This is a genomic window from Mobilicoccus sp. (assembly GCF_032060985.1).
Classification (GTDB): Bacteria; Actinomycetota; Actinomycetes; order Actinomycetales; family Dermatophilaceae; genus Mobilicoccus.
This window is the reverse complement of record NZ_DAMBGD010000006.1, coordinates 115344-167843: the sequence shown is the minus strand read 5'-3', so window position 1 is coordinate 167843 and position 52500 is coordinate 115344. Positions and strand designations below refer to the sequence as shown.

Below are 52500 nucleotides of genomic sequence, written 5' to 3'. Positions count from 1 at the left end.
TCTCTTACCAAGACGCGCCGGAATACCCACCCCCGGACGGTGGATCAGGGCTGAGACCCCCCGTCCGACCGAGGTCGGCGGGCATGAGGCCTACTGGGCGAACTGCGTGCGGTAGAGGTCGGCGTAGAGTCCGCCACGGGCGAGGAGATCGGCGTGTGTGCCCTGTTCGACGACGCGGCCGCCGTCGACGACGAGGATGACGTCGGCGCCCCGCACCGTCGAGAGCCGGTGGGCGATGACGAACGCCGTGCGCCCGTGCAGCGCGGTGTCGAGGGCACGCTGGACGGCGGCCTCGGACTCGCTGTCGAGGTGGGCGGTCGCCTCGTCGAGGACGACGAGGCCGGGGCTCTTGAGCAGCAGCCGCGCGATGGCGATGCGCTGCTTCTCCCCGCCCGACAGGCGGTGGCCGCGGTCGCCGACCACGGTGTCGAGTCCCTGCGGCAGGCTCCGCACGAGACCGGCGATCTGCGCCGCCTCGAGCACCGCCCACAGCTCCGCCTCGCTCGTGCCGGGGCGCGCGTACTCGAGGTTGGCCCGGATCGTGTCGTGGAACAGGTGCGACTCCTGGGTGACCATACCGACGACACCGCGCAGCGAGGCGAACGACGCCGTGCGCAGGTCCACGCCCCCGACGCGCACGACCCCCGAGCTCGGGTCGTACAACCGGGCGACGAGACTCGTGATCGTCGTCTTGCCCGCTCCGCTCGGCCCGACGAGCGCGACGAGGCTGCCCGGTTCGACCCGGAACGTCATGCCGTGGAGGACGAGCCCTCCGCCCTCGCGGTCGCCGGAGGGCCCGCCCTGTTCGAGCGAGGCGAGCGACACCTCGTCGGCGCCGGGGTAGGCGAAGGAGACGTCCTCGAACTCGACCGAGACCGGTTCGTCCGGGATGTCGGTGGGCTCGGGGGTCTCGGCGACGAGGGGTTGGAGGTCGAGTACCTCGAACACCCGCTCGAAACTCACGAGCGCGGTCATCACGTCGATCCGGACGTTGGACAGGGCCGTGAGGGGTCCGTAGAGGCGGGTGAGCAGCGCCGCGAGGGCGAGCAGCGAGCCCACGGTGAGGGTGCCGTCGATGACCTGGAGGCCGCCGACGCCGTACACCGCGGCCGTGGCGAGGGCCGCGACGAACGTGAGGCCCTGGAGGAAGAACGTGCGGTTGAGGGCGATGGTGACGCCGATGTCGCGCACCCGCCCCGCTCGGACGGCGTACTCGGAGGCCTCGGTGCGGGGGTCGCCGAACAGCTTGACGAGCAGCGCACCGGCGACGTTGAAGCGCTCGGTCATCCGGGCGCCGAGTTCGGCGTTGAGGCCCATCGACTCCCGCTGCAGCCCGGACAGGCGACGGCCCATGAGCCGTGCGGGCACGAGGAAGACCGGGGTGAGGAGCAACGCGACCACCGTGAGCTGCCAGGAGGTGCTCGCCATCGCGACGAGGATGAACACCACCGAGACGACGTTGCTCACCGTCGACCCCAGCACCGACGTGAACGCCTGCTGCGCGCCGATGACGTCGGAGTTGAGGCGGGTGACGAGGGCACCGGTCTGGGCGCGCGTGAAGAACCCGATGGGTTGGGCGAGGACGTGGGAGAACACCTGGGTACGCAGGTCGTAGATGAGGTTCTCGCCGATGCGTGCGGAGGTCCACCGCGCGAGCAACCCGACGACGACGTCGAGGACCGCGAGGACGGCGACGACCGACGCGAGGCCGACGACGACGCCGCGGTCACCCGGCACGACTCCGCGGTCCACCACCTGCCCCAGCAGCATCGGGGTGGCCACGACGAGGGCCGAGGACACGAGGGACAGGGCGAGGAACACCGTGATGAGCGGGGTGTACGGGCGGGCGTAGGTGAGGACACGTCGTGCGGTTCCCTCGTGCAGCCGGTCGTCGAGGGGCTCGCGGGAGAACGAACGCATCGCCATCCAGCCGGTGCTCGCCGTGCTCACCGGGACCTCACGTCGGACTTCATGCCCCGATCATCGCCCTCTCCTCGCCGGTCACCGCACCCGGGGCGCGGTGACGACCGGCCGCGAGGCTCCGAAGGGAGCGGCGGCCGGTCGTCGGCAGAGTACCGGGGTGGCGTCTCCGAGCAGGCGCGGGAGTCCGGCGTCGATCAGACTCCGGACGCGGCGTTCGCGCGCATCTCCGCCGTCTTGGCGCACAGGATGCGCGATTGCGCCTCGCGCTCGGTGCGCTGCTGTTCGGCGGCCGTGCGGTTCTCGATGCCGCGGAACAGGCCGAGCATCTCCCGGGCCGTGTCCTCGGGAGTGGCGAGGACGGCCGCGACGAGGTCGTCGACGGTGGCGGCGAGCTGGTCGGGCTCGACGGCGAGGCTCGCGATTCCGGTGGCGACGGCCTCCCGCGCGTCGACGGGCCGGGCCGTGAGGCACAGCTCGAGGGCGCGTGCGGGTCCGACGAGTGAGGTGAGGGCGTGGGTGCCGCCGAGGTCGGGGACGAGTCCGAGAGTGACCTCGGCCATCGAGAAGCGGACGTCGGTGGCGACGACGCGCAGATCGGCGGCGAGGGCGAGCTGGAAGCCCGCCCCGATGGCGGGCCCCTGGACGGCGGCGACGACGAGCGCCGGGCACTCCCGCCACGCGGTGAACCCGCGCTGGAACGTCTCGATGAGGTCGGCGAGGGCCTCGGGCCCGTTCGCCGTCATGCCGAGGAGGTCGGGTTCGCCCTCGACCCCGCCGGGCGAGAGCATGCCGCGGTCGAGGCCGGCCGAGAAGGCCGGACCCTCGCCGGCGAGGATGACGACCCGGATCTCCGGGGGCAGCGTCGTGGCCAGACGCTCCAGTTCCTCCCACATCGAGGGGGTCTGCGCGTTGCGGCAGGTCGGCGCGTCGAGGGTGATGCGCATGACAGCCCCGTCGACGTCGACACGGAGGCGGGGATGGGGGCGAGAGGTGGACTTCGTCGTCATGGCCCGACTCTAGGACGCGCCGACGGCGGTCCTCGGCGTCGACGCAGGTGGCCGCCGTCACGCCGCGCGGCACTCGGTGCGACTCCCGGTGCGGCTCCCGGGCGACGCGCCCCGAGTCAGGCGTCAGGCGAGGGAGATGAGGTCGAGGTAGTCCGGGCCCCAGTGGTCCTCGACACCGTCGGGCAGGAGGAGTACGCGCTCGGGTTCGAGGGCCGCGACCGCCCCCTCGTCGTGGCTCACGAGGACGACGGCGCCCTCGTAGGCCCGCAGCGCGCCGAGGATCTCCTCACGGCTGGCCGGGTCGAGGTTGTTCGTCGGCTCGTCGAGGAGGAGGACGTTCGCGCTGCTCACGACGAGCGTCGCGAGGGACAGTCGGGTCTTCTCCCCACCGGAGAGCACCCGGGCGGGCTTGTCGACGTCGTCGCCGGAGAACAGGAAGCTGCCGAGGACCTTGCGCACCTCGGTCTCGCCGAGGTCGGGCGCGGCGGACTTCATGTTCTCGAGCACGGTGCGCTCGACGTCGAGGTTCTCGTGCTCCTGGGCGTAGTACCCGAGCTTGAGGCCGTGGCCCGGGACGACCTCGCCGGTGTCGGGCGCATCGAGGCCGCCGAGGATGCGGAGCAGCGTGGTCTTGCCGGCGCCGTTGAGGCCGAGGACGACGACCTTGCTCCCTCGGTCGATCGCGAGGTCCACACCGGTGAACACCTCGAGCGAGCCGTAGGAGCGAGAGAGATCCTCGGCCGTGAGCGGCGTACGACCGCACGGGGCCGGCTTGGGGAATCGGAGCTTGGCGACCTTGTCGCTCATCCGCTGGTCCTCGAGGCCGTCGAGCATCCTCTCCGCGCGCCGGGCCATGTTGTGGGCCGCCGTGGCCTTGGTCGCCTTGGCCCCCATCTTGGCGGCCTGCGCGAGCAGGGCCGAGGCCTTCTTCTCTGCGTTCGCGCGTTCCCGCTTGCGGCGCTTCTCGTCGGTCTCGCGCTGCTGCAGGTAGGCCTTCCACCCGACGTTGTACTGATCGAGCTCGGCCCGGTTCGCGTCGAGGTGGAACACGCGGTTGACGACCTCGCCGAGGAGGTCGACGTCGTGGCTGATGACGACGAGCCCACCCTTGTACGTCTTGAGGTAGTCACGCAGCCAGACGATGGAGTCGGCGTCGAGGTGGTTGGTCGGCTCGTCGAGGAGCAGGGTCTGCGCCCCGGAGAACAGGATGCGCGTGAGTTCGACGCGGCGGCGCTGGCCGCCCGAGAGCTGACGAAGACCCATCCCGAGGACGCGCTCGTCGAGCCCGAGAGCCGACGCGATGGCCGCGGCCTCGGACTCCGCGGCGTACCCGCCCGCCGCCTCGAACCGCGCCTGGAGCTTGGGATACCGCTCCATCGCGCGCTCATGGGTCTCGGCGTCGGCGCTCGCCATCGCACCCTCGGTCTCCCGCATCCGTCGGGCGAGGTCGTCGAGCCCACGGGCCGAGAGGATCCGTGCCCGCGCGACCACGTCGAGATCCCCGTCCCGGGGGTCCTGGGGCAGGTAGCCGATGTCGCCGGAGGTCTGCAGCGAGCCCGCCGCCGGTTGCGTCCACCCCGCGAGCACCTTGGTCAACGTCGTCTTGCCCGCGCCGTTGCGACCGACGAGCCCGACGCGATCGCCCGGGGCGACACGGAACGTCGCGTCTCCGACGAGGAGCCGTGAGCCCGCGCGGAGCTCGATTCCGGTGGCGGCGATCACAGGGGGGTCCTCTCGGGTCGGGTGGGGCCGACCGCACACGCGGCGCGTCGTCGGCGGGATCTCGCGGCAGCCCAACACTGCACGTCAGGAGCGAGGTGGGAGGACGGCGCGACGGCCGCCGGATAGTCTAGACGAGGCGGTCACCGGGTACCGCAGGCCGGATGCGTAGGAGGCAGTCCATGACGTTCAACGACGACGCCCAGCTCGACACCTCCGGCGTCTCACGCGGGGGTGGCGGTGGCCGTGGCCTTGCGATCGGCGGTGGTGGTGGCCTCCTGGGCCTCGTGGCCCTCGTCCTCTACATGCTCATGGGCGGCAACCCCGCCGACGTCCAACAGCCGCCGGCCTCGCAGTCCGAGAGGCAGGCCGAGTCCGCCGGCGCGGGCGACCTCGCGGCCAAGTGCCGCACCGGTGCCGACGCCAACCGCGACCCGGAGTGCCGCGTCATCGCCACCCGCAACAGCGTCCAGTCCTACTGGCGGGCCAAGCTCCCCGAGGCCTCCGGCGGCAAGGTGCAATGGCAGGACACCGAGATGGTCCTCTACCAGGGCCAGACCCGCTCGGCCTGCGGGGATGCGAGCAACGAGATCGGGCCGTTCTACTGCCCGCTCGACAAGAAGGTCTACATGGATGCGGCGTTCTTCCGCATCCTCGAACAGCAGTTCGGCTCCTCCGGCGGCCCGCTCGCGCAGGAGTACGTCGTGGCCCACGAGTTCGGCCACGCCCTGCAGGACCAGCTGGGCCTGCTCGAGCGCGCCCAGCAGGATCCGAAGGGGCCCGAGAGCGGCGCCGTGAGGGTCGAGCTCATGGCCGACTGCTTCGCCGGCATGTGGGCCAAGGGCGCGGTCGAGACCAAGGACGCGAACGGCAGGACGTTCATGGCGCCGCTCACCGAGACGGACGTCCGCGACGCCCTCTCGGCCGCCGAATCCGTGGGCGACGACCACATCCAGAAGCAGGCCCGCGGCCGGGTCAGCCCCGAGTCGTTCACGCACGGCACCTCCGAGCAGCGGCAGCGCTGGTTCATGCGCGGCTACGAGACCGGCGACCTCAACCAGTGCAACACCCTGCAGGCGCGGGACCTCTGAGCCACTCGCCCCGGGCCGCCGTCGTCGATGCGACCGTGCCCCGCCGATCACGGTGATCGGCGGGGCACGGCGTATTCCCGGCCGGATCGGGCTCGAAACGTGAGGTGAGTCACAAGTTTAGGTTTCAACTTGGTTTCGGTGTTGCAGGGTCGTTATGTTCTGTGCGGCGTTCACCCCTGGAACGCCACCGGATCGTGACGCTGAATCCTGCCACCACGCCTTCCGGTTCGGTACACGCAGAGATGTGTGGGTGGCAGGAACGGAGCACCCGGCAGTACGGATCCCCTCCCACCCGGGAGGTCGTCCTTGGGGTGAAGCCCGAACGGCAACCGCCGCAGAGGCCGGGAACACCAGGTTCCCGAACCCGACAGGTCATGCTTCGCAAGCGCCTCCTGGAACCCCCGACACTCATGAAGACCCTCTTCAAGGGCGCCCCGCGCCTGGCCGTCACCGGTGCCCTCGCCCTCTCCCTCTCCGGCGGATTCATGGCGGCCTCCGCCCCCGCCGCCGACGCCGCGATCTCCTCCAGCCAGGGGGTCAAGGCCGTGAGCATCGCCAGCACAAAGAAGGGCACGCCCTACCGCTGGGGCGCCACCGGCCCCCGCGCCTTCGACTGCTCCGGCTTCACCAGCTGGACCTACAAGCGCATGGGCAAGAAGCTGCCCCGCACGGCCGACGCGCAGTACCGCTCCAGCATCAAGATCGGTCGCGGCCAGGCCCGGCCCGGCGACCTCGTCTTCTACGGCAAGGGCCGTAAGCACCACGTCGGCATCTACGCCGGCAACGGTCGTATGTGGCACGCCCCCCGCACCGGCGACGTCGTCAAGCTCGCCAAGGTCCGCAAGGGTGCCTCCTTCGGTCGCGTGCGCTGACCCGACGCCTCCTCCGGCACCCGCCCGCGCGGGTTCCCCGGTTCCAGGAGTGACGAAAGGGCCGTCCCCACCACGGGGACGGCCCTTGCGTCGCGCTCCCACCCGACCGAGCGTCCCAGCCCCCACGAGCATCCCCGCCTCGTACTCGGCCGGATGACGTCATCGAGTGCCGGTGTGGACGCGGGTGACGCGGGGGGCGATGGCGCAGGTGATCTCGTAGCTGATCGTCCCGAGGTCGCTCGCCATGTCGTCGGCCGTGTACTCCAGGTCGCCGCTGCAGCCGAGCAGGACGACCTCGTCCCCGACGGCCACGCGCGGATCCGCACCCACGTCGACCATCGACTGGTCCATGCACACCCGCCCGACGAGGGGGTAGGACCGCCCTCCGATGAGCACGGTGCCGCGGTTGGACAGATGCCGGGAGTACCCGTCGGCGTACCCGACCGGGATCGTCGCGATCCACGTGTCGACCGGCGCCGTCCACGTGCGGCCGTAGCCGACGGTGTCTCCCGCACGCACCTGTTTGAGGAAGGAGACCCGCGTCGCCCACGTGATCGCCGGCCGCAGGTCGATCGTGCGCGGCGTCGTGGCGTCGGGGTAATAGCCGTAGGTCATGATCCCGGGGCGCACCATCGTCCCCCGCGCCTCCGGGTGGGCGAGCACTCCCCCGGAGTTCGACAGGTGCACGAGCTCCACCGCCCGACCGATCCGCGCCTCGATCGCCGCGATCGTGTCGCCGAAGAGACGCACCTGCTCACCGGTGAACGCGTCCTGCGCGGGGGTGTCGCTCGCCGGGAAGTGCGTGAACGCCCCGAGCAGGTGCAGGTGGGCGGAGTCCTCGATGCGGCGTGCGAGGTCGGGCGCCTGCGCCGGCGTGGCCCCGATCCGCCCCATCCCGGTGTCGATCTTGAGGTGCACCGGCGCAGACGTGCCGCGGGCGGCGGCCGCCTGCTCGACCGCGTCGATGCTCTCCGGACCGACGACCGCGAGTTCGAGGTCGTGCGCGAGGGCCGCGTCGAGCTCCTCGGGGAAGGCGTGGGAGAGCTTGAGGATCGGCAGGAGGATCCCGGCCTCGCGCAACTCGATGCCCTCGGGCACGGTGGCGACGCCGAACCGGTCGACGAGGCCGGCGGCCTCCGCCTCCCGCGCGACCTCGACCGCACCGTGGCCGTAGGCGTTCGCCTTGACCGCCATGAGGACGGCGACGTCCGGCCCGACCGCCTCCCGGATCCCCGTGAGGTTGTGTCGGATCGCGTCGAGGTGTACCCGCAGGTGGGTCTGGTACAGCACCGGTCTCTCCTTCTCGTCGTCCCGGGCGGCGCCGTGGCAGCCGGCCGGACCCGCCGTGGGGGTCCATCATCGCGCGCTGCGCTCCACGCCTCTCAAGGCCGTCCGTGCAGGCGTTCGGGCGTGAGGGCGCCGGTTCAGCCTCGGCGGACGATCTTCTCGACGTAGGGAGAGGTCGCGAGGCCCAGCAGCGCACCGTAGTTGGGGGTGAAGGCGACCTCCGCGCCGAGGTGCACGTCGCCGGTCGCGTCCTCGACGTCGAGGATGAGATGGTCGCTGCTGCCGCCGACGACCCGGATGCCCGGGTCGTGCGGGAGGATCCCGTCGACGCTCGTGTCCTGACGACCGATGTTGCAGATCGCGCGCAGCCGGGTGCCGCGGTCGTCGAACTCGACCGTCTCCCCGAAGGCGTTCTGGGCGCGCAACCCGATGGGCACCGAGGGCTTGCGTTCGAGTTCGACGATCTCGGCGACGAGGCGCACGGTGTCCTGCCGGGTGCCCGGCCAGTCCGACCGGTCGAGCACGTTGCTGCCGAGCACCACGGTCTCGCCGATGCGGAAGTGGTTGATCTCGGGCGGCATGTCGCCGCTCGCGAGCAGCGGCAGGCTCGAGGAGTTGCCGCCGCTGATGAGCCCGAGGTCGAGTCCGCTCGCCTCCCGGCACACGTCGCGGACCTCGACGAGCAGGCGCATGTTCTCGACGGTCGGGACGACGCCGCCGTAGCAGGCGAGGTTCGCCCCGACCCCGATGAGGTCGAGGTTCGGCAACGCCGCGGCGGCCTTGGCGATGTCGGGGGCCTGATCCGGCCACACGCCTTCACGCAGATCGCCGACGTCGATCATGAGCACGGCCTCGTGCCGCACGCCGAGCATCCGCGCGGCGTCGGAGAGGACCTGGAGGCTGCCGAGGCTGCTGTTGAGCGTGATGTCGGCGTACCGCACGACGTCGTGCGCCGCCGAGGGGGTGGGGATGCGCAGGAGCATCGAGGGCCGCTCCAGCCCGAGTGCGGCGATCGAGGCGAGGTTCTGGATGCGCGAGTCCGACACCATGTCGGCCCCCGCCTCCACCATCGCGTGGATCACCTCGGGATGGGCGCACACGACCTTGCCGACCGCCGCGACCTGGGCCCCGTGCGCATGACAGAGGTCGTAGACGACCTTCGCGTTCTGCGCGATCCGGTCCGGGTGGATCTCCAGTCGGGGGGTCTGCGCGATCATCGCCTGTCCTCCATGATCGTCGTGCGTGGTGATGCGGTCGGGCCGCTCATGCGGTCCTGGGCGTGAGCCGTCCCGGCGCCTACGGGCCCGTGCTCCGAGCGCGCCGCTCCTGCCCTCTCACCCATTCGGCGAACGAGGCCGAGACCTGCTCGGGATAGGTGTGGGCGAGCGTGCCCATCGCGGAGAACAGGTAGTCACGGTCGATGAGGATCCGGGCCTCCGGGGAGGGCAGCAGCGACGTGACCCCGCCTCGGGTCGAGGGACCGACGCAGATGCCGCGCAGGATCTCCTCGCCCCCGGGCACCTGGGTGAGCGCGCCCCCGGTGGCGACGACGTACTCCACCGCGGTGAGGTCCTTGCCCCTCACGACCTGCTTCTTGCCACTCGGGGTGTAGAGGTCGGTGAGGGTGCCCGCGTGTCGCCGGATGCCCTGGTCCACGGCCCGCTCGGCGAGTCGCCAGGTGAGGGCGACCTCGGCCTCCGCCTCGGGCATGGCGCGCAGGTCACCGAGCGCCGCCTCCATCTCCGCATGACCCGCGGCGACGTTCGCGGCGTTGACGTACACGCCGAGGTCGCCCTCGACGGTGCGCTTGGCCGTGGGCTCGGGCTCGATCGCCCTGGCGGCGAACTCGGCGCTGCCCTCGGTGACCGAGTGGATGTCGGTGGTCGCGCCGCCGACGTCGATCACGACGACGTCGCCCACGGCCTCGGCGAACAGCTCGGCGGCGAGGAGGACGGCGCCGGGCGTGGGGAGGATCTCGGCGTCGGTGAAGTCCCGCAGCCGCGCCATCCCGGGGGCGTGGGTGATGTGCGCGTTGAAGACCTCGTGGATGAGGCCGCGCAACGGCGCGATGTTGAGGACGTCGACCTCGGGGAAGACGTTGTCGGCGAGGAGCACCGGGACCCCGGCGTCGGCGAACAACGAGGTCACGGGTCGACGGAGGGCGGCGTTGCCGGCGTAGACGACGGGCGTGGCCCGATGCCCCGCGGCGTGCCGGTCGGCGAGCAGCCCGGCGAGCAGCTCGGCGTTGCGCAGCACGACGCCGCGTTCCCCTCCGTCCACGCCGCCGGCGAGGAGGACGACGTTGGGGGCGACCTCGCGGATCTCGTCGAGGTCGTAGCTCGCGAGGGGCCCGGCGGTGACCATCGTGACGATCGCCCCGGCGCCGAGGGAGGCCTCACGCGCGGCGCGGGCCGTCATGCTCACCGTGAGACCGTGCACCGTCATGCGCAGCCCACCGGCGGCCGAGGAGTTGACGTGGGTCTCGACCGTCCTGGGGTCGGGTCCGCCCGCCGCCCGGCACGCGGCGAGGGCGGCGTCGATGCCGAGGCCGACGTCGCCCTGCTCGACCGAGGTCGGCGCGAACCCCTGAGCGAGGGGGCGGAAGACCCCCTCGCTCAGCTCGAAGGCGTTGACCTTCGTGATCGTGCTGCCGACCTCGACGGTCAGCACGCGGCGGTCGGAGCCACCGCTCACGCGGAGGCCTCGCGTGCCCGCAGGGTCTTCACCATCGCGTCGACGACCATGATCCCCTTCGTGCCGCGTCCGAAGGTCGCGTCCAGACCGGTCTCGCCCGCCATCTCGCGGGACACCTGGGTGCCGCCGGCGATGAGGACGAGGGAGTCGCGTACGCCCTTCTCGACGGTGAGTTCGGCGAGGCGCTTCATCATCGTGCGGTGCACGTCGTTGTGGCTGATGATCGTGCTGATGAGGATGGCGTCCGCGCCGGTCTCGATCGCCGCGTCGACGAGCTTGGTGAGCGGCACCGACGTGCCGAGGTAGTCGTACTTGACGCCGTACTTCTCGATGCCGCCGTGCTTGATGTCGAGGATCTCCCGCAGGCCGACGCTGTGCTCGTCCTCCCCCACGGTGCCCGCGACGACACGCAGCCCCCGCGCCTTGACCTCCTCGCGGATCTCGTCCTCCGGCAGCAGCACCTCCTTCTCGGGGATGTGCAGCGTGGCACGGTCGACGTCGAACGCGACCTTGCCCTTGACCTCGACGAACGTGCCCTCGCTGGGGTGCATCGGTTCGAGGTTGACGACCTCGGGGTCGAGAAGGCCCATCTTCTTCGCCATCTCGATCGCGTAGACCTCGGTGATGTCGACGTTCTCGGGGACGAAGAGCTGGATGAGCACGGTGCCGTCGCCCGCCCACTCGGCCTCGGGCTTGATGCGGCCGCCCTTGCGGTAGGGGAGGGTCTTCTCGAGGCGGGCATCGACGGAGTCGCTCGGGTCGAGCTCGTCGATGTAGACGATCTTCTCCGGGTGCGCGAGGGTGTCGCCGCCGATCGCGTCCTCCGGGCGGGTGACGCCCTTCTCGACGAGCCACCGCGGAATCGTGTTGTCGCCGAAGTGGCAGCTCACGGGCGCGAAGTAGTCGGGGTCTCGCTCGACGATCGACCCGGCACCGACGCCACCGGCGCCGTCGCGGGCGATGCCGTCGCCGTTGCGCTCGGGGTAGCGGGCGGAGTCGACGAAGAAGCCCGCCTCGACGGCGGCGAAGTACCCGCCGATCTCGATGGCCTCCTCGAGGAACGCGACCGCGCGCACCTTGAGGTCGTGGATCATCTCCCCGAGCGGACCGTCCTTGCGCAGGGCGAGCAGCTCGTTGATGCCGTCGAGTCCCGCCCATGTCTGCTTGACGGTCTGCAGCCCGCGCACGTTGTTGTAGTGCCACGGGACGTTGCGGCCCTCGTCGGGGGTGATCGTGCTCTGGATGTCGGCGCTCGTCAGCATCGAGATGAGCGTGTCGATCGTGTGCGTGCGCACGGCCTCCTCGATGTTCGCCTCGATGTAGCGGGTGTTCTGCTGGGCGCGGAACTTGTAGTCGGAGAAGACGTCCCGCAGCGCGATCGCGTAGGGCAGGTCGAACCAGAGCTTGGGGGCGGGCGGGGAGTTCGGCGGCACCGTCGACAAGCCGATGAGGCCACGGTCCATGCCGACGAGCTCGGAGAACGCCGTGTTGATGCCGTGCTGGACGATGAGCTCGGGCATGACGAGCCAGCCGGCCTTGGCGGTCGCGTTGGCGTTGTGGGCGCCGTCGATCTGGAAGATGCCGGCCCCGTTCATCACCCTCTTCGCCTCGGCGGCGTCGACGAAGCTCCGGTACATGTTGACGTTGCGGTAGAGGACGTTGTACTGCGGGTCCTGGTGCGCGCCGTTGACGCCCTCCTCGGCGAAGAGGACCGCGACCTCCGGCCCGGCGACGCCGGAGACGTAGGAGTGGAAGTTGATCGGCCGGCCGACCTCGTCCTCGATCGCGTCGCAGGCCTTGCGGGAGGCGCGGATCTGCTTGCGGGTGATCGGCACGCCGCCGATGCCCTCGGGGGTGCCCTCGAGGAGTCCGTCGATGTGCGACTGACCCGTCGTGCGGATGACCATGAGGTGGTCGGCGCCGTGCCAGGCCGCCATGCGCATGCGGCGCACGTCGTCCTCGAAACGGCCCGAGGCGATCTCGGTGGTGACGACGCAGGCGGGCTGGGGGTCGATGTCACCGAAGTACTCGCTCGCCGGGAGGCCGAGGGAGTTCTTCAGAGGGGTGGAGGCGTCACGGAAGTGGAACGGGCCCATGTCGACCCCTCCCTCGGGCACCTCGCGCCACGTCCACCCCTTGCGGCGGGGGCGGTAGTGCTCGAGGTCCTGGAGGAGGACCTCGACGTCGAGCTTCTCGTTCGGCTGCAGGGGGCCGAAGGACTCGGGGGCGCTCACTGCGCTGCTCCCTTCTCGAAGAGACCGGTGAGGACACCGGGGTCGGCGGCGATGCGGGCGGCGGCCTCGCGGACGTCGAGTCCGTGCCGCTCACCGACGAGGAGGACGACATGTCCGGCGCCCTTGCCGAGCAGTCCGGCCTCGGTGATCGCGTCGACGACGCCGTGGCTGCTCACCGAGTCGATGCCCATCCGCAGCAGGACCGAGCGTTCGATCGAGGGACTCGTGTGCGTGCGGGCGAGGTCGACGACCGGCGTCATCATCTGCCGCGTGAGTTCCCAGAACCGGGCCTTGAGTTCCTCGTCGGAGAGCCGGGCCAGTTCCTCGACGCGGGCGTCCATGCGGGCGGTGCGTTCCGCGCTCGCGTCCGCGGTGACGTCGGGGGTGTCCGGGCCCTCGCCCGGCTCGGGGGTCAGGGGCGGGGTGTCGCTCATCGGGGGCTCCCTGTCGTGCTCGTGCCGTTCGCGTCGCCGCGGGCGTGGGGGTGGGTGTCGGGTGTGGTGGTGCGGGCGTCGCCGGCGGCCGGGGTCCCGGTGAGGTCGGCGAGTGCCGCCCGGACCCAGGCCTCGTCGGTGTGGGTGTCGGCGGCGACGAACGCGACGTCGTTCTCGCTCCACTCCTGCGCGGGCAGGCGGCGCAGCGCGTTCTTGACGTAGCTGCGGCGGACGGCCTCGAGGTCCTGGGGCCGGCCGGCGACCTGGTCCAGGCGTTCGGGCAGGACGATGACCTCGCCGGGGACGTTCTCGCGCGGGTCGCCGACGCGCACCTCGATGCCGTTCTCCCGCGCGAACGAGAGCTGGCGGTTGTGGTGCTTGCCCGCGCCGGTGTACTCGGTCTCCTGCACGACGACGAGTTCGTCGCGGTCCATCTGCGCGGCGAGGGCGACGGCGGCGGTGACGCTCGTGTTGCCCGCGGGGCCGCGCTCGATGCCCTCGAGCTTGGTGAGCAGCTCGGTGATGTAGAAGACCTCACCCTGGGTGACGAGGTGGTAGGAGTCCATGTACCGCAGGCTGCGGGCCGCGTTGCGGGGCACGTCGGTGCGGTCCGGCCACGTGGCGAAGGGGATGCCGAACCCGGTGTGGCCGGTGGTGAAGGACTTGCGGTTGAAGTCGGTGTCGCTGCCCATGTGCAGGCCGGACAGGTCGACCGAGCACGCGACGATCTCGGTGTCCTCGCACCCGACGAGCCGCAGCCCACGGGCCGTGCCGGTGAGGTTGCCCCCGCCCGCCTGGGTGACGACGACGGCCTCCGGGTCCTTGCCGTAACGCTCGCGGACCTGGGTGCCGATCTCGGCACCGAGGGTCTCGACGCCGCGGATGCCGAACGGGGTGTAGAGGCTCGCGTTGAAGAATCCGGTCGTCTCGAGGGTGACGAGCATCTGGTAGAAGAGCTCCGGGCCGACCGACAGCTTCTGCACCTCGGCGCCGTAGGCCTCGCAGGCGCGCGACTTCTCGACGATCTCGGGTTGACCGACGCCGCGGGAGTCGAAGACCTCCTGGAGGACGATGCACCGCAGGCGTCGCATCGCGGCCTGACTCGCCACGGCGGCGCCGTAGTTGCCCGACGTCGCCGTCGCGACGCCCTCGTACCCGCGGCGCCGCGCCTCGTAGCAGCTCACCGAGGCCCGACGGGCCTTGAACGAACCGGAGGCGTTGGCCGCCTCGTCCTTGAGGAGGATCGTCGCGCCCCTGCCGGGGCCCGCGAACTCCCGGACGGCCTCGGTGAGGTTGGTGAGCTCGTACAGCGGGGTGTTCCCGACCTTCGTCTCGGCCTGGATCCGGGCGATGTCCTCGAGCGTGAAGTCGCCGCCCGCCATCATGCGCTCGTAGTCGAACGCGATCGGGCTCTGCTCGAAGTCGTCGTAGTCGATGCCGAGACTGGCCTTCATGATCTCGTTCTTGCGCGCCATCACGGCGTCGTAGGACATGTCCCTGGTCATCGGCCCTCCCCCGTGGTCTGCGCGGTCCCCTCGCCGGCCTCGTTGCCCGGCGCGGACTCGCCGGTGTCGGTGTCGGGGTCGGCCTGAGAGGCGGACCGGGTGAGGGAGCCGGCGGCGAGACCGATGCGCAGCAGTTCGGGGACGGTGGCCCCGAAGCTGTGGTCGTAGTGCGGGTCGACGCGGACGAGCCGCCCGGTGTGCTCGTGGTCGATGAGCGACCGGACGCTCACCTCCTCGCCCTCGTGGGCGTCGGCGGTGAGGAACCCGTTGAGCCGCAGGACGTACGGCGTCGCGGCCGTCTCGGGCGGCAGGTTGGTCGCCCGCTGCTCGGGCCGCAGGAGCACCCGCTCGATCTCGACCCAGGTGCCCGCGGGAACGGTCGCGCCCATCAGACCCGCCGCCGGTAGGCCGAGGGGCCGACGAGGGCACCGGTCATCGGGATGTCGAGCATGTTCTTCAGACCCGGGGTGGCCTCGACGATGCGCGGCACGACGTTGACGGCGATGGCCTGCGTGGCCTTGCCGCCCGCGTACTCGGGGTTGATCTGCATCGAGACCTCGGGCGTGCCGTGGATCGTGATGTAGTCGCCGGTGCCCTGGCCCTCCAGTTCGGGCAGCACCTGCTGGGGGTGGACGAGGGTGAGGACGACCTCGTCGCCGCGGTAGCCGAGCAGGGTCTGCTTGCACCCCGCCACCATGCCCGGCTCGATCGTGATGTGCGGGGTCTCGCGGCGGACGGTCGAGACAATCGGCTCGCGCTTCTGCTCGATGCGGTCGATGCCGAGGCCGAGGGCGTCGCTGATCATGCGGGCCGACTCCGGGAAGCCGATGTGCCCGTCGACCGAGCCGTCCTCGACACCGGCGAGGAACTCCTCCTCCGACAGGCCCACACCCTGCGTCCGCATGACCGTCGGGCCGTAGGGCGAGAGGTCGTTGACCCGGGTGGCCTCGATGGAGGTCACCTCGAGGCAGCCGGCGGTGAGGGCGACGACGAGGGTGTCCATCGACAGGCCGGGGTTGACCCCGGTCCCGATGATCGAGACCCCGTTCGCCTTGGCCAGGTCGTCGAGCTCGCGTGCGGCCTCGGGGGACTGCGCCTCCGGGGAGGCCATCTCCTCGGCGATGCTCACACAGTTGATGCCCGCCGAGAGGATGGTCCGCAGATCGTCGATCTGCTCCTTGACCCATGAGGTCGTCGCGATGATGACGCAGTCGACGTCGTCCTTGTTCAGCACGGAGGAGGGGTCGTCGGTGACGGTGGCGCCGAGATCGGTGTCGAGACCGAGCACCTCGCCGAGCGGTCTGCCGACGTACTCCGGGCGCGTGTCGATGCCGCCGACCAGTTGCAGGCCCTCCTTGCCGGCCACGAGGCGGGCCATGCCGCTCCCCATCGCACCGAGACCCCATTGGACGACGCGCAGCGTTGACATTGACCACTCCTTCGACGGCATCTGTGCAGACCAGGGGCCACGGGGGTGAACCGTGGCCCGGTCCGTCAACCGTAATCCGGGGCGGTGCCTCCTGTCCGGGGAATCCGGAGACCGTGACGGGCGTGCGCGGGTGGTGTCAGCCCTCGTGTTCGGCGGCCGCGACCTCGGCCTCGCCGACCCGGGTCTCCGCGGCGGCGATCGCCGTCGCGCCGAGCAGGGCGCCGGGCTCGTCCCGCCGCGTGACGAGGCGGTCGATGCTGTTGTCGCTCGGGTCGACGAGCACGACCCGGGGATGGAAGTCGCTCGGCACCGGCTCCGGCACGAGCTGGTAGGCCATGATGATGACGAGGTCGCCCGGCTGGACGAGACGGGCGGCCGCCCCGTTGAGCTGGATCTCCCCCGACCCCCGCGCGCCCGGGATGGTGTAGGTCTCGAGGCGCGCGCCGTTGTCGATGTCGACGACCTGGACCCGTTCGTAGCTGAGGATGCCCGCCGCGTCGAGGAGGTCCTCGTCGACGGTGATGGAGCCGACGTAGTGCAGGTCGGCGGCCGTGACCCGGGCGCGGTGGATCTTGCCGGTCACCATGGTGCGAAAGGCCACGATGCGTTCTCCCACGAAATCGGTGAGTCACCCGCGGGACGCCGCCGGGCCGCCTCGACGATAGGGGGCCCGCCCCGTCCGCTCCAACCGGGACGGGCCCGACGGGTGCGAGATGGGTCACCCTCGGCGACCTCGATCCGGGGTCGGGCGGCGGGGCACGGGGTTAGCCTGGCGCCACGGCCGATCAGGAAGGCGATGCCCCATGCAGAAGATCATCGACGATCCCACCGACCTCGTTCGCGGAGCCCTCACCGGCATGGCCGGTGCCCACCCGGAGCTCGACGTCGATGTCGAGAACTCGATCGTCTATCGGGCGACCCCCAAGGAGGCCGGCAAGGTCGCGCTGCTCTCGGGCGGCGGCTCGGGCCACGAACCGATGCACGGCGGGTTCGTCGGCCACGGGATGCTCGACGCCGCGTGCGCCGGTGCGGTCTTCACCTCCCCGGTGCCGGACCAGATCCAGGTCGCGACCACCCGCGTCGACCGCGGGGCGGGCGTCCTCCACATCGTCAAGAACTACTCCGGCGACGTGATGAACTTCGAGATGGCCGCCGAGGCGGCCGACGGCGTCGAGGTCGCGACGGTCATCACCGCCGACGACGTCTCCGTCGAGGACAGCACCTACAGCACCGGGCGCCGCGGGGTCGGCGTCACCGTGCTGCTCGAGAAGATCGTCGGCGCCGCGGCCGAGGAGGGCCTCGACCTCGAGGGCTGCCGGTCGCTCGCCCAGCGGGTGGCGGACTCCGGGCGCTCGATGGGGGTCGCGCTCACCTCGGGGACCGTGCCCGCCGCCGGGCATCCCACCTTCGACCTGCCGGAAGGCCGGATGGAGGTCGGTGTCGGCATCCACGGCGAACCCGGGCGCCGGACCGACGATCTCGGCACCGCGACGGAGATCGCCCGCGTGCTCGTCGAACCGATCCTCGCCGACCGTGACTTCACCTCCGGCCCCGTCCTCAGCTTCGTCAACGGCATGGGCGGCACGCCCCTGTTGGAGCTGTACAACCTGTCGGCCGACATCGATGCGCTCCTGGAGGAGGCGGGCGTCGAGGTCGTCCGGCACCTCGTCGGGCCGTACATCACGAGCCTGGAGATGGCGGGTGCCTCGCTCACCCTGCTCTCCCTCGACCCCGAGATGCTGCGGTACTGGGACGCGCCGGTGAACACACCCGGCCTCCGGTGGGGCGCAGCGGACGCCCCGGCCGGCTCCCGCAGCGAGGGCCGTCGCTCGGCGTCCGCGACCGGTGGCGCTGCGACGGCCCCCGCCGAGGGCCGGCCCGCGACGGTCTCCCCCGAGCGGCGCGAGGCCCCGCCGTCGGCCGCCCGGCCCGCCGCCGCGTCGGGCGCCCCCGGAACGGTGGGCGCGAGGACGGTCGAGGCCTGGTTGCGGGAGTTCGCCCGCCTCGTCACGGAGCACGAGACGACGCTCACCGACCTCGACGCGGCGATCGGCGACGCCGATCACGGCGCGAACATGGTCCGCGGCATGAACGCCGTCGTCGCCTACCTCGACGAGCTGGAGGATGTCGACGAGGTAGGTCCGTCGACCGTGTTGTCGAAGGCCGGGACGACCCTCGTGAGCAAGGTCGGCGGCGCCTCCGGACCGCTCTACGGCACGCTCCTCATGCGCACCGGTAAGGCGTGCGGTGACGCTCCCGACCTCGACGCGACGACCCTCGCCAGTGCCCTGCGGGCCGGGGTCGAGGGCGTGATGGCCCGAGGCAGGTCCGAGACCGGCGAGAAGACGATGCTTGACGCCCTCGTCCCGGCGCTCGACGCCTTCGACGCCGCGGGCGGCGACCTCGTCGTCGCGCTCGACGCCGCCGCGGCCGCCGCGGACGAGGGCCGCGACGCGACGACCGACATGGTCGCGTCCAAGGGCCGGGCCTCCTACCTGGGTGACCGGTCCGTCGGCCACCAGGACCCCGGAGCGACCTCCGCGGCGCTCCTCGTCACGGCGCTGCGGACCGCGGTCGCCTCGACCACGAAGGAGTAGTCATGAGTGTCGGATTCGTCGTCGTCAGCCACAGTCGCGCCCTCGCCGAGGCCGCCGTGACCCTGGCGTCGCAGATGATCCCCGGTGACCCCGTGCCCATCGAGCTCGCCGCCGGGACCGCCGACGGTGGCCTCGGCACCGACGCCACCGCGATCCAGACCGCGATCGAGCGGGTCGACGAGGCCGTGGACGACGGCGTCATCGTGCTGCTCGACCTCGGCTCGGCGATCATGTCGACCGAGATGGCCCTGGAGATGCTCGAGGACGTGGTCCGCGACCGCGTCGACGTCTCCCCCGGCCCGCTCGTCGAGGGGCTCGTCATCGGGGTCGTCCAGGCATCCACGGGCGCCAAGCGGTCACGGGTCCTCCGGGTCACGCGGGACGCGCTGCAGTCGAAGTCCACCCAGCTCGGCGGCTGAGGAGCGGTCGGCTCCGTCGCCCGGAGCCCGTCGGTGCGCCTGCGAGGATGCGCGCATGCGTGAATATCTCGCCATCTCGCCGGCGCAGGCCGCCGCTGTCGTCCTCTCCGCGGTCGGTATGTACGGGGCGTTCCTCGTCCTCGTCCGGGTGTTCGGGGCCCGGGTGCTGGCCCGCATGTCGACGTTCGACTTCGTCGTCACGCTCATGCTCGGCGCGATCGCCGGGCGCGTGATCCTCGGGGACACCCCCGTCCTCGAGGCCGGTGTCCTCGGGCTCGGGACGCTGCTGATGCTCGAGGTCGCCGTGGGCAAGTTGCGCACGATCCCGCGCGTGCACCGGTGGCTCACCCCCGCCCCGATCCTCATCCTCGAGGGGGGTCGGGTGCTCGAGGACGGCCTTCGACGTGCGCATATCACGATCGACGAGGTCGCCGGCGCGCTGCGCACCCAGGGCATCAGGCACCTCGACGAGGTCGCCTACGGCATCTTCGAACCCACCGGGGCGATCAGCCTCCTGCGGATCGGCCGCGACGTCGATGACCGTCTGCTCACCGACGTCGTCCGGCCCGAGGTCGGACCCCCGGCCGAGCGCTGAGACGCCCCCGGACGAGCCATCCGCGCCACCCCCGGAGGACGGGGACGGCGCGGATGGGAGCGAGGGCGTGAGGCCGACTCGCGAGGCTCAGGAGAACCACTGCCACGGCGGGCCGAGGGCGAGCAGTACCGAGAACACGACGGCGAGGCCGATGAGGGTGAGGAGCAACGCGGGCACGGGGTGGCGCAGCGCCGTCGCGACGATGCGTTCGACCGGTCCGCTCGGCGACTCCGCGAGGAGCCGCCACCGCGGGGCGAGCAGCCCACGCCGAGCGGCGGAGCGCTCGAACGGGATCGTCGCGTACGGCAGCACCGACGAGCCCAGCCCGAGGAACAGGTCCGTCGCCCGCCAACGCCGGTCGACGGCGACGAGGATCGTCGCGGTGACGTAGGAGAGGAACACGAACCCGTGGACTCCCCCGCCGAGGCGCACGCCGAGGTCGGTGACGTCGAAGACGTACTTGAGGAGCATGCCGATGATGAGCAGCGTCCACGTGACGGCCTCGGCGAACGCGAGGGTGCCGTAGAGCCGTTCGGGGCCGGTGGTGAGGCGGCGGTCGTCGGCCGTGGTCGACAGGTCGTCGCGGGTCATCGGCGCCTCAGACGTTGAACCCGAGCGCACGCAGCTGCTCACGGCCTTCGTCGGTGATCTTGTCCGGGCCCCACGGCGGCATCCACACCCAGTTGATGCGGTGGTCGGAGACGATGCCCTCGAGCGCCTGGGCGGTCTGGTCCTCGATGACGTCGGTGAGCGGACAGGCCGCGCTCGTGAGCGTCATGTCGACGATCGCGGTGTTCGCGGAATCGACGGTGACGCCGTAGACGAGGCCGAGGTCGACGACGTTGATACCGAGTTCGGGGTCGACGACGTCGCGCATCGCCTCCTCGACGTCGGCGGCGTTCGCGGGGGTCGTGCCGGCCGAGGGTGCGGCCGCGACGGGAGCGTCCGAGGCCGGTGCGGCGGCAGTGCCGGTGAGATGGTCGGTCATCGTTCCTCCAGGGGGGCGGCGGGGGTGGCGGCGGTGAGGGCGCCGGAGGCGGTCGTGTCGGCGCGGGCGCGGGCGAGGGCGTCGAGGAGCGCCGACCACCCGAGCAGCGCGCACTTGACGCGGGCGGGGTACTGGGCGACACCGGCGAGGGCGACCCCGTCGCCGATGACCTCCTCGTCGCCGGGGTCCTTGCCCCGGCTCGTGAGCATCGACTTCATCGCCTCGTAGGTCGCGAGCACCTCGGTGATCGGGTACCCGATGGACTCCTCGGCGAGGATCGAGGTCGACGCGACCGAGATCGAACAGCCGAGCGCGTCGTAGCTGACGTCGGAGAGGACCTGGGTGCCGTCCTGCTCGCTGAGGTGGACACGGAGCGTGACCTCGTCACCGCAGCTCGTGTTGACGTGGTGGACCTCGGACTCGAACGGCTCGCGCAGCCCGGCATGCTGGGGGTGCTTGCTGTGATCGAGGATCAACTGCTGGTAGAGGTCCATCACGCGACTCCGAAGATCTCGGGCACCCGGTCCAGCGCGGTGATGAACGCGTCGATCTCCTCGCGGGTGGTGTAGACCTGGAAGCTCACCCGGGTCGAGGCGGGGACGCGCAGAGCGCGGTGCAGCGGCCACGCGCAGTGGTGACCGGTACGCACGGCGACGCCGGAGTCGTCGAGGATCTGGCCGACGTCGTGCGGGTGCACCCCGTCGACGACGAACGCGACGGCCCCGACCCGGCGCTGCGGGTCGGTCGGCCCGAGCACCCGCACCCACGGACGCTCGGCGAGTCGCTCGAGGGTGTAGCCGACGAGGTCGCGGTCGTGGGCCGCGACCCGGTCCATGCCGATCTCCGACAGGTAGTCCACTGCGGCGCCGAGCCCGACGACCTGCGCCGTCATCGGCACACCGGCCTCGAAACGCTGCGGCGGCGCCGCGTACGTCGACCCCTCCATGCGGACGACCTCGATCATCGACCCGCCCGTCACGTACGGCGGCATCGCGGCGAGGAGGTCGTAGCGGCCCCACAGGACACCGATGCCGCTCGGGCCGAGGACCTTGTGGCCGGTGAACGCCATGAAGTCGACGCCGAGGTCGGCGACGTCGACCGGGATGTGTGGCACCGACTGGCAGCCGTCGAGGACGGTGAGCGCACCAACCTCCTTGGCGCGGGCGACGATCCGGGGCACGTCGACGAGGGTGCCGAGGACGTTGCTCACGTGGGTGAACGCGACGAGCCTCGTGCGCTCGGTGATCGCCGAGAGCTCCGGGTCCAGCTCGCCGTCCGCGTCGATCTCAAGCCACGTGAGCGTCGCGCCCGTGCGGCGGCAGAACTCCTGCCACGGCACGAGGTTGGCGTGGTGCTCGAGGGTCGTCACGCAGACCTCGTCGCCGGGGCCGATGCGCAACCGGTCGGCGATGAGGGGGTCGACGCCGTCGAGCGCGCCGGGGGCGTTCGCGTTCGAGAGCGCGTAGGCGACGAGGTTGATCGCCTCGGTGCCGTTGCGGGTGAACACGACCTCCTGCGCCGGGGCACCGATGAACTCGCCGATGCGCTCACGCGCCGACTCGTACAGGTCGGTCGCCTCCTCGGCGAGCTGGTGCGCGCCGCGGTGGACCGCGGCGTTGTGGTGCTCGTAGAAGTCCCGTTCGGCGTCGAGGACCGCGCGCGGCTTCTGCGAGGTCGCGCCCGAGTCGAGGTAGACGAGCGGCTTGCCGCCGCGCACGGTGCGACCCAGGATCGGGAAGTCCGCCCGCAGCCGGGCGATCTCCTCGGCGTCGGGGGCGGGGCGTGCGGTCACCCCCGCCTCCTCACGGGAGACCTCGGGGGTGTGCGGCGCCGTCGTGCCCGAGGTCGTGGCGTCGTCGGTCAATGCCGTGGTCATCAGGCGTTCGCCGCCACGTCCTGGGTGGTGAAGCGGTCGTAGCCCTCCTCCTCGAGGCGGTCGGCCAACTCGGGGCCGCCCTCCTCGGCGATCCGACCGTCGACGAAGACGTGGACGTGGTCGGGGGTGATGTACCGCAGGATCCGCGTGTAGTGCGTGATGAGCAGGACGCCCATGTCGTTCGAGGCCTTGGCGCGGTTGACGCCCTCGGAGACCACGCGCAGCGCGTCGACGTCGAGACCGGAGTCGGTCTCGTCGAGCACGGCGAACCGTGGCTTGAGCAGCTCCATCTGGAGGATCTCGTGGCGCTTCTTCTCACCGCCGGAGAAGCCCACGTTGACGTCCCGCTCGGCGAACGTGGAGTCCATCTTGAGGTCGGCCATCGCGTTCTTGACCTCCTTGACCCACGTGCGCAGCTTGGGCGCCTCGCCGTCGACCGCGGTCTTCGCGGTGCGCAGGAAGTTGCTCACCGAGACGCCGGTGACCTCGACGGGGTACTGCATCGCGAGGAACAGACCGGCGCGGGCGCGCTCGTCGACGCTCATCGCGAGGACGTCCTCGCCGTCGAGGGTGACGGTCCCCTGGGTGACGCTGTACTTGGGGTGGCCGGCGATGCTGTAGGCCAGGGTGGACTTGCCCGAGCCGTTGGGGCCCATGATCGCGTGCGTCTCGCCCGACCGGATGGTCAGGTCGACGCCCTTGAGGATCTCCTTGGGGCCGTTCTCGGTCTCGACGCTGACGTGCAGGTCGCGGATCTCCAGCACGGAGGGCTGCCGGGTGGTCTCGCTCATGTCTCGCTCCAGGTGGGGGTGATCAGAAGTTGGTGGGGGTCGCGGAGTCGACGTAGACGTCGTCGCCCTCGATCTCGACGCGGTAGACGGCGACGGCGGCGGTCGCGGGCGGGGTGGCGGGGGCTCCCGTGGTGACGTCGAAACGCGAGCCGTGGAGCCAGCATTCGACGAAACACCCGGAGACCTCGCCCTCCGACAACGCGACCGAACCGTGGCTGCAGGAGTCCTCGACCGCGTGGATCGTGCCGTCCTGAAGGCGGATCATCGCGACGTTGCGGCCCTCGACGACGGCGGCGTGCGCCTGACCGGGGGTGAGGTCGTCGACGGCGCAGACGAGCTCCCTCATGCCGGGGTCGCCGTGAGGTCGAGCTCGGCCTCGATCCGTTCCATGAGGTGGGCGCTCACGTCGGCGACGCCGATGCGGTCGACGATGTCGGCGAAGAACCCACGGACGACGAGCCGTCGGGCCTCGTCCTCGGGGATCCCGCGCGCCTGCAGGTAGAACAGCTGCAGGTCGTCGAACCGTCCCGTGGCCGAGGCGTGCCCGGCGCCCGCGATCTCACCGGTCTCGATCTCGAGGTTGGGAACGCTGTCGGCGCGGGCCCCGTCGGTGAGCAGGAGGTTGCGGTTGAGCTCGTAGGTGTCGGTGCCCTCGGCGGACGCCCGGATGAGCACGTCGCCGATCCACACGGTGTGCGCTCCCTCGCCCTGCAGGGCCGACTTGTAGAGCACGTCCGAGGAACAGTGCGGCGCCTCGTGGTCGACGAAGAGCCGGTGCTCCAGGTGCTGACCGGCGTCGGCGAACGAGACCCCGAGGCCCTCGAAGCGCCCGCCGGTGCCGTCGTAGAACGCGTTGGTCGAGACCCGGACGAGACCACCGCCGAGGCTGACCGCGACGTGGCGCACCGTGGCGTCCCGGCCGACGACGACGTCGTGCTGCCCGACGTGCACCGCGTCGTTCTCCCATTCCTGCACGGTGACGACGGTGACCTGGCTGCCGGCACCCGCGAGGACGGTGAGCACCTCGGCGTATTCGGCGCTGCCGTGGTGGGCGACGACGATCGTCGCCGTGGCGAAGTCGCCGACGCGCACGAGGAGGTGGCCGTGGACGCGCGTCGCCCGGTCGGTGCCGGTGAGCCGGAGGACGACGGGCTCGGTGAGCTCGGCCTCGGCGGGGACGTCGACGACGCCGACGCCGCCGCTGTTCGCCGCCGCGATCGCGGCGACGCGGTCGGCGGGCTTCGGCGGCTGCAACGCGCGCCACTCCTCGACGCTCATCGTCGAGGTCGTCACACCCTCGGGAAGTCGCTCCTCCCACTGCAGGCAGGCACCGGTGGCCTCGTCGGCGAACAGGCCCGCGAGCTCCTTGATCGGGGTGAAACGCCACCCCTCCTCGCGACCGGTCGGCAGGCCGAAGTCGGCCACGTCGAAGCTCGTGCGCCATTCGGCGCGCGACTGCTCCGGCACGGTCGACTCGACGGCGCCCCGGACGGCGTCGCGCGCGGCGTTCGCCGAGACCTCGCTCGGCGCCGCGGCCGTCGTCACGCCGGGCGTGCCGAGCGTCGGCTTGTCGGACTCGACGGGCATCCCCGTCGAGGTCTCCCCGGTCTCGGGGCGAGGGGTGGTGCGATCGACCAGTGGCATCAGCCCACGGATCCTTCCATCTGCAGCTCGATGAGTCGGTTGAGTTCGAGGGCGTACTCCATGGGGAGCTCCCGCGCGATGGGCTCGACGAACCCGCGCACGATCATCGCCATGGCCTCCTCCTCGCTCATGCCTCGCGACATGAGGTAGAAGAGCTGGTCGTCGCTCACCTTGGACACCGTGGCCTCGTGACCGAGCTGCACGTCGTCCTCACGGACGTCGACGTACGGGTAGGTGTCGGAGCGGCTGATCGTGTCGACGAGCAGCGCGTCGCACACGACGGAACTCTTGGAGTCGGTCGCCCCCTCGGCGACCTGCACGAGGCCGCGGTAGGAGGTGCGTCCGCCGCCGCGCGCGACCGACTTGCTCACGATGGAGCTCGAGGTGTGCGGGGCGTTGTGGACCATCTTGGCGCCGGCGTCCTGGTGCTGGCCCTCACCCGCGAACGCGATCGAGAGGGTTTCGCCGCGGGCGTGCTCGCCCTGGAGGAACACGGCCGGGTACTTCATCGTCACCTTGGAGCCGATGTTGCCGTCGACCCACTCCATCGTCGCCCCCGCCTCGCAGGTCGCGCGCTTGGTGACGAGGTTGTAGACGTTGTTCGACCAGTTCTGGATCGTCGTGTAGCGCACGCGGGCGCCCTTCTTGACGACGATCTCGACGACCGCGCTGTGCAGGGAGTCCGACTTGTAGATCGGGGCGGTGCAGCCCTCGACGTAGTGCACGTAGGAGTCCTCGTCGGCGATGATGAGGGTCCGCTCGAACTGGCCCATGTTCTCGGTGTTGATCCGGAAGTAGGCCTGGAGCGGGATGTCGACGTGGACGCCCGGCGGCACGTAGATGAACGAGCCGCCCGACCACACCGCGGTGTTGAGTGCCGCGAACTTGTTGTCGCCCGGGGGGATGACGGTGCCGAAGTACGACCTGAAGAGGTCCTCGTGCTCGCGCAGCCCGGAGTCGGTGTCGACGAAGATGACGCCCTTCTCCTCCAGGTCCTCACGGATCTGGTGGTAGACGACCTCGGACTCGTACTGCGCGGCCACACCGGCGATGAGGCGCTGCTTCTCCGCCTCCGGGATGCCGAGCTTGTCGTAGGTCGCCTTGATGTCCTCGGGTAGTTCGTCCCAGGTGGTCGCCTGCTTCTCGGTGGACCGGACGAAGTACTTGATGTTCTGGAAGTCGATACCCGAGAGGTCGCTGCCCCAGTGCGGCATGGGCTTCTTGTCGAAGAGGCGGAGGGACTTGAGGCGCAGCTCGCGCATCCACTCCGGCTCGTCCTTGAGGGACGAGATGTCCTCGACGACCTCGGGGGACAGGCCACGCCGTGCGGTCGCACCCGCGACGTCGGTGTCGGCCCAGCCGTAGTCGTAGCGCCCGAGATCCTTCAGGCCCGGGTTGAGCTCCTCGATCGTGCTCATGTGGCGCTCCTCTCGTCGTGCCCGTGGGCGTGGTGCTCGGTGGTCGGGGTGGTCTGGTCGCGGCGGTCGCCGCCGGATGTCGCAGCGCCGGGCGGGCGCTCGAGTGGCCCGAGGAGGACCGGTTCCCGTGGGACGAACGTCGTGCAGACGTGTTCGCCGCCAGCGAGGGTGGCGAGACGCTGGACGTGGACCCCGAGCAGCCGGGCGAACACCTCGGTCTCCTCCTCGCAGAACTGCGGGAAGCGGGCTGCGACCTCGTGCATCGGGCAGTGCCCCTGGCAGAGCTGCAGCCCGAGCCCCGAAGGACCCACGGGTCGGGCCGACGCAGCATACCCGTCGGCGGCGAGGGCCTCCGCGAGGGCCTGGGCCCGGTCGACGAGGTCCTCCCCCGCCGCCTCGACGACGGGGGCGTAGCGTGCCTCGAGGACCGCCAGCCGGTCGCGGGCGAAGTCGGCGACGGCCTCGTCCCCCAGCCGGTCGGCGAGGAACTGCAGCGCCTCGGTGGCGACGTCGCCGTATCCGGTGGACAGGTGACTGTGCCCCGCGGGCGTGACGACGTACGCCTTCGCCGGCCGTCCACGCCCCCGCTTGGCGGGGACGACGTCCGAGGGGGCGATGAGCCCGTCGTCGGCCAGCGCCTCGACGTGCCGACGCACGCCCGCGGTGCTCATGCCGAACTCCTCGGCGAGTCGCGTGGCGGTCACCGGACCGAGTTCGGAGACCCGGCGGAGCACGAGGTCCCGTGTGCGGGCATCGCCCTCCACCGCGACGGGGCCCGGGGCTCCCGATGCGGCTGCGGGACGACTGTCGATAAACACAACACCGATCTTATCTAATTCGGGGACGGCTGTCTGCGGGGGGTCCCCGTCGGGGCTCCGGCGCTCGGCGTGTCGGTCGACGGTCCTACACTGCAGGCCATGGCCACCCCCACCGGCGATCCGCACGATCCCCCGCGACCCGCACCGGTGGAGCGCCCCTCCCCCAGCAGGACCCCCGCCCCCACCCCGGCCTCCGCGGAGAGGTTCGTCCCCGCCCCGGCGGCCGGGCGCGCGTCCGCGTCACCGGCGGTGCGCGTGAGCGGCCTCGCCAAGCGGTTCGGTCAGGTCCAGGCCGTCGCCGACATGTCGTGGGAGGCCCGGGCGGGCCGGGTCACCGCCGTCCTCGGCCCCAACGGTGCGGGCAAGACGACGGCGATCTCCTGTCTCGAGGGGTTGCTGCGCCCCGACGCGGGTACGGTCGAGGTCCTCGGCGTCGACCCCTGGCGGGCCTCCACCGAGCACCGCGCCCGGGTGGGCGTGATGTTCCAGGAGGGTGGACTGCCCAACACGACGAACGCCGCCCACCTGCTCCCCCACCTCGCGCGTCTCTACGCCGACCCCTGGCCCGTCGCCGATCTCTCCGCACGACTCGGCATCGAGGACTTCCGGCGCACGTCCGTCAAACGGCTCTCCGGCGGACAGCGCCAGCGCGTCGCCCTCGCCGCGGCCCTCGTCGGTCGGCCCCAGGTCCTCTTCCTCGACGAACCCTCGGCCGGGCTCGACCCGCACGCGCGTCTCGACGTCTGGGGTCTCGTCCGTGAGGTCGCCGACCGCGGCGCGTGCGTCGTGCTCACCACGCACTCCTTCGAGGAGGCCGAGCATCTCGCCGACGACCTCGTCATCGTCGCCGACGGACGCGCCGTGGCCGCTGGCACCGTCGCCGAGGTCACCGGCGAGCGGGGCCTCTACGACACCTACTTCGCCCTGACGCGTCCGGGCACGAGCCTCGAGGGAGGACCCCGATGACCGCACCCGCCACCGGCACGTCGGGCGCCGGCGCCGATCCGGGTCCCGCCACCGCCGCCGCACCTCCCGCCCGCCGTGTCCTCTCGCAGGCCTGGTTCGAGGCGATGACGATGCTGCGCAACGGGGAACAGCTCCTCGTCGCGATCGTCCTGCCGGCGCTCATGTTGCTCGCCCTGTCGCGGGGGGTGATCCCCGGCATCGAGGGACCGCAGGCGCTCGAGCTCAGCATGGCCGGGGTGTTCGGCCTGGCGGTGATCTCGACGGCGTTCACCGGGCAGGCGATCTCCACGGGGTTCGATCGCCGCTACGGCGTCCTGCGCCTCCTCGGCACGACCCCCCTCGGGCGCGGCGGGCTGCTCGGGGCCAAGGCCCTCGCGGTCCTCGTCGTGCTCGCGGTCCAGCTCGTCGTCCTCGGGGCGCTCGGGATGGTCCTCGGATGGCAGCCCCACCCGGGACGCCTCCTGCTCGCGGTACCCCTGCTCGTCGTCGGCGCGTGGGTGTTCGTCGCGCTCGCCCTCCTGCTCGCGGGCACGGTGCGCGCCGAGGCCGTCCTCGCGGTCGCGAACCTGCTCTGGGTGCTCGTCCTCGGTGCCGGTGGCATCGTCGTGCCACCGGAGGTCCTCGGCCCGTGGGCCGCCACGGTCGTCCCGGTGCTCCCGTTCGGCGCCCTCGGTGAGGCACTGCGCTCGGTGATGGTCACCGGTGCCGTGCCGGCCGTCCCCGTCATCGTGCTCGTCGCCTGGGGCGTCGTCTTCGCGTTCCTCGCCTCTCGTTTCTTCCGGTGGAGCGACTGAGGGCCCGGGGCCACGCCCGTCCGATACGGGAGATTCGTCCGGGTGCCACCGCCGCCGGTGTGTCGGCCCTGTTCCCCCACTAGGCTGGCCGGGTGAGCACGACCTCGACGCCCGGTAGCCCCGTCCAGACCCCCGCCGACGTCGTCGCGCCCCCACGCGGGGTGCGTGACTGGATGTGGATCGCCCTCATCGCGAACCTCGTCGGCAACATCGCCATCATCCTCACCGGTGGTCTCGTGCGCCTCACCGGTTCCGGCCTGGGGTGCCCGACGTGGCCGGAGTGCACCCCGGGGTCGATCGTGCCGACGGGTCAGCAGACTCAGGGGTTCCACAAGTTCATCGAGTTCGGCAACCGGCTCATCACGCCGGTCCTCGTCGCCATCGCCCTGTGGGTCCTCGTCCTGGCGGTGATGAAGTTCTGGAACACCCGCCGCCGGTTCGTCGCCGCGTGCGCGGTGCCCCTGCTGTTCGTGCTCGTCCAGGCGGTCCTGGGCGGGATCATCGTGCTCGCCCACCTCGACCCCAAGACGGTGTCGCCGCACTTCCTCATCTCGCTGTTCCTCGTCTCCAACGGCACCTACCTGCTGTACCGGTACCGCGAGGGCGACACGCGGCCCCAGCGCGTGGTCCCCGTCGTCCTCCAGCGACTCGGCTGGGTGACCGCGGGCGTGGGCGCGGTCGTCTGCGTCCTCGGCACGGCGGTGACGGGCTCCGGCCCCCACTCGGGTGACTCGATGGCCGACGTCCGCCTCGGCTTCGACCCGCATGCGACGAGCTGGCTCCACGCCGACGCGGTCATGCTCTTCCTCGGCCTCACGGTGGCGCTCGTCGTCGCCAGCCGCCTCGTCGACGTGCCCGCTCCGTACCGGAGGGCCTGGCACTGGACCCTCGCGCTCTCCTTCGTGCAGGGCCTCGTCGGGTACGTGCAGTACTTCACCGGCCGGCCCATCGGGCTCGTCGCCGTCCACCTGCTCCTCTCGGCGCTCTTCGTCGTGCTGCTCACCCAGGGCGTCCTCACGGCCCGTCGCCGCTGACGGCGGCCGACCGCGGCCGTCGCGCCGTGGGTCAGACGTCGGCGGAGGACCGGGACCGGATCCTGCCGAGCGCCACGACGACGAGCACGAGGGCGAGCAGCGCGTAGATCGCGACGGGGATCGGGTGGGAGACGAACACCGCGTAGTCCCCGTCGGAGGAGAGAAGTCCGTCCCGCAGGCTCGTCTCGAAGAGCGGCCCGAGGACGAGGCCGATCATCAGCGGGGCGAGCGGCACGTCGTGACGACGCATCGCGAAACCGACGAGAGCGATGCCGAGCAGGAGGAACAGGTCGAACCGCTGCGCACTGGTGGCGTACACGCCGAGCCCGCAGAAGACCATGATCCCCGCGTAGAGATACGGCCTCGGGATGAGCAGGAGCTTGCTCCACATCGCGGCGAACGGCAGGTTGAGCAGCAACAACACGACCATCGCGATGAAGAAGCTCGCGAGCAGGGGCCACACGAGATCGGCCGAGCGGGTGAACAGCAACGGACCGGGTTGGAGGCCGTACTGCTGGAACGCCGCGAGCATGATGGCCGCGGTGCTGGAGACGGGGAGCCCGAGGGCGAGGAGCGCGCCCATCGCCATCCCGGTCGTCGCGTTGCCCGCGGCCTCCGGGGCGGCCAGGCCGCGGATCGCCCCCTTGCCGAACTGCGGGTCCCTGCGACGACGGTCGAGGCGCCGCTCGGCGTCGTAGGCCATGAACGTCGGCACCTCCGAGCCGCCCACCGGGATGATTCCGAAGGGCAGACCGATCGCCGTCCCCCGCAACCATGCGGGGAGGGCCTCGACGAACTCGGCCCGGGAGAGGAACGGGCGCCCCGAGGGACGGATCTCGTGCGCGGCCGTGTCGCGGCGGATGCGGGAGGCCACGTGGAAGACCTCGCCGAGGGCGAGCACGCCGACGGTGACCGTGACGATCGAGATGCCGTCGAACATCTCGGGCACGCCGAGGGTGAAGCGTTCGGCGCCCGTGAACGAGTCGATGCCCACGACGGCGATCGACAACCCGAGGACCAGGGACGCGAGCCCCTTGACCACCGAGTCCGAGACGATCGAGCTCGTCGCCACGAACGCGAACAGTGCGAGCGCGAGGTACTCGGCCGGGCCGAACGCCGCCGACAGGTCGGCGAGCCGCGGCGCGAGGAACACGACGACGACCGAGGCGATCATGCCGCCGAGGAACGCACCGATGGCCGCCGTCGCGAGGGCCTGGGCCGCCCGCCCGCTCTTCGCCATCTGATGCCCCTCGAACGTCGAGGCGATCGCCGATCCCTGCCCCGGGGTGTTCATGAGGATCGCCATCGTCGAATCACCGAACAGCCCACCGAAGTACACGCCGGCGAACATGATGAACGCGCCGGTGGGGTCGAGGGCGAAGGTGAGCGGGAGCAGGAGCGCGACGGCCATCGACGAGCCGAGGCCGGGGACCACGCCCACCGAGGTGCCGAGCAGACAGCCGACGAGCACCCACAGCATGTTCATCGGGGTGAGCGCGTCGCCGAACCCGGCGAGGAGGTTCGCGAGCTGATCCACCGGTCACCACCCCCCGCCGAGCAGACCCGAGGGCAACGTGAGGCCGAGCCCCACGGAGAACGCGAGGTACACCAGGCTCGACACGACGAGTGCGAGGCTCGCGTCGAACACCGGCCGCGTGCTGCCGATCCCGCGCGCGACGCACCAGAAGAGCACCGCCGCGCCGAGGATCCAGCCGAGGAGGTCGAGGGTCGCGGCGAACAGCGCGAATCCGCCGACGCACCACGCCACCGCACCCCAGTCGGTGTACGTGCGGCGGCCGTGGCCGTGCGTGTGCTCGGGCACCCGGGGATGCCGCAGGACCTCGAGGACGAGCAGCGCCGCGAGCACGTAGCCGGCGACGACGAGGATCCAGGGGACGAACGTGGGGCCGGGGAACTCGTCGTCGGGTGCCGCCATCGTGAGGTTGCCGACGGCGAGCCACGTCGCGACCGCCGCCATGATGAGCGGGATGACGAGGCCGCTGCGCCCGGCCCACCAGGAGTCGCGCCCACCCTCGACGTCGGCTCGGGCGTGGCCCGCGTCGTCGGAGGTGGACACGGCGGCGGGGTCGGGTGAGGTGCTCACTGGATCTCCTCGGCGAGGGCGGCGATGCGGGTCTGTTCGTCCTGGAGCCAGGAGTCGAGTTCGGGACCGGCGGGGAGGAAGACGTTCGACCACAGGTTGCGCTTCTCCGCCGCCTGCCATTCCGGGGTCCGCGTCGCGGCGCCGACGAGGTCGACGAGCTGAGCCAACTCGTCGTCCGTGATGCCGGGTGGCGCGACGAGCATCCGCCAGTTCGCGAGGGTCACGTCGTGCCCCTGTTCGCGCAGGGTGGGGATGCCGACGCCCGGAAGGCGCTCGGGCGCGGCGAGGCCGAGGGCGCGCAGGCGGCCGGCCTCGATCTGGTCGGACATGTCGGTGTAGCCGGAGGTCGCGGCGACCGCGGTGCCGTTGAGGAGGGCGGTGGTCGCCTCTCCCCCACCGGACTTGGGGATGTAGGCGACCTGCGCCGGATCGAGACCCACCTTGCTCGCGAGCTCGGCACCCACGAGCTGATCGAACGTGCCACCGCCGGTCCACGTGACCTTCGTGGGGTCGGCCTTCCACGCCGCGACGAGGTCGTCGAGGGTCCGGTAGGGGGAATCCCCCTTGACCACGACGACGTCGTACTCCTCGACGACCCGCGCGACCGGTGTGACGTCCCCGTGGTCGACGGGAGCGTCGAGCTGGGCGACGCCGGCGACGAGCCCGGTTCCGGAGACCATGAGCGTGTTCGCCCGGCCGCCCATCGTCGTGAGCTTGCCGAGGGCGATCGTGCCCGACGCGCCGGGGATGTTGACCACCTGGACGTTGTTGACGAGCTTCTCGGCGCGCATCGACTGCTGCATCTCGCGCTGGAAGGTGTCCCAGCCGCCGCCCGGACCGGCCGGCGCGACGAGCGTGAGGTTGGCCCGGATGTCGTCGCCGCCGGCGGCGCTCTGCACCGAGAAGAACGACGCCGCCCCGATGACGATCGCCGCGAAGAGCGCGTAGGCGAGGTGGGCGGCACGGACGGGGCCACGTGAACCGCGCTCGCGGGGCTCGTCGTCGCCCACTGCGGCGACGGCACCCGCCTCGGGCGAGGGTGGGACGGTCGACACCTCGGCACCTTTCGTCGTGCGATCCGGCTGCCGCCCGGATGACGGCGCCCGTGGCGACACCCGGGTCGGTCTCCGGAGAGCGTAGTCAGAGAGCGTAGTCGGTGAGACGTGGCTCACACTCCGCGCCGCGCGGTCGATCCTCGCCTTGCGCAACCTGGCCCCTCGGCACGAGGTGGTCGTCCGACCCCGGGACTCCCCAGGGTCACCGCCCCCGTCGGGCCGTCCCGGCGGGATTCAGGGCATAGGGTGATGAGACCCGCATCACACGCCCGGTCGCGGCGTCCTCGCAGGTCGCCATGGGGTCTGCGACCGCCGGCCGGGCCAGCGACGAAAGGTGCCGCGATGACCGTCCTGCTCGCCTCCGCCGAGACCGCCGAGGGCGCCGCCGCGCTCGAATTCGCTCTCGAGGAGGCCACCCGCCGCGGCGAGAACCTCATCGTGTTCCACCTCGAGGGCCGTCCCGGGGAGGAGCCCGCCGTCATCGACGGCGTGGAACTCACGCACGCCGGACCCGACGAGCGTTCCCGCGACGTCGCGGGCGAACTCATCGACGTCGCGAACTCCGGGGACGTCTCCGTCGTGGTCGTCGGGGTGCGACAGCGCACGCCCGTCGGCAAGCTCGTCCTCGGCAGTCGCGCCCAGAAGATCCTCCTCGAGGCCAGGGTCCCCGTCGTGGCCGTCAAGGTGAGCTGACGCGGCCTGCCTCGGCCGTCGGGATGATCACCGGGGGCCGACGCGAGCGGTGGCGCCGCCGGAACGCGCGGCTCGCCGTGCCCTCCGTCGGGGCCCCGGCGGGGGCTCAGAACGGCAGGGGGAAGAAGAGCAACGGGTCCACGGCGACGCCGACGAACAGCAACGTGAGGTAGCTGATCGAGTAGTGGAACAGGCGCATGGGGCGTAGGGCCGCGAGCGTGGTGTTGGCGGGGTCCTTGGCGCGGCCCAGCAACGTGTGGGCCTCTCGGATGAAGACCGCGCCACTGACGAGCGCGACGACCGTGTAGATCCACCCCATGGGGGCCAGTGGGATGAGCGCGAGCGAGGCGAGCACCGTGGCCCACGCGTAGGCGACGCACTTGCGGGCGACGCCGGTGTCTTCGGCGACGACCGGCAGCATGGGGATCCCGGCGGCGGCGTAGTCGTCCTTGAACCGCATCGAGAGCGGCCAGTAGTGCGGCGGCGTCCAGAAGAAGACGACGAGGAAGAGCACGAACGGCGCGACGGCCAGGGAGTTCGTGACCGCCGACCAGCCGATGAGCACGGGCATGCACCCCGCGACCCCGCCCCAGACGATGTTCTGGGAGGTCCGGCGCTTGAGCACGATCGTGTAGAAGACGACGTAGAGCAGGATCGCGCCGAACGACAGCGCCGCCGAGAGGACGTTGACGAACACCCCGAGGACGAGCACCGAGGCGATCCCGAGGAGGACGCCGAACACGACGGCGTTGCGCACCGACATGACGCCGGTGGCGAGGGGACGGCCCTCGGTGCGGTGCATGAGCCGGTCGACGTCGCGGTCGATGATGCAGTTGAAGACGTTGGCGCAGGCCGCCGACAACGTGCCGCCGACGAGCGTGGCGAGGACGAGCGGGATCGAAGGGACGCCGCGCTCGGCGAGGAACATCACGGGGAACGTCGTGATGAGGAGGAGCTCGATGATGCGCGGCTTGGTGAGCGAGACGTAGTCGCGCACACCTGCACGGGGGATCACTCCCTCCTCGCCCACCCCAGGGGTCGACGGAAGATCGGTGGAGTTCCGGCCGGGCTGAAGAGTGGTCACGATGTGGTCGCCAGATCCTTCACGTGCGGGGGCCCGAGGTGGGCGGTGCTGTCGCCCAGTGTAGGCGCGTCGCGCGCCGCTGCGTCTGGGGCGTCCCCATGCCGTTGTCGGTGACGCCCGATACGCTCGGCGGAGAAGCACGAGCCACGGCGCGGGTACCGCGATCCACCGGCCCCACCGGGCCGACGTCCGTCCGCCCACGCCCCCACCTCACAGCGCCCTCCGGCGAAGGAGACCACATGACCGACCAGCTCGCGAGCCGCCGCGACCCCTCCCTCTCCGCACCCCGCTGCAGCGAGGTGGGGTGGAGCGACCTCGACGTCCGCGCCGTCGACACGGTGCGCGTCCTCGCGGCCGACGCCGTGCAGAAGGCCGGCAACGGTCACCCGGGCACGGCGATGAGCCTGGCCCCCCTCGCCTACCTGCTGTTCCAGAAGGTCATGCGCATCGATCCGAACGACCCGGACTGGTTGGGTCGCGACCGGTTCGTCCTCTCCTGCGGACACAGCAGCCTCACCCAGTACATCCAGCTGTACCTCTCCGGTTACGGCATGGAGATGTCCGACCTCCAGGCGTTGCGCACGTTCGGTTCGCAGACGCCCGGTCACCCCGAGGTGCACCACACCCGCGGGGTCGAGATCACGACCGGCCCCCTGGGCTCCGGGCTCGCCACGGCCGTCGGCATGGCGATGGGTCAGCGCCGCCAGCGCGGCATGTTCGACCCCGACGCCGCCCCCGGGGAGAGCCCCTTCGACCACCACGTCTACGTCGTCGCCTCCGACGGCGACCTCATGGAGGGCGTGAGTTCCGAGGCCTCCTCCCTCGCCGGTCACCAGGAGCTCGACAACCTCACGGTGATCTACGACCAGAACTTCATCTCGATCGAGGACGACACCGACATCGCGTTCAGCGAGGACGTCCAGGCCAGGTACGAGGCCTACGGCTGGCACGTCGAGGTCGTCGACTGGCGCGCAGACCCCTACGTCGAGGACGTCGATGCGCTCTACGCCGCGCTCACCAACGGCGAGAAGCGCCGCGGCAGGCCGACACTCGTCATCCTCCGCACGATCATCGCCTGGCCGGCCCCCTCGCTGCAGGGCACGGGCAAGGCACACGGCGCGGCGCTCGGCGACGACGAGGTGGCGGCCACCAAGAAGCTCCTCGGGTTCGACCCCGAGTCCTCGTTCCCGGAGGAGCCCGAGGTCCTCGCGCACGCCCGCAAGGTCGCCGACCGGGGGGCGAAGGCCCACGAGGAGTGGGAGGTGCGCTACGCGTCGTGGCGGGAGGCCAACCCCGAGGCCGCGGCGACGCTCGACCGGATCCGCGCCCACGAGCTGCCCGAAGGTCTGTCCGAGGCGCTGCCGGTCTTCCCCGCCGACGAGAAGGGCATCGCGACCCGGAAGGCCTCCGGTGAGGTCATCAACGCGATCAAGGACGTCGTCCCCGAGCTGTGGGGCGGGTCGGCCGACCTCGCCGAGTCCAACAACACGGCGATGAAGGACGAGCCGAGCTTCGTCCCCGAGGACCGCACGACCGACATGTGGCCCGGTGGTCCCTACGGGCGCAACCTCCACTTCGGCGTGCGTGAGAACGCGATGGGCATGGCCCTCAACGGCATGGCGCTCGAGGGCCTCACCCGGCCCTACGGCGGCACGTTCCTCATCTTCTCCGACTACATGCGTCCGGCGGTGCGCCTCGCAGCCCTGCAGGAGCTCGGGGTCACGTTCGTGTGGACCCACGACTCCATCGGCCTCGGCGAGGACGGCCCCACCCACCAGCCCATCGAGCACCTCAGCTCGCTGCGGGCCATCCCCCACCTCGACGTCGTCCGTCCCGCCGACGCGAACGAGACGGCCTGGGCCTGGTACCGCATCCTGCAGCGGCACGATCGCCCCGCGGGTCTCGCACTCAGTCGGCAGAACCTGCCGGTCCTCGACCGCGACCGGTTCGCCGGTGCCGAGAACACGGTCAAGGGCGCCTACGTCCTCGCCGACACCGACGGCGCTCCCGACGTCATCCTCCTCGCCACCGGCTCGGAGGTTTCCCTCGCCCTCACGGCGCGCGAGGAGCTCGCCGAGTTCGACGTGGCGGCCCGCGTGGTGTCGGTGCCCTGCGTCGAGTGGTTCCTCGACCAACCGCAGGACTACCGCGAGTCCGTCCTGCCCCCCGAGGTGCGGGCTCGCGTGGCGGTCGAGGCCGGCCACCCCATGAGCTGGTACCGGTTCGTCGGCGACGCCGGTCGCGTCGTCGGAATCGACCACTTCGGCGCCTCCGCCGCCGGTGAAGTGCTCTACGAGAAGTTCGGCATCACCCCCTCCGCCGTCGTCGACGCCGCCAAGGACTCCATCGAGGCGGCGCGTCGCGGAGCACGGGTCACCACCGACGAGCGACTCGTCACCGACGCGGAGGCCGACACGCCGACCGACGGGGACGGGAAGACCCACGAAGGAGCCGACAAGTGAGCGCCAACCCCCGCCTCGCCGCTCTCTCCGAGGCCGGCGTCTCCATCTGGCTCGACGACCTGTCGCGGCAGCTCATCACCTCCGGTGAATTGAGCCGTCGCATCGAGGAGGACTCCGTCGTCGGGGTGACCACCAACCCGACGATCTTCGCCGGGGCCCTCGCCGACGGCGAGGGGTACGAGGAGCAGATCGCCGAGCTCTCGACGTCCGGCGCGAGTGTCGACGAGGCCATCCTCGCGATCACCACCGACGACGTGCGCCGGGCTTGCGACGTGTTCATGCCGGTCTACGAGGCCAGTGGCGGCGTGGACGGGCGGGTCTCCCTCGAGGTCGACCCGGGCCTCGCCCACGACACCGCAGGCACGCTCGAGAGCGCCGAGGTGCTGTGGCGCACCGTCGACCGCCCCAACCTGCTCGTCAAGATCCCGGCGACCGACGAGGGACTCCCCGCGATCACGCAGGCCGTCGCGAAGGGCATCAGCGTCAACGTGACGCTGGTCTTCTCCCTCGATCGGTACCGGGGCGTCCTCAATGCCTTCCTCACCGGCCTGGAGCAGGCACGCGAGCACGGCCTCGACCTGTCGGGCATCCACTCGGTCGCGTCGTTCTTCATCTCCCGCCTCGACTCCGAGGTCGACTCCCGGCTCGACGAGATCGGCACGGAGGAGGCCCAGGCGCTCAAGGGGCGCGCCGCGCTCGCCAACGCACGGCTCGCGTACCAGGCCTTCACCGAGGTGCGCGACACCCCGCGCTGGCAGACCCTCGCCGACGACGGCGCGCACATGCAGCGTCCGCTGTGGGCCTCCACCGGGGTCAAGAACCCCGACTACCCCGACACGCTCTACGTCACCGGCCTGGTCACCCGCGACGTCGTCAACACGATGCCCGCCGCCACGCTCGAGGCCTTCGCCGACCACGGGGAGGTCGAGGGCGACACCGCCGTCGGGGAGGCCGCGGACTCCGAAGCCGTCCTCGACGACCTCGAGCGTCTCGGCATCGCCTACGCGGACGTCATCGCCACCCTCGAACGCGAGGGCGTCGAGAAGTTCGCCGCCTCGTGGGAGGAGCTCACGCAGACGGTGCGGCGCGCGCTGGAGCGGGGCGAGTGAGCCCGGCGCGCGTCTCGCGCGACCACAACCCCCTGCGCGCACCCGACGACACCCGGCTCCCGCGGATCGCGGGCCCGTGTTCGGTCGTGCTCTTCGGCGTCACCGGTGATCTCGCCCGCAAGAAGCTGCTGCCCGCGATCTACGACCTCGCGGGCCGCGGCCTCCTTCCGCCGGGCTTCTCGCTCGTCGGGTTCGGGCGGCGCGACTGGAGCGACGCGGAGTTCGGTGAGTACGTGCGGGAGGCCGTCACGGCACACGCACGCACCCCGTTCAGCGAGGAGCTCTGGGGGGAGCTCGCGGACGGCCTCCGGTTCGTCTCCGGCGCGTTCGACGACGACGCCGCGTTCGATCACCTGGCGGACGTGCTCGCCCAGCTCGACGAGTGGCGGGGCACCGGCGGCAACCACGCGTTCTACCTGTCGATCCCGCCCGGGGCGTTCCCCGACGTGTGTCGACAGATCCACCGCAGCGGTCTCGCCGGCGCCGATCCCGAGGGGACGCATCCGGACGCGTGGCGCCGGGTCATCATCGAGAAGCCGTTCGGGCACGACCTCGAGAGCGCCCAGGAGCTCAACGGCATCGTCGAGTCGGTGTTCCCCGCCGACAGCATCTTCCGCATCGACCACTACCTCGGCAAGGAGACCGTCCAGAACATCCTGGCGCTCCGCTTCGCCAACGAGTTGTTCGAGCCCATCTGGAACGGCAACCACGTCGATCACGTGCAGATCACGATGGCCGAGGACATCGGCATCGGCGGACGCGCGGGGTACTACGACGGCATCGGCGCCGCGCGGGACGTCATCCAGAACCACCTCCTGCAGCTCCTCGCCCTCATCGCGATGGAGGAGCCGCTCTCCTTCGACGCGGCCCATCTGCGCGCCGAGAAGCAGAAGGTCCTCGAGGCCGCACGGCTCGCGGGTCCGGTCTCGACCGCGTCGGCCCGGGGGGTCTACACCGAGGGCTGGCAGGGCGGTGAGCCCGTCCCGGGCTACGAGCAGGAGGAGGGCGTCGCAGCGGACTCCACCACGGAGACCTTCGCGGCGCTGGCCCTCGCCGTCGACACGCGCCGGTGGGCGGGGGTGCCGTTCTACCTGCGCACCGGCAAACGGCTGCCGAAACGCGTCACCGAGGTCGCGGTCGTCTTCAAGCCGGCGCCGCATCACCCGTTCGGGCGCGACGCGACCGAGGAACTCGGTGCGAACGCCGTCGTCATCCGGGTGCAGCCCGACGAGGGCGTCACCCTGCGGTTCGGCGCCAAGGTGCCGGGCACCACGCTCGAGGTCCGTGACGTGAGCATGGACTTCGGGTACGGGCGCTCGTTCATGCAGTCGAGCCCCGAGGCGTACGAGCGACTCATCCTCGACGTCCTCCTCGGGGACCCGCCGCTGTTCCCCCGGCACGAGGAGGTCGAGTCCTCGTGGCGCATCCTCGACCCGGTCACCACGTCCTGGGCGAGATCCGGTGAGCCCGAGCCGTACGCGGCCGGCAGCTGGGGCCCTGCCTCGGCCGACGACCTGCTCGCCCGCGACGGACGCTCCTGGAGGCTCCCGTGATCCTCGACATGCCCGACACCTCGGTCGGTGATCTCTCGCGCAGGCTCCTCGACCTCCGCGAGGGCGTGGGCGCCATGGCCCTCGGCCGCGTCTTCACCCTCGTCGTGCTCACCTCCCCCGCCGAGGAGGAGCGGGCCCTCGCCGTGGCCGAGGAGGCGACGAGGCAGCACCCCTCGCGCATCGTCGCGGTCGTCCACGGCTCCCGCCGCGGTCCGGACCGGATCGACGGGCAGATCCGCGTCGGCGGTGACGCCGGAGCGAGCGAGATGGTCGTCATGCGGGTGAGCGGTGACCTCACCGAACACAGCGAGGCGGTCGTGCTGCCGTTCCTGCTCGCCGACTCCCCCGTCGTCGCGTGGTGGGCGGGTGACTGCCCGGGCGACGTCTCGGCCCATCCGATCGGTCGCATCGCGCGCCGCCGCATCACCGATGCGGAACACACCCCCGCGCCCAGCACGGCGATCCGCGAGCGGGCGCGGCACTACGCGCCGGGCGACAGCGACCTCGTCTGGACCCGGACGACGAGGTGGCGCGGCCTGCTCGCGGCGGCGCTGGACCTGCCCCCCTACGAGCCCGTCACCCGCGTCTGCGTCGCGGGCGCCTACGACTCGGCGTCGGCCGATCTGCTCGCCGCCTGGCTCGGTTCGGCCCTGCGTTGTGAGGTGGTGAGGGCCCGCACCGAGGCCGGCACCGGGCTCATCAGTGTCCGGCTCGACCGCCGCAGCGGTCCGGTGGATCTCGTCCGTCCTGACGGGCTCGTCGCCACCCTCGAGCAGGCCGCGCAACCGCCGCGCCGGCTGGTCGTGGCTCGGCGCGAGGAGGCGGAGTGTCTGGCCGACGAGCTCTCCCACCTCGGCGAGGACGACGCCTACGCGCGCACCCTGCGCGAGGGCATCCCCCTGCTCGAGGACGCGGCCATGCCGGCCGGAGAGGCCGTGAGCAAGGGGATCGCCCCCTCCCCCGACGCCTCCCGCCGCCTGGCACGACGTCTCGGGCGCGATGAGGCCAGGAGACGCGCCGACGACGCGTGAGACCGCGCGGACCCACGCCCGGTCGCCGTCGTCGTTCCCGACGGCGTGGTCGTCGTGCCAGGCCGGATCGGGTTCGCGGTGTCACCTGGACGCACGAGTTCGCCCGAGCCGCATGGGCCCGGGCGAACTCGTCGAGGAAGGGTGGCGCCGACGGCGCGGGTGGGCTCAGCCGTGGAAGCGCACGACGAGGCCGAGACCGATGATGGCGGCGAGCCAGACGAGCGCCATGCCCACGGTGATCCGGTTGAGGTTGCGCTCCGCGACGGAGGAACCGCCCATCGTGCTCGACATCGAGCCGCCGAACATGTCGGACATACCGCCACCCTTGCCCTTGTGCATGAGGATGAGGAACACCATGAACACGTTGGTGGCGAGGAGAACCACCTGGAGAGCGATCTTCAGGACGTCCACGAATGCGGCCTGTTCTGTCGGGAGCGGGAATCTCGCCCGCGTGCGGCGCCTCGGGGACGCCGCTGAACGGGCACGTCCTCCAGGGTAACCGAGCCCCGGGAAGAGCCGGGAACGCCCGGCCGGACGCGCCCTCGTCGGGCGGCCGGCCGGGCGTTCCCCCGTCGGCGCGGAGGCGCCGGGCGGGCCGGAGGGATCAGGCGGTCTCGAAACCGCAGATCTTGGCGAACTCGTCGGCCTTGAGCGACGCGCCGCCGACGAGGGCACCGTCGACGTCGGGCTTGCCCATGATCTCGGAGACGTTCGAGGACTTGACGGAGCCGCCGTAGAGGATGCGGATGCCGGCCGCGGTCGCCTCGTCGTAGAGTTCGGCGAGCTTGCCGCGGATCGCGCCACACACCTCCTGGGCGTCCTCGGGGGTGGCCACCTCGCCGGTGCCGATGGCCCAGATGGGCTCGTAGGCGATGACGATGGTCCTCACCTGCTCGACGGGGATGCCGGCGAGGTCGGCCTCGATCTGACCGAGGACGTGGTCGACCTGGCGGCCCTCCTTGCGGATCTCCAGGGCCTCGCCGCAGCACAGGATCGGGGTGAGCCCGTGGCGGTAGGCGGCCTGGATCTTCTCGTTGAGCAGTTCGTCGGTCTCGCCGTGGCCCTCGCGGCGCTCGCTGTGCCCGATGGTCACGTAGGTGCAGCCGAGCTTGGCGAGGAACGCGCCGGAGATGTCACCGGTGTAGGCGCCCTCGTCCTTCGGAGACAGGTCCTGCGCGCCGTAGACGAGCGAGAGCTTGTCGCCCTCGACGAGGGTCTGCACGGTGCGGAGGGCGGTGAACGGCGGCAGGATCGCGACTTCGACGGCTCCGTAGTCGTGCTCGGCGTCCTTGAGCGTCCAGTCGAGCTTCTGCACGAGCTGAGTCGCCTGCAGGTGGTCGAGGTTCATCTTCCAGTTGCCCGCCATGAGCGGGGTGCGTGAAGCCATGTCGTCCTCTCGGGGAGTGGTGTCGTGGGGGTGGTGGCGGTCAGTCTGCGAGGATCTCGATGCCCGGGAGGCTCTTGCCCTCGAGGTACTCGAGGCTCGCGCCGCCACCGGTGGAGATGTGACCGAACTGGTCGTCGGAGAACCCGAGCTGACGCACCGCGGCGGCGGAGTCGCCGCCACCGACGACGGTGAGGGCGCCGTTGCTCGTCGCCTCGACGAGGGCCTCGGCGACCGCCTTGGTACCGGCGGCGTAGGGGGCCATCTCGAAGGCGCCCATCGGGCCGTTCCAGAACACCGTCTTGCAATCGGTGAGCTTGCTCGCGAAGAGCTTTCCGCTCTCGGGGCCGATGTCGAGGCCCATCTTGTCCGCCGGGATCGCGTCGGAGGGCACGACCTCGGTCTCCACGGCGGCGGAGAACTCCGGCGCGACGACGGTGTCGACGGGGAGGACGATCTCCACGCCGTTCGCCTTGGCCTCCTCGAGGAACGTACGGCAGGTCTCGACCTTCTCGGCGTCGAGGAGGCTCGTGCCCACCTCGTGGCCCTGGGCCTTGAGGAACGTGTAGGCCATACCGCCGCCGATGAGGAGACGGTCGGCGGTCTTCATGAGGTTCTCGATCACGGCGAGCTTGTCGGCGACCTTGGCGCCGCCGAGCACGACCGCGTACGGCCGCTGCGGGTCCTCGGTGAGGCGCTTGAGCACCGTCACCTCGTCGCCGACCAGGCCGCCCGCGTAGTGCGGAAGGCGCGTCGCGACGTCGTACACGGAGGCCTGCTTGCGGTGGACGACACCGAACCCGTCGGAGACGAACGCATCGGCGAACGCCGCGAGTTCGTCGGCGAAGGCGCCGCGCTCGGCCTCGTCCTTGCTCGTCTCACCGGGGTTGAAGCGGAGGTTCTCCAGCAGCGCCACGTCGCCGTCCTTCAGGCCTGCGACGACCGACTTGGCGGACTCGCCCACCGTGTCCTCGGCGAACGCGACGTCCTTGCCGAGCAGTTCGGACAGGCGCCCGACCACGGGGCGCAGCGAGTACTTGTCCTCCGGGGCACCCTTGGGACGACCGAGGTGGGCGACCACGACGACCTTGGCGCCCGCGTCGCTGAGCTTCTTGATCGTCGGGACGGACGCGCGCACCCGACCGTCGTCGGTGATGGCACGGGACTCGTCGAGGGGGACGTTGAGGTCGCTGCGGACGAGCACGGTCTTGCCGTGGAGGTCCTCTTCGAGGAGGTTGTCGATCGTCTTCATGGACTGCTCCTGTGCAGGATGAGGCGGATACGCCGTGGACGGGTCATGCCACGGCCGGTGCGGGGGTGTGGCGACGAGGAGTGCTCCGCGCAGAGACGAGGAGTGCTCGCGCAACGACGACGACGCCGGGCGACCGGGAGTCCGGCCGCCCGGCGTCGGGGGTGAGTCATGCTCGGCTCAGCGCAGGATCAGAGCTTGGAGCCGACCAGCACGCAGAGGTCGACGAGGCGGTTGGAGTAACCCCACTCGTTGTCGTACCAGCCGACGACCTTGACCTGGTTGCCGATGACCTTGGTGAGCCCGGAGTCGAAGATGCAGGAGGCCGGGTCGGTCTCGATGTCCTTGGAGACGATCGGGTCCTCGGTGTAGACGAGCTTGCCCTTGAGGGCGCCCTCGGCGGCCTTCTTGACGATCTCGTTGACCTCTTCGACGGAGGTCTCGCGGGACGCCTCGAAGGTGAGGTCGGTGGCGGAACCCGTGGGCGTGGGCACGCGGAGGGCGTAACCGTCGAGCTTGCCCTTGAGCTCGGGCAGCACGAGGGCGACGGCCTTGGCGGCGCCGGTGCTCGTGGGCACGATGTTGAGGGCGGCGGCGCGGGCGCGACGGAGGTCCTTGTGCGGCGCGTCCTGCAGGTTCTGGTCCTGGGTGTACGCGTGGATCGTCGTCATCAGACCCTTGACGATGCCGAGGTCGTCGTTGAGGACCTTGGCCATCGGCGCGAGGCAGTTCGTCGTGCAGGAGGCGTTCGAGATGATCGTCTGGCTGCCGTCGTACAGGGCGTCGTTGACGCCCATGACGATGGTGATGTCCTCGTTCTTCGCCGGGGCGGAGATGATGACCTTCTTGGCGCCACCGTCGATGTGGGCCTTGGCCTTCTCGGCGTCGGTGAAGAAGCCGGTGGATTCGACGACGACGTCGGCGCCGACGCCCTTCCAGTCGAGCTTGGCGGGGTCGCGCTCGGCCCAGGCGGCGAACTTCTTCCCGTCGGCCGTGATCGACTCCTCGTCGTAGGTGACCTCGCCCGGGAAGCGGCCGAGGATCGAGTCGTACTTGAGCAGGTGCGCCAGGGTCTTGTTGTCGGTCAGGTCGTTGACGGCGACGATCTCGACATCGGCGCCGGAGGCGACGACGGCGCGGAAGAAGTTGCGTCCGATTCGGCCGAAGCCGTTGATACCTACACGAACGGTCACGATGAGGCCTTCCTCTGATGGATCAGGAACTGCGTTCTCGACCTCGCAACGCCGGTGCGGTGTTCGACACCGCAACTCACGACGCCGGGGACGGAGGTCGCACGCCTTCGTACGACTCCTCGACCCTATGGGATACCCACTGGTCGTTCCAGTCTGGGGTCCGAAGGTCCCTGTTTGTCGGCGCGGTCCCCGACGGCGCGCGCCATCGCATGGGCGAATCGTGCGCATTCGTCCAATAGCGGGTGCGTGGATGTCGTGTCCGACGACCCCGGCGGGGGTGTCGCGAACACCCGCCCGATCCCCCGGTCGCGCCACAACGCGCGGGCCGGCGACGAGACGTCCTGCCTCCGGTGGGCCTCAGGCGTCGAGCATGTCCTCGGTGAGGTTGGCCTCGGTGCCGGGGATGCCGCGGTCGGCGGCCGTCTTGTCGGCGAGGGCGAGGAGCCGGCGGATGCGGCCCGCGACGGCGTCCTTGGTCATCGGCGGGTCGGCGAGCGCACCGAGCTCCTCGAGGCTCGCCTGCTTGTGCTCGAGGCGGAGTTCTCCCGCGCTGCGCAGGTGGTCGGGGACCTCCTCGCCGAGGATCTCGAGGGCACGTTCGACGCGGGCGCCGGCGGCGACGGCCGCACGTGCGGACCTGCGCAGGTTCGCGTCGTCGAAGTTGGCGAGTCGATTGGCGGTGGCGCGCACCTCCTTGCGCACCCGGCGCTCCTCCCAGGCGAGGACGGCGTCGTGGGCGCCCAGCCGGGTGAGCATCGCGCCGATCGCGTCGCCGTCGCGGATGACGACCCGGTCCACCCCGCGGACCTCACGGGCCTTGACGGCGATCCCGAGGCGCCGTGCGGCACCGACGAGGGCGAGGGCGGCCTCGGGTCCCGGGCACGTGATCTCCATCGAGCTCGACCGCCCGGGCTCGGTGAGGGAACCGTGCGCGAGGAAAGCACCCCGCCACGCGGCCTCGGCCTCGCAGGCGGCGCCGTTGACGACGCGGGGCGGGAGTCCTCGGACCGGGCGACCGCGGTTGTCGACCAACCCGGTCTGCCGCGCGAGTGCCTCGCCGTCGGTGATGACGCGCACGACGTACCGGCTCGTGCGGCGCAGTCCGCCGGGCGCGACGACGAGCAGTTCGCTCTCGATGCCGTAGACGTCGGCGATGTGCGACCGGAGTCGACGGGCCGCGGACGCCGTGTCGAGTTCGGCCTCGACGACGATGCGCCCACCGATGAGGTGCAGGCCGCCGGTGAACCGGAGCATCGCCGACACCTCGGCCTTGCGGCAGCAGGGTTTGGTCACGACGAGACGGGAGAGTTCGTCCTTCACCTTCGCTGTCATCGCCATGGGGGCCATCCTGCCATCCTGCCGGGGGCGCTTCGCGAACTCCCCTGCGGGGCTGGAGGATCAGCGGCGTGGCGCGTCTCGGCGGGGCCCGCGACGGTGCGTCGGGCGGGCTCGGGGGACGGCGCCCCTTTCCCTTCGCGCGGCCGTCACCCGGGCTGTCGGCCCATGATGTCGCGGTAGGCCGCGGCGAGCCGGAGGGGGTCGTGGTGACCGGGGGCGTCGGTGCGGGCCACGGGCATGACCGCGAGCTCGGCGCCGAGTCGGCGGGCGTGGACCTCGAGCTCGACCGGGTCGTCGACCACGCAGGGGTCGGCGAGGATGACGTCGATGTTGACGTCGGGGGCGTGCATCCTCAGGCTCTCGAGGTGCTCGGCCGCGGAGTAGCCCTCGGTCTCCGAGGTGGACATCTCGAGGTTGAGCGTGAGGAGTCGCATCGCCGGGGTGTCCCGCAGGGCCTCCGCGAGCTGCGGCACGAGCAGGTGCGGCATCACGGAGGTGTACCAGGAGCCGGGCCCGAGCACGACCCAGTCGGCCTCACGCAGGGCCCGCAGCGCCTCCGGCGTCGCGGGCGGCTGGGCCGGTTCGAGCCGGATCTCCTTGACGCGGCCGGGTGCCGTCGCGACCTCGGCCTGCCCGCGGACGAGGGTGATCGCCTCGGGGTCCTGCGGGTCCAGTCCGGCCACGTCGGCCATGATCGTCAGCGGCACCGACGCCATCGGCAGCACCCGGCCCCGCGCCCCGAGCAGTCGACCGACCAGGTCGAGCCCACTGACCGCGTCGCCGAGCAGGTCCCACAACCCGACGATGAGGAGGTTGCCCACGGCGTGACCGGCGAGATCACCCTCACCCCCGAACCGGTGTTGGAGGACGTCCCCCCACAGGTGCCCCCACTCGGAGTCGTCACAGAGCGCGGCCAGCGCCATGCGCAGGTCGCCGGGCGGGAGGATGTCGTACTGCTGCCGCAGCCGTCCGCTCGACCCGCCGTCGTCGGCGACGGTGACGATGGCGGTGACGCTGTCGGTGACGTGCCGCAGCGCGGACAGGGACGCCGCGAGACCATGGCCACCGCCGAGGGCGACGACGTGCCGTCTCATTCGCGCCCCAGGTCCCGATGGAAGAGCAGCGTCGCGATCACCGGGGTGCGGAGCTCGGCGGCGAGACGCTCGGCGACGGCGACCGACCGGTGCTTGCCGCCCGTGCACCCGACGGCGAGCGTGATGTAGCGGCGTCCCTCCTTGAGATAACCGGCGAGCATCGGCTCCATGAGGTCCACGGCCCGGTCGATGAACTCGGTGGCCTCCGGCTGCGCGAAGACGTAGTCGGCGACCGGGGCCTCGAGCCCGGTGTGCCCCCGCAGCTCGGGGATCCAGTACGGGTTGGGCAGGAAGCGCATGTCGAACACGGTGTCGGCGTCCAGGGGCACCCCGTACTTGAACCCGAACGACACGATGGCGATGCGCAGCCGTGCCGACGCGGCACCGCCGAGCATCTCCCGCACCTTGGCGGTGAGCTGGTGGACGTTGAGGCCGCTCGTGTCGACGAGGAGATCGGCCTGCGAGCGCAGGTCGGCGAGCCGGATCCGTTCCTCCTGGATCCCGTCGAGCAACCGGCCGTCACCCTGGAGGGGGTGCGGGCGCCTGACGCTCTCGAAACGCCGCACGAGCGACTCGTCGCTCGCGTCGACGAAGACCACCCGAGGGTGGTGCCCGTGTTCCCGCAGCGTGGTGAGGGCCTGCGTGAACGCCGTGAAGAAGCCCCGGGTGCGCACGTCGACGACCGCGGCGAGGCGGTGGACCTCGGGACTGTCGTGCACGAGCCGCGCGAGCTGGGGCAGCATGCTCGGCGGCAGGTTGTCGACGACGTACCAGCCCAGGTCCTCCATCGCGTGCACCGCCGTGCTGCGCCCGGCACCGCTCATCCCCGTGAGGATGATGAGTTCGCCGAATCGGGCCATGTCCGACTCTCCCGAGTCGCCCGACTCGTGAGGGTCCGCGCCCTGCGGGTCACGCGAACCGCCGCCGACACTCGTGGGGGTGGTCCGATCGGTCATGTCGTCTCCTCGCGGTCGCTCACGGCCTTCGTCCCGGCGTCCTGGTCCGGTGGCAGGTCTCCATCCTGCACCGCCGCGTGCGACGACGCGCCGGTGGTGAGGGGCGGGTCGTCGAGCACCTCACCGGTGAGCATGTCGACCGCGGGCGCCGGCGCCTCCCCCGACAGACGTTCCACGATGCCTCGCGCGAGGGCGGGGCCGATGCCCGGCACGGCCTCGATCTCCTCCACGCCCGCCGCACGCACGCGCTTGACCGAGCCGAACTGCGCGAGCAGCGCCGCCCGACGCGCCGGTCCGAGTCCCGGGATGTCGTCGAGTTCGCTGCTCGTCATCGCCTTGGAGCGCCGCTGACGGTGGAACGTGATCGCGAACCGGTGTGCCTCGTCGCGCAGCCGCTGCAGGAGGAACAGCCCCTCACTCGCCCGGGGAAGGATGACGGGGAACTCCTCCCCGGGCAGCCACACCTCCTCGAGGCGCTTGGCCAGGCCGATGACGGCGACGTCGTCGACGCCCATGTCCTCGAGGACCCGCATCGCGGCCTCGACCTGGGGACGACCACCGTCGACGACGACGAGCTGCGGCGCGTAGGCGAAGCGCTGCGGGCGACCCGTGCGTGGGTCGATGCCCGGGGCCACGACCGGCGCCACCTCCCCCGACCCGCCCTGGGCCGCGGACTCGGACGCAGCCGGCGGAGTCGTCGCGACGCCACCGTCCCCGACCGCACCGACGGCGGCGGCCACGTCGGTCGAGGGGTCGACGTCGTCGCGGCGATACCGTCGGAACCGTCGCCGGAGGACCTCGGCCATGGCCATCGCGTCGTGGATCGGGGTGCCGGGCCGGGCGGCCTCACCGCTCTCGAGGCGGTCCCCCCGCACGATGAAACGGCGGTATTCGCTCTTGCGCGGAAGCCCGTCCTCGAACACGACCATCGAGGCGACGACGTTCGTGCCCTGGACGTGCGAGACGTCGTAGCACTCGATGCGCAGCGGTGCCTCGTCGAGATCGAGGGCGTCCTGCAACTCCTCGAGGCTCTTGCTGCGGGCGGTGAGGTCGCCGGCGCGAGCGACCTTGTGCCTGCCGAGCGCCTGGCCGGCGTTGCGGCTCACCGTCTCCATGAGGGCCCGCTTGTCACCGCGCTGCGGGACGCGCAGGTCGACCGCGGCGCCGCGCTGCCGGGTGAGCCATTCGGCGACCGTGCCGGGATCGGTGGGGGCGACCGAGACGAGGACCTCGTGCGGCACCACCTCCCCGCCGTCTCCGTACACCTGGCCGAGGAGCTGCTCCATGAGGGACTCGTCGGTGTCGTCGAGCCCCTGGGAGCGTTCGAGGATCCATCCGCGCTGGCCCCGGATGCGGCCCCCGCGCACGTGGAACACCTGCACCGCGGCCTCGAGCTCGTCGCCGACGAGCGCGAACACGTCGGCGTCGGTGGCGTCGGGCAGCACGACGGCCGACCGCTCGAGCGCCTTGGTGAGGGCTCCGAGGTCGTCGCGCAGCCGAGCGGCGCGCTCGAAGTCGAGATCGCCCGCGGCCTCCTTCATCTCCCGTTCGAGGCGGGTGACGAACCGGCCGGTGTCCCCCGCCATGAACGCGCAGAAGTCCTCGGCGATGGCCCTGTGCTCGGCCTCGCTCACCCGACCGACGCACGGGGCGGAGCACTTGTCGATGTACCCGAGCAGGCACGGCCTGCCCACCTGTTCGGCGCGGCGGAAGACACCGTTGCTGCACGTGCGCACCGGAAAGACGCGCAGGAGCAGGTCAAGGGTCTCGCGAATGGCCCACGCGTGGGTATAGGGCCCGAAATACCGCGTCCCGGAACGCTTTCGGCCGCGCATCACCTGTGCCCTGGGATACGCGTCGGCCATCGTGACGGCGAGATAGGGATAGGACTTGTCGTCGCGGTACTTGACGTTGAACCGGGGGTCGAACTCCTTGATCCATGAGTACTCGAGCTGCAGCGCCTCGACCTCGGTGGCGACGACCGTCCATTCCACCCGCGCACCGGTGAACACCATCGTGCGGGTGCGGGGGTGCAGACCCGCCACGTCCTGGAAGTAGGAGGAGAGGCGGGACCGCAGCGACTTGGCCTTGCCCACGTAGATGACCCGGCCCTCGCGGTCGAGGAACCGGTAGACGCCGGGGTCGGTCGGGATCTCGCCGGGGCGGGGGCGATAGGTCGAGGGGTCTGCCACGTCGGCCACTGTAGGACCGGTCTCCGACAGCCCGTCGGTGCCCCGTCGCGCGGCCGGCGACGTCGCTCACGTCGAGCCGTCACAGGACGGGTTTCCGACGCCGAGGGGGTGGCAATGCGACGCCGAGCGGCCATTTCCGGGGGGCGAACGGTCCAATGAATGGCGATTGGGTCACGAATTGATCACAGCCGCGGCGCGGCTTTGTGTCGTCACCACATCGCCCCATACATTCCACCCACCCAGGCAAACCGGGCGCGCGGGGCCGACGTGGCCGCCTCGCGGTCATCTCTCTTCCACATTCGGAGGCCCATATGACGTCCCGCACCTTCGTCCGTACCAGCGTCGCTCTCGTCGCAGTCGGCCTCACCATGACCGCCTGCGGCTCCCGCAGCGAAGGCGGCTCCGGTGCCACCGGCGGCGGCGAGTCCGGCGACAAGACCGCCGTGATCGGTGTCATCGCCCCCCTCTCGGGTGATCTGTCCGCGATGGGCATCGGCATCCAGCACTCCGTCGAACTCGCGGTCAAGCAGGCGAACGACTCCAAGGCCATCCCCGGCTGGACCCTCAAGGTCGAGGCCAAGGACGACGAGGCCAAGACCGAGACGGCCAAGAACGCCGCGACCGCGCTCGCGGGCGACAACAACGTCATCGGCGTCGTCGGCACCCTCAACTCGAGCACCGCACAGAACGTGCAGCCGGTCCTCGCGACGGCGAAGATCCCCATGGTCTCCCCCGCGAACACGAACCCCTCCCTCACCCGGGGCGCCGACTTCGCGAACGCGCCCAAGCGCGCCTACCCCAACTACTTCCGCACCTGCACCACCGACGACGTGCAGGGCCCGTTCGCGGCGCAGTACCTCCTCGAGAAGGGCATCAAGCAGGTCGCCACGGTCCACGACAAGAAGACCTACGGTCAGGGTCTCGTCGAGGCGTTCACCAAGGAGTTCACCGCCAAGGGCGGCCAGGTCGTCGCGGCCGAGACCATCAACCCCGACGACGCGAACTACCAGAACGTCCTGTCGGCGCTCTCGGCAAAGAAGCCGCAGGCCGTGTACTACGGCGGGGAGTACCCCCAGGGTGGCCCGCTCAGCCAGCAGATGAAGGCCGGCGGCCTCAACGTCCCGCTCGTCGGCGGCGACGGTCTCTACAACCCCAAGTACGTCCAGCTCGCCGGCGCCACCGCGACCGGCGACATGACGACCTCGGTCGGTGCGCCGCTGGACTCCCTCGCCAAGGGCAAGGAGTTCCTCGACGGCTACAAGGCCGAGAAGTACGACCAGGAGCCGGGTGCCTACGGCGCCTACGCCTATGACGCGGCCAACGCGATCATCGAGGCCCTCAAGACCTCGCTCAAGGACGCCAACAGCGTGCAGGGCGCCCGCCAGGCCACGATCGACGCGATCGGCAAGGACGACTTCGAGGGCGTGACCGGCAAGGTCTCGTTCGACGAGTACGGAGACAGCAAGACCCGCTTGCTGACCGTCTACACGGTCGAGGGCGGGGACTGGAAGGCCACCAAGACCGGCGAGCTCAAGTAGCCACGCCTGGCACCGACCCACGGCAATGGTGCCCGGGACGCGCATCCGCCCGTCCCGGGCACCGCCGGGTCACGGGCCCCCATCACCCCATGGAAGGAGTCCGATGGACGCCATCTCCGAGTTCCTCGCGGCCGCGCCGCAGCAGCTCGTCCTCGGTCTGAGCCTCGGCTCGCTGTACGCCCTCATCGCCGTCGGGTACACCGTCGTCTACGGCATCGTCCAGCTCATCAACTTCGCCCACGGCGAGGTGTTCATGATCGGCGCGTTCGGCGCGCTGTCCACGTACGTCCTGCTGTTCAAGGGCACGACCAGCCTCTGGGCGCTGCCGGT

The 52500-nt window shown here is 71.2% G+C and carries 48 protein-coding genes (1 of these 48 cut by a window edge); 15 read left to right on the top strand and 33 right to left on the bottom strand.

Features of this window, described 5'->3' with window-relative positions; all coding sequences use genetic code 11:
- Positions 1-90: 90 nt before the first annotated feature.
- The 3 genes from RT054_RS07150 to RT054_RS07140 form a co-directional block, all read right to left on the bottom strand.
- The gene (locus RT054_RS07150) at positions 91-1926 is read right to left on the bottom strand and encodes an ABC transporter ATP-binding protein (protein WP_313022779.1); all 1836 of its coding nucleotides are present in this window, start codon (positions 1924-1926) and stop codon (positions 91-93) included.
- A 191-nt stretch (positions 1927-2117) separates the two neighbouring features.
- Positions 2118-2930: an enoyl-CoA hydratase/isomerase family protein gene (locus RT054_RS07145; protein ID WP_313022770.1), complete on the bottom strand. Its 813-nt coding sequence runs from the start codon at positions 2928-2930 to the stop codon at positions 2118-2120.
- 123 nt (positions 2931-3053) lie between these two features.
- Complete coding sequence (locus RT054_RS07140; protein WP_313022769.1) at positions 3054-4652, bottom strand: ABC-F family ATP-binding cassette domain-containing protein; 1599 nt, start codon at positions 4650-4652, stop codon at positions 3054-3056.
- Between the two features lie 179 nt (positions 4653-4831).
- Here RT054_RS07140 and RT054_RS07135 point away from each other — a divergent pair, with 179 nt between their 5' ends.
- Entirely contained in the window at positions 4832-5740 is a 909-nt protein-coding gene (locus tag RT054_RS07135) for a neutral zinc metallopeptidase (protein WP_313022767.1), read from the top strand.
- A 374-nt stretch (positions 5741-6114) separates the two neighbouring features.
- Positions 6115-6612: an NlpC/P60 family protein gene (locus RT054_RS07130; protein ID WP_312718002.1), complete on the top strand. Its 498-nt coding sequence runs from the start codon at positions 6115-6117 to the stop codon at positions 6610-6612.
- Positions 6613-6771: 159 nt separating this feature from the next.
- Here RT054_RS07130 and alr read toward each other — a convergent pair whose 3' ends face one another.
- From alr to panD, 9 genes are all read right to left on the bottom strand, one after another.
- Positions 6772-7902 (bottom strand): alanine racemase, encoded by a 1131-nt coding sequence (alr, locus tag RT054_RS07125; RefSeq protein WP_313022765.1) that lies wholly within the window; start codon positions 7900-7902, stop codon positions 6772-6774.
- 134 nt (positions 7903-8036) lie between these two features.
- On the bottom strand, positions 8037-9116 hold the full coding sequence (locus RT054_RS07120; RefSeq protein WP_313022763.1) for an alanine/ornithine racemase family PLP-dependent enzyme: 1080 nt from the start codon (positions 9114-9116) through the stop codon (positions 8037-8039).
- A gap of 79 nt (positions 9117-9195) precedes the next feature.
- Complete coding sequence (locus RT054_RS07115; protein WP_313022762.1) at positions 9196-10593, bottom strand: glutamate mutase L; 1398 nt, start codon at positions 10591-10593, stop codon at positions 9196-9198.
- Positions 10590-12827 (bottom strand): D-ornithine 4,5-aminomutase subunit OraE, encoded by a 2238-nt coding sequence (gene oraE, locus RT054_RS07110; RefSeq protein WP_313022761.1) that lies wholly within the window; start codon positions 12825-12827, stop codon positions 10590-10592. The genes RT054_RS07115 and oraE overlap by 4 nt, the downstream gene beginning before the upstream one ends.
- Positions 12824-13261, bottom strand: coding sequence for a D-ornithine 4,5-aminomutase subunit OraS (oraS, locus tag RT054_RS07105; RefSeq protein WP_313022760.1), 438 nt, complete (start codon positions 13259-13261; stop codon positions 12824-12826). The genes oraE and oraS overlap by 4 nt, the downstream gene beginning before the upstream one ends.
- A complete protein-coding gene (ortB, locus tag RT054_RS07100; protein ID WP_313022759.1) occupies positions 13258-14766 on the bottom strand; it encodes a 2-amino-4-oxopentanoate thiolase subunit OrtB in 1509 nt (502 codons plus the stop codon). Before ortB ends, oraS begins: the two co-directional genes overlap by 4 nt.
- Complete coding sequence (gene ortA / locus RT054_RS07095) at positions 14763-15155, bottom strand: 2-amino-4-oxopentanoate thiolase subunit OrtA (RefSeq protein WP_313022757.1); 393 nt, start codon at positions 15153-15155, stop codon at positions 14763-14765. The genes ortB and ortA overlap by 4 nt, the downstream gene beginning before the upstream one ends.
- Positions 15155-16195, bottom strand: coding sequence for a 2,4-diaminopentanoate dehydrogenase (gene ord, locus RT054_RS07090; RefSeq protein WP_313022756.1), 1041 nt, complete (start codon positions 16193-16195; stop codon positions 15155-15157). The genes ortA and ord overlap by 1 nt, the downstream gene beginning before the upstream one ends.
- A gap of 136 nt (positions 16196-16331) precedes the next feature.
- Positions 16332-16781 carry an aspartate 1-decarboxylase gene (gene panD / locus RT054_RS07085; RefSeq protein WP_312718095.1) on the bottom strand — a complete coding sequence of 150 codons (450 nt, stop codon included), beginning with the start codon at positions 16779-16781 and terminating at the stop codon, positions 16332-16334.
- Between the two features lie 217 nt (positions 16782-16998).
- On the opposite strand from panD, the gene dhaK reads away from it, so the two are divergent.
- The 3 genes from dhaK to RT054_RS07070 are packed head-to-tail and all read left to right on the top strand — an operon-like array spanning position 16999 to position 19806.
- Positions 16999-18792 (top strand): dihydroxyacetone kinase subunit DhaK, encoded by a 1794-nt coding sequence (gene dhaK / locus RT054_RS07080; protein ID WP_313022755.1) that lies wholly within the window; start codon positions 16999-17001, stop codon positions 18790-18792.
- 2 nt (positions 18793-18794) lie between these two features.
- A complete protein-coding gene (gene dhaM / locus RT054_RS07075) occupies positions 18795-19211 on the top strand; it encodes a dihydroxyacetone kinase phosphoryl donor subunit DhaM (protein WP_312718018.1) in 417 nt (138 codons plus the stop codon).
- Between the two features lie 55 nt (positions 19212-19266).
- Positions 19267-19806: a YetF domain-containing protein gene (locus RT054_RS07070; protein ID WP_313022753.1), complete on the top strand. Its 540-nt coding sequence runs from the start codon at positions 19267-19269 to the stop codon at positions 19804-19806.
- An 87-nt stretch (positions 19807-19893) separates the two neighbouring features.
- On the opposite strand, the gene RT054_RS07065 is transcribed toward RT054_RS07070, so the two are convergent.
- Genes RT054_RS07065 through RT054_RS07025 form a run of 9 tightly spaced genes read right to left on the bottom strand, consistent with a single transcriptional unit; the run spans position 19894 to position 27257 of the window.
- On the bottom strand, positions 19894-20397 hold the full coding sequence (locus RT054_RS07065; RefSeq protein ID WP_313022752.1) for a DUF3817 domain-containing protein: 504 nt from the start codon (positions 20395-20397) through the stop codon (positions 19894-19896).
- 7 nt (positions 20398-20404) lie between these two features.
- Positions 20405-20794, bottom strand: coding sequence for a metal-sulfur cluster assembly factor (locus tag RT054_RS07060; RefSeq protein WP_313022750.1), 390 nt, complete (start codon positions 20792-20794; stop codon positions 20405-20407).
- Positions 20791-21288, bottom strand: coding sequence for a Fe-S cluster assembly sulfur transfer protein SufU (gene sufU, locus RT054_RS07055; RefSeq protein WP_313022749.1), 498 nt, complete (start codon positions 21286-21288; stop codon positions 20791-20793). Before sufU ends, RT054_RS07060 begins: the two co-directional genes overlap by 4 nt.
- Entirely contained in the window at positions 21288-22670 is a 1383-nt protein-coding gene (locus RT054_RS07050; RefSeq protein ID WP_313022748.1) for a SufS family cysteine desulfurase, read from the bottom strand. The genes sufU and RT054_RS07050 overlap by 1 nt, the downstream gene beginning before the upstream one ends.
- Entirely contained in the window at positions 22670-23461 is a 792-nt protein-coding gene (gene sufC, locus RT054_RS07045; protein ID WP_312718028.1) for a Fe-S cluster assembly ATPase SufC, read from the bottom strand. The genes RT054_RS07050 and sufC overlap by 1 nt, the downstream gene beginning before the upstream one ends.
- 22 nt (positions 23462-23483) lie before the next feature.
- Positions 23484-23807 (bottom strand): Rieske 2Fe-2S domain-containing protein, encoded by a 324-nt coding sequence (locus RT054_RS07040; RefSeq protein ID WP_312718030.1) that lies wholly within the window; start codon positions 23805-23807, stop codon positions 23484-23486.
- Positions 23804-25105, bottom strand: a complete 1302-nt coding sequence (sufD, locus tag RT054_RS07035; RefSeq protein WP_313022746.1) for a Fe-S cluster assembly protein SufD — start codon at positions 25103-25105, stop codon at positions 23804-23806. Before sufD ends, RT054_RS07040 begins: the two co-directional genes overlap by 4 nt.
- Complete coding sequence (gene sufB / locus RT054_RS07030) at positions 25105-26523, bottom strand: Fe-S cluster assembly protein SufB (protein ID WP_313022745.1); 1419 nt, start codon at positions 26521-26523, stop codon at positions 25105-25107. The genes sufD and sufB overlap by 1 nt, the downstream gene beginning before the upstream one ends.
- The gene (locus tag RT054_RS07025; RefSeq protein WP_396837236.1) at positions 26520-27257 is read right to left on the bottom strand and encodes a helix-turn-helix transcriptional regulator; all 738 of its coding nucleotides are present in this window, start codon (positions 27255-27257) and stop codon (positions 26520-26522) included. The genes sufB and RT054_RS07025 overlap by 4 nt, the downstream gene beginning before the upstream one ends.
- Positions 27258-27440: 183 nt before the next feature.
- On the opposite strand from RT054_RS07025, the gene RT054_RS07020 reads away from it, so the two are divergent.
- The 3 genes from RT054_RS07020 to RT054_RS07010 all read left to right on the top strand — a co-directional run bounded on the left by RT054_RS07020 (position 27441) and on the right by RT054_RS07010 (position 30135).
- The gene (locus RT054_RS07020; RefSeq protein WP_396837232.1) at positions 27441-28307 is read left to right on the top strand and encodes an ATP-binding cassette domain-containing protein; all 867 of its coding nucleotides are present in this window, start codon (positions 27441-27443) and stop codon (positions 28305-28307) included.
- Positions 28304-29101, top strand: a complete 798-nt coding sequence (locus RT054_RS07015) for an ABC transporter permease (RefSeq protein ID WP_312718037.1) — start codon at positions 28304-28306, stop codon at positions 29099-29101. Before RT054_RS07020 ends, RT054_RS07015 begins: the two co-directional genes overlap by 4 nt.
- A gap of 92 nt (positions 29102-29193) precedes the next feature.
- Entirely contained in the window at positions 29194-30135 is a 942-nt protein-coding gene (locus RT054_RS07010; protein WP_313022744.1) for a COX15/CtaA family protein, read from the top strand.
- A 31-nt stretch (positions 30136-30166) separates the two neighbouring features.
- On the opposite strand, the gene RT054_RS07005 is transcribed toward RT054_RS07010, so the two are convergent.
- The 3 genes from RT054_RS07005 to RT054_RS06995 are packed head-to-tail and all read right to left on the bottom strand — an operon-like array spanning position 30167 to position 33294.
- Positions 30167-31672 carry a tripartite tricarboxylate transporter permease gene (locus RT054_RS07005; RefSeq protein WP_313022743.1) on the bottom strand — a complete coding sequence of 502 codons (1506 nt, stop codon included), beginning with the start codon at positions 31670-31672 and terminating at the stop codon, positions 30167-30169.
- Between the two features lie 3 nt (positions 31673-31675).
- On the bottom strand, positions 31676-32239 hold the full coding sequence (locus RT054_RS07000; RefSeq protein ID WP_313022741.1) for a tripartite tricarboxylate transporter TctB family protein: 564 nt from the start codon (positions 32237-32239) through the stop codon (positions 31676-31678).
- Entirely contained in the window at positions 32236-33294 is a 1059-nt protein-coding gene (locus RT054_RS06995) for a tripartite tricarboxylate transporter substrate-binding protein (RefSeq protein WP_313022739.1), read from the bottom strand. Before RT054_RS06995 ends, RT054_RS07000 begins: the two co-directional genes overlap by 4 nt.
- Before the next feature lie 342 nt (positions 33295-33636).
- Between RT054_RS06995 and RT054_RS06990 the strand changes: the two genes are divergently transcribed.
- Positions 33637-33987 (top strand): universal stress protein, encoded by a 351-nt coding sequence (locus RT054_RS06990; protein WP_312718043.1) that lies wholly within the window; start codon positions 33637-33639, stop codon positions 33985-33987.
- Between the two features lie 106 nt (positions 33988-34093).
- On the opposite strand, the gene RT054_RS06985 is transcribed toward RT054_RS06990, so the two are convergent.
- Positions 34094-35071 carry a heme o synthase gene (locus tag RT054_RS06985; RefSeq protein ID WP_396837230.1) on the bottom strand — a complete coding sequence of 326 codons (978 nt, stop codon included), beginning with the start codon at positions 35069-35071 and terminating at the stop codon, positions 34094-34096.
- A gap of 239 nt (positions 35072-35310) precedes the next feature.
- On the opposite strand from RT054_RS06985, the gene tkt reads away from it, so the two are divergent.
- From tkt to RT054_RS06965, 4 genes are read left to right on the top strand one after another with little or no spacing between them, the layout of a single operon-like run.
- Positions 35311-37533, top strand: coding sequence for a transketolase (gene tkt, locus RT054_RS06980; RefSeq protein ID WP_313022738.1), 2223 nt, complete (start codon positions 35311-35313; stop codon positions 37531-37533).
- A complete protein-coding gene (tal, locus tag RT054_RS06975) occupies positions 37530-38642 on the top strand; it encodes a transaldolase (RefSeq protein ID WP_313022736.1) in 1113 nt (370 codons plus the stop codon). The genes tkt and tal overlap by 4 nt, the downstream gene beginning before the upstream one ends.
- The gene (zwf, locus tag RT054_RS06970; protein ID WP_312718047.1) at positions 38639-40195 is read left to right on the top strand and encodes a glucose-6-phosphate dehydrogenase; all 1557 of its coding nucleotides are present in this window, start codon (positions 38639-38641) and stop codon (positions 40193-40195) included. The genes tal and zwf overlap by 4 nt, the downstream gene beginning before the upstream one ends.
- Positions 40192-41226: a glucose-6-phosphate dehydrogenase assembly protein OpcA gene (locus RT054_RS06965; RefSeq protein ID WP_313022735.1), complete on the top strand. Its 1035-nt coding sequence runs from the start codon at positions 40192-40194 to the stop codon at positions 41224-41226. Before zwf ends, RT054_RS06965 begins: the two co-directional genes overlap by 4 nt.
- Positions 41227-41391: 165 nt before the next feature.
- Here the strand turns inward: RT054_RS06965 and secG are convergent, their stop codons facing one another.
- The 8 genes from secG to uvrC all read right to left on the bottom strand — a co-directional run bounded on the left by secG (position 41392) and on the right by uvrC (position 50632).
- On the bottom strand, positions 41392-41637 hold the full coding sequence (secG, locus tag RT054_RS06960) for a preprotein translocase subunit SecG (protein WP_312718051.1): 246 nt from the start codon (positions 41635-41637) through the stop codon (positions 41392-41394).
- A 193-nt stretch (positions 41638-41830) separates the two neighbouring features.
- Positions 41831-42613, bottom strand: a complete 783-nt coding sequence (gene tpiA / locus RT054_RS06955) for a triose-phosphate isomerase (RefSeq protein ID WP_312718053.1) — start codon at positions 42611-42613, stop codon at positions 41831-41833.
- A gap of 40 nt (positions 42614-42653) precedes the next feature.
- Complete coding sequence (locus RT054_RS06950; RefSeq protein WP_313022734.1) at positions 42654-43862, bottom strand: phosphoglycerate kinase; 1209 nt, start codon at positions 43860-43862, stop codon at positions 42654-42656.
- Between the two features lie 188 nt (positions 43863-44050).
- The gene (gap, locus tag RT054_RS06945; RefSeq protein WP_313022733.1) at positions 44051-45052 is read right to left on the bottom strand and encodes a type I glyceraldehyde-3-phosphate dehydrogenase; all 1002 of its coding nucleotides are present in this window, start codon (positions 45050-45052) and stop codon (positions 44051-44053) included.
- Between the two features lie 357 nt (positions 45053-45409).
- Entirely contained in the window at positions 45410-46390 is a 981-nt protein-coding gene (gene whiA / locus RT054_RS06940) for a DNA-binding protein WhiA (RefSeq protein WP_312718057.1), read from the bottom strand.
- Positions 46391-46536: 146 nt separating this feature from the next.
- The gene (gene yvcK, locus RT054_RS06935; protein WP_313022732.1) at positions 46537-47484 is read right to left on the bottom strand and encodes a uridine diphosphate-N-acetylglucosamine-binding protein YvcK; all 948 of its coding nucleotides are present in this window, start codon (positions 47482-47484) and stop codon (positions 46537-46539) included.
- Positions 47481-48344, bottom strand: coding sequence for an RNase adapter RapZ (gene rapZ / locus RT054_RS06930; RefSeq protein WP_312718098.1), 864 nt, complete (start codon positions 48342-48344; stop codon positions 47481-47483). The genes yvcK and rapZ overlap by 4 nt, the downstream gene beginning before the upstream one ends.
- A gap of 92 nt (positions 48345-48436) precedes the next feature.
- Positions 48437-50632, bottom strand: a complete 2196-nt coding sequence (uvrC, locus tag RT054_RS06925) for an excinuclease ABC subunit UvrC (protein ID WP_313022731.1) — start codon at positions 50630-50632, stop codon at positions 48437-48439.
- A 311-nt stretch (positions 50633-50943) separates the two neighbouring features.
- On the opposite strand from uvrC, the gene RT054_RS06920 reads away from it, so the two are divergent.
- A complete protein-coding gene (locus tag RT054_RS06920; RefSeq protein ID WP_313022730.1) occupies positions 50944-52170 on the top strand; it encodes a branched-chain amino acid ABC transporter substrate-binding protein in 1227 nt (408 codons plus the stop codon).
- A gap of 103 nt (positions 52171-52273) precedes the next feature.
- A protein-coding gene (locus tag RT054_RS06915; RefSeq protein ID WP_312718063.1) for a branched-chain amino acid ABC transporter permease crosses the window boundary here: on the top strand, positions 52274-52500 show its start. It continues 721 nt past the right edge of the window; only the first 227 of its 948 coding nucleotides appear in the window; it begins with the start codon at positions 52274-52276; the stop codon falls past the right edge of the window.

Excerpts from the sequence above, each read along its gene's own strand:
- RT054_RS07150 (WP_313022779.1), bottom strand. The coding sequence starts at position 1,926 with ATGGCGATGCGTTCGTTCTCCCGCGAGCCCCTCGACGACCGGCTGCAC.
- RT054_RS07145 (WP_313022770.1), bottom strand. The coding sequence starts at position 2,930 with ATGACGACGAAGTCCACCTCTCGCCCCCATCCCCGCCTCCGTGTCGAC.
- RT054_RS07135 (WP_313022767.1), top strand. The coding sequence starts at position 4,832 with ATGACGTTCAACGACGACGCCCAGCTCGACACCTCCGGCGTCTCACGC.
- RT054_RS07130 (WP_312718002.1), top strand. The coding sequence starts at position 6,115 with ATGCTTCGCAAGCGCCTCCTGGAACCCCCGACACTCATGAAGACCCTC.
- RT054_RS07120 (WP_313022763.1), bottom strand. The coding sequence starts at position 9,116 with ATGATCGCGCAGACCCCCCGACTGGAGATCCACCCGGACCGGATCGCG.
- oraS (WP_313022760.1), bottom strand. The coding sequence starts at position 13,261 with ATGAGCGACACCCCGCCCCTGACCCCCGAGCCGGGCGAGGGCCCGGAC.
- ortB (WP_313022759.1), bottom strand. The coding sequence starts at position 14,766 with ATGACCAGGGACATGTCCTACGACGCCGTGATGGCGCGCAAGAACGAG.
- ortA (WP_313022757.1), bottom strand. The coding sequence starts at position 15,155 with ATGGGCGCGACCGTTCCCGCGGGCACCTGGGTCGAGATCGAGCGGGTG.
- ord (WP_313022756.1), bottom strand. The coding sequence starts at position 16,195 with ATGTCAACGCTGCGCGTCGTCCAATGGGGTCTCGGTGCGATGGGGAGC.
- panD (WP_312718095.1), bottom strand. The coding sequence starts at position 16,781 with ATGGTGACCGGCAAGATCCACCGCGCCCGGGTCACGGCCGCCGACCTG.
- dhaK (WP_313022755.1), top strand. The coding sequence starts at position 16,999 with ATGCAGAAGATCATCGACGATCCCACCGACCTCGTTCGCGGAGCCCTC.
- dhaM (WP_312718018.1), top strand. The coding sequence starts at position 18,795 with ATGAGTGTCGGATTCGTCGTCGTCAGCCACAGTCGCGCCCTCGCCGAG.
- RT054_RS07070 (WP_313022753.1), top strand. The coding sequence starts at position 19,267 with ATGCGTGAATATCTCGCCATCTCGCCGGCGCAGGCCGCCGCTGTCGTC.
- RT054_RS07065 (WP_313022752.1), bottom strand. The coding sequence starts at position 20,397 with ATGACCCGCGACGACCTGTCGACCACGGCCGACGACCGCCGCCTCACC.
- RT054_RS07060 (WP_313022750.1), bottom strand. The coding sequence starts at position 20,794 with ATGACCGACCATCTCACCGGCACTGCCGCCGCACCGGCCTCGGACGCT.
- sufU (WP_313022749.1), bottom strand. The coding sequence starts at position 21,288 with ATGGACCTCTACCAGCAGTTGATCCTCGATCACAGCAAGCACCCCCAG.
- RT054_RS07050 (WP_313022748.1), bottom strand. The coding sequence starts at position 22,670 with ATGACCACGGCATTGACCGACGACGCCACGACCTCGGGCACGACGGCG.
- sufC (WP_312718028.1), bottom strand. The coding sequence starts at position 23,461 with ATGAGCGAGACCACCCGGCAGCCCTCCGTGCTGGAGATCCGCGACCTG.
- RT054_RS07040 (WP_312718030.1), bottom strand. The coding sequence starts at position 23,807 with ATGAGGGAGCTCGTCTGCGCCGTCGACGACCTCACCCCCGGTCAGGCG.
- sufD (WP_313022746.1), bottom strand. The coding sequence starts at position 25,105 with ATGCCACTGGTCGATCGCACCACCCCTCGCCCCGAGACCGGGGAGACC.
- sufB (WP_313022745.1), bottom strand. The coding sequence starts at position 26,523 with ATGAGCACGATCGAGGAGCTCAACCCGGGCCTGAAGGATCTCGGGCGC.
- RT054_RS07020 (WP_396837232.1), top strand. The coding sequence starts at position 27,441 with ATGGCCACCCCCACCGGCGATCCGCACGATCCCCCGCGACCCGCACCG.
- RT054_RS07015 (WP_312718037.1), top strand. The coding sequence starts at position 28,304 with ATGACCGCACCCGCCACCGGCACGTCGGGCGCCGGCGCCGATCCGGGT.
- RT054_RS06990 (WP_312718043.1), top strand. The coding sequence starts at position 33,637 with ATGACCGTCCTGCTCGCCTCCGCCGAGACCGCCGAGGGCGCCGCCGCG.
- tkt (WP_313022738.1), top strand. The coding sequence starts at position 35,311 with ATGACCGACCAGCTCGCGAGCCGCCGCGACCCCTCCCTCTCCGCACCC.
- tpiA (WP_312718053.1), bottom strand. The coding sequence starts at position 42,613 with ATGGCTTCACGCACCCCGCTCATGGCGGGCAACTGGAAGATGAACCTC.
- RT054_RS06950 (WP_313022734.1), bottom strand. The coding sequence starts at position 43,862 with ATGAAGACGATCGACAACCTCCTCGAAGAGGACCTCCACGGCAAGACC.
- whiA (WP_312718057.1), bottom strand. The coding sequence starts at position 46,390 with ATGGCGATGACAGCGAAGGTGAAGGACGAACTCTCCCGTCTCGTCGTG.
- yvcK (WP_313022732.1), bottom strand. The coding sequence starts at position 47,484 with ATGAGACGGCACGTCGTCGCCCTCGGCGGTGGCCATGGTCTCGCGGCG.
- rapZ (WP_312718098.1), bottom strand. The coding sequence starts at position 48,344 with ATGGCCCGATTCGGCGAACTCATCATCCTCACGGGGATGAGCGGTGCC.
- RT054_RS06920 (WP_313022730.1), top strand. The coding sequence starts at position 50,944 with ATGACGTCCCGCACCTTCGTCCGTACCAGCGTCGCTCTCGTCGCAGTC.